Origin of the sequence: Oribacterium sp. KHPX15, from assembly GCF_900107835.1 — a bacterium.
Classification (GTDB): Bacteria; Bacillota; Clostridia; order Lachnospirales; family Lachnospiraceae; genus Oribacterium.
Genome location: NZ_FNRG01000012.1, coordinates 57,672 through 106,738, shown reverse-complemented (window position 1 = coordinate 106,738; position 49,067 = coordinate 57,672). Strand labels below are relative to the sequence as shown.

The following is a 49,067-nucleotide window of genomic DNA, read 5'->3' as shown; positions in this document are numbered from 1 at the left end:
CTCGTTCGACTTGCATGTGTTAGGCACGCCGCCAGCGTTCATCCTGAGCCAGGATCGAACTCTCATATTAAATACGAAAGAGATTTCTCTCTTTAAGTTCTTCCCGTTCAAAACTAAGCTTGGCTTCTGTTTTGTCCGTTTTCTTTACTGCGATTGTATTTTCGCTTTAGACCTTTTTGGTCTCGCTTCAGATCTCTTAGATCTTCTGCTTCTGAATCTTCTTTATAGAATCTTCAGGGTCTGTGTATTAATCGATCTTTGATTTTCAAGGTTCTGTTAGTTCGCTCTCTTGAGCGCTCAGTTAATATAGCAATTTGAGAATGAGATGTCAAACACTTTTTGAAATATTTTTTGTCTTTTTTCATTTCACTTTTTTCACATTTTATAACATAGAAAAAGAAGGCTTGCCGATGAATATCAGCATACCTTCTTTAAATATTTGTCGTGATCATTCATGTAAAAACTGCTGCCACTATCATAACCCATACAGGCAGGACTACCAAACTGAGTATGGTTGAAAATACCACAATATCTGCTGCAAAATCCACATCACCGTCATACTGGCTGGCTACTACCGCTGTCATGGAAGCCGCCGGCATTGCTGCAAGGACGATTGCTACACCTGCTGCCGTTTTTTCCATTTGTACAGCATAGCAGCATGCCATAACCGCTGCCGGTATTATCACGAGTCGTATCGCCGAATATAAACAGCTATATTTAGTCACAAGGCTTTTAAAACCGCTTTCCGCTAAGTTTATCCCTAGGAACATCATGGTAAGTGGCGATGTCATATTGCCAAGATTCTGTATCGTGGTTGTAATGCATAAAGGGAACTGAATCTGCAGAAACATTATAATGATTCCCAGCCACACCGCAATTATGCAGGGATGCTTCATGATCTTTTTAATAACTGTTTTGGTATCGGGAGCTTCAGTGAAGTATGAAAGTCCTGCCGACCACATTACTATTCTTTGTGGTATGACATACAATGCTGAATATAGTAATCCTAAAGCACCATATACTTCCCCGGCAATGGTATTACCCAGAATTCCCGAATTGGACGCAACCGTTGCATACTGGAATACCATCTTCTTTTTTGCAGGCAGCCAGTTATAACAATAAGCTGCTGCAACGGCAAGCAGAATCTGTATAACAACAGAGGCAACAAGCATCATCGCCCCCTGCTTAATAATCTCAGGCGTCATGGATATCATAAATGCTTTCACAATATTGCATGGTAAAGCTACATATACAATCAACGACGTTAACACCTTCTTTGATTCACCTTTTACAATACCGAACCTTCTTATAATGTATCCTGTCGCCATCTCCAGAAACATTACTGCCTGAAGATCGATCAAAGATTTTATGTTCATAATGTTTAGAACTCCTTAGTATTGACTACAAATGAAATCATAACATAAATTGTGACTTAGTATCAGTTTCATGCCATATCGAATCATTATAAATGTAATAACCCGAATTATCTATTTGTAACCTTACTGATATGTTCTTTAAGTCGAACCCATAATGATTATTTACATCTAAATACATGAACTAAAAATCAAAATATCCTTATATGTGGCGCTCATCTGTTTACGCTTGTTTTGAGCATAATATAGACAAAACCCAGATACAGTTATGATCGTATCATTGATGAGAATCACTTTCTGTCAGTTCGCTTTTTAACTGATTAACCGCTTCGGAAAGACTTGTGATAAGACGGGCATGAGTCGGGTTGCAGAGCTTGGTTGCTCCTGACATTGATATCTGCGCCAGAACAATCTGATCATACATGACATCAAGTTCCATAACCTTTTCGGCAACTATACGATCACACTCACTCATATTTCCTTCCTGCGCTGCTTTAAAAGCTTCAGGCACCGTATACATATCGACTTCTTCCGGCATTCCATTTTCCTTTCTTATCTTCCCCATGAGGTTTCCGTCAAGGTAATTCACCACCTCATAATCCGGTTCATTTTCTTTTATATACTGAGTCATTGGCTTAACAGCATTTTCAGTTATGCTCACTAAAGCTATTCTCTTATTAGACATTTATATTCCCTCTATCCTATCGGATTTTAGTATCTAACTCGCAGATGCAACTCTATTCAACTATTTAAACGCTGTTTTATATTCTTCCCATCAATCCCTAAATCTATAAGAACAAGCAAGTCCTGCAAAGACTGCCCACATATTTTAATTCAGGATTCTGATGTGATTTTCACCGCTCTTTCAAAGAAATCCGCCTGACCAAATCCACCGGACTTTAACACTATGCGGAGATCTTTATTGTCCAAAGGTGTCATGACAGGAACTCCGGGGACTACGCATTTTCCTATATAGAAAGCACTACAAGACTTGATTTCTGTTCATTGGTCCGTATATCTATACCCGGATACTTTTTGTGAAATTCAGGCATGATATAGGGCAATATATAAGAAGCTCTGGCGTGGGAAAGACCTAAAGTGATAACCCCTGACTTATTCTCTGTGATCTCTGAAACCTCTTTTTTCATTTTTTTATCCAGGTTCAGAATCATCCTGGCGGTTTCATAATATTTTTCACCTGCAGGAGTAAGTGATATGGGATTAGTACTCCTGTTGAAAATCTTTGCACCCAACTCCTCTTCAACCCTTGCGATATAATGGCTCAAAGACGGCTGAGAAATATAAAGTTCTTCTGCTGCCTTTGTGAGATTCCCAAGCTCTGCGATTTTCAGCACGTATTTGTATTCTTTATATTCCATATCCTTTAATCCTCAACTTACTAAAAAAGGTTCTGTATGAACCGTCCGAAATATTAATCCGAAAAGAGCGTTCATACAGAACCACATTATTTGCTTGAATATTTACACTTTTAAACTATCACTACGATAGTACATCCTCATCTATAAATGAATGTATATAGCCGTTTATATCCGACATACAGATTACAGATCCGGCTGACACTAAATAAAATGCCAATTACCATCAACCCTCAAGACCCTTTATTGTATCAATAAGGTAATCTGTAAACTCTTCTGTTGAAGCATCCTTTGTCTCTGTTGTCAGAACGATCTTCTTCTCAGTAACGGTTGTGATGTCAAGAGCCTTATCAAGGATAGCCTTTCGATCAGCGTAACCGATGTGTGCCATCATCTCGCCCATTGCACGGATAAGTGAGCATGGGTTAGCATAATGTCCGCGTCCGTGACTCATAAGATATGGCGCTGTTCCGTGGATAGCCTCGAAGAGAGCATACTTGTTTCCGATATTGGAGCTTGAAGCTGTACCAAGTCCACCCTGATGCTCTGCTGCAACGTCAGTTACGATGTCACCATAAAGGTTAGGAAGAACAACTACTTCCATGTCCTTGTTGAACTCAGGATCCAGCATCTTGGCAGCGGTTGCATCAACCAGCTTGTCATCTACGATGATGTCCGGATATTCTTCCTCACCTATTCTATGAACAGTCTTTACAAAGTTACCGTCAACAAGTTTTACGATATTGGCCTTTGTAACAACTGTTACATGCTTCTTACCATTCTTGCGGGCAAACTCAAAAGCAGCACGAGCGATTCTCTCTGCACCGGGCTTTGTAAGAACCTTGAAATCGATGGCAAGGTCTTCATTAACCTCTATACCCTTATTTCCAAGGATGTACTCACCCTCAATGTTCTCACGGAAGAAAGTCCAGTCAATGTTTCTGTCCGGCATCTTGATAGGACGAACAGCTGCAAAAAGATTAAGGCCTCTTCTGAGAAGTGAGTTTGCAGAAAGAAGGTTTGGCCATGGATCGCCCGGTCTCGGAGTTACAAACGGACCCTTTACAAGAACATCACACTTTTTGCACTCTTCCATAACATCAGCGGGGAGAGATTCATTAAGCTCTGATCTTCTCTCGATTGTCATGCCTTCGATTATGTGGATTTCAACTTTTCCTGAAGCAATCTCATCCTTAAGGAGCTCATTAACTACTCTTAATGCCTGCTCCATTATGATAGGTCCGATTCCGTCTCCAGGAAGGATACCGATCCTGATATGATCAAGCTTTGAAAAATCCTTAATCTCACTGTCCTCTTTCATGGTCTCTATACGAGCAAGCTCTGCTCTGATGAGATCTCCAAACTTAGCTTCAGCTGCCTTGATCTGTTCTTCTGTACCCATAGATTCCATCTCCTTTTTTGCTCTAAACTCAACTAATCGTGTAATACCAACCCTCAGCTTATGCTTATGGCCGGTACTTAATTTGTATAAAATTTAACAATCATTCACGTCGTTCCTTTTTTGTCTGTATTTAAATTATATGTGATGACTGATATATAGTAAAATATATATATGGTTATGTATAACATATGATTTTATCTATGTTATAGCTACTATTAAAGCCCCTCCTTATCCACATTTCATGAATATGAAGAGGTCTTTATTTCAGAAAGTGACGCATCACTTTATCTTTACATTTTTATCCACATAATCTATCAGTTCATCCACTATGGCTCTTCTGTTCTTTTCCTTTTTGTATATGAACCAGGTTTTTCTTGATACACTGCTGCCGTCAGGCTTCAGCATTGGCTGAAGTGTCAGATTATATTCATTAACAAAATTATCCGGCAGGAAGCAAAGAAGGTATTTATTTCCTGAAGAAATATTCCTAAAAGCAAATTCTATATAACCTACATCCTCAGTCGCTTCAGGAATCATTGTGCCGAACTGCTCCTGCCACCAGTCTGCAATCTTCTGCACGGTTTTACTGTTAGTCTGATAAGCAATACGCTCCATGCGAGGTAAATCTTCAATCCGAACCGGATCCTTGGAAACGATATATCCCGCAGTGTGATCTATCAATTCGTGGTAGACATTATCAATATAATCGGATCGGATAAATGCAACATCCAGTTTTCCCTCCATAAGCATATGATAAAGCAGGTTACTTTGCCTGTTTACAACGCGAATGCTTACATTGGGATGTGCCTTTATAAAACCATCAAGATCATCATATAAAGAGTACTTTGTATAGGTATATGCAGAGCCTATTATGATATTCTCTTTAGTCTGTTCCTTTATGAGTCTTAGCCCTTCAAGCACCTCATTCTCAAATGCAATATGCTTGACGGATTCTTTGTAGAGGAACTCCCCCTCTTTTGTAAAGACAACTCCCAATGGTGTACGTTCCACTATCTTGCAATCCAGTTCCTGCTCCATGATCTGAAGTCTCTTTGTGATGGCAGATTGAGACTTATACATCATTGCAGCAATTTTCGTTATACTCTGTGTCTCATGTAATGCGTTGATTATTCTCCAGTCGCTGTCTTTCATAAATAACTCCCGTTCTATTCAAAATAAAAGAAACCGATTCCAATTAATGTTAATGTATTTAATCCATATTACCTTCAGTTTATAACTGATTTCCTTACAGATTATTTATTCATTATCTTAACATGTATGCTCGCAATATAGCACAAAGTCCCCAAAGGAAAGAAGCTCTTTTATCCTCTTTCCCTTAGGGTTTTATATCACCTTTTTATATTATCTTCCTTACAGGACGTAAGGCAGAACTTAAAATCCCACATTATTAAAATCAGCCTACTGCCACTGCGTAAACTCCGATGATTGCAAGCACCGCAAGAAGTGCCATAGCTATAAATGCAACCGCAAAAAGTTCTACAAAAATCTTCTTTGAAGGGAAGCGTTCTTCTGCATTTTCCTGCTGGGCAACACCTGCCATCATGAGGGCTCCGGCAGTAGATATAGGTGAATAACCGGTAACTGTTCCACCGATAACTATAGCGGCACAGATTTCAACCGGATTTGCGCCAAGGGCTGTTCCAAGCTCACCGGCGGTAGGGATAAGTGTCGGGAAAACCACTCCCAGCCCGGAACTGAAGAAGGACATTACGCCGGCAAGTATTCCCATACCGCAGGAGGCTGTCTTTGCAGAAAGAACCTTTTCAAGGCCTTCCACCATCAGGTCTATTCCACCGGAAATTGAGATAATATTCATAAGAATACCAACACCTATTACCATGAAGATTACATTCCAGGGTACTGCCTTAAGGGCTTCCTTATCCTTTCCTGCTCCGAGGAGAACAAGAACAACGCCAATGGTAAAGCCCGCGAAGCCAACATTAAAACTGAAGAACAGGACACCGACAGCCAGTACAAAAAGTCCAATAAGCGATGCTATCTGATGCATATTAAGCTTTGGAAGTTCCTCTTTTACGGATGATACAACACTTGTGTCAGGCTTATATCCTTTGTAATAAATAAACAGAATAACCGAAAGGATAATGCAGGTAATGGCGAGTGCTATCATGAGCGGAACTGTATTGCCATCGATTCCCTGCTGCTCCATAAGATCACGTACAACTGCAGCCTCAGGTGTAAGAGGAGACATTCTTGTAGCCTGAACGCCGAGATCTCCGATACAGGAAAGCATGATAGGGTTAATGCCTACAGAGAGCGCTATGGGAATTGCTATAACAGGCATGATTGCAAGGCAGGGAATAGCTCCCGGACCAACTGCGCTGAGTACTGCGCCGATAAAAAAGGTGGCAATGCATATGACTACAGGATTGGTGCCCACCAGATGAATGATCTTTTTGGCAGTCAGTTCCAAAGTTCCGTTGGCCTTTACAATTCCGAAAAGGAATGTGATACCTGCCATTTGAAAAAACAGTGACGTACTGAAACCTTTAAGAAGGTCCTTTGAACTAACATTAAATAAAAGTCCAAGTATCATTGATAGTGCAATGCTCACGATACCAACATTCATATTTTTAAAGTATCCAAGCGCTATGGCAACAAGAAGTGCCAAAAGTGAAATAACCGCCAAATTCATAATTTTCCTCCATAGATTAGTGAAAGCCATATTCATCCAGGCTTGTACCTAACTCTTCAAATAAGTGTGATAGTTGATTTTTAACTATTGCCTTTTTTTAATATGAAAATTCTTTCGTATATCAATCCTTAAACACTATGCAAACAGGACTCTCAGTGTGAATGATATTCCCTGTGTAATACATCTGCCCCCTTGCTGCATCAAGAGTGAATTCCACGATAGTATCGGAGTCTTCATTGGCAACGTAAAACTTTGAATAATCTTTATTGAAGGTCATGAATCTGGGCGTAAGCCCAAGAGTCGGATACCATCCGAGAGTCGATATATATCCGGTATCCTGGTTTACTCTGTAAAGCACTATGGACTCATGCATTCGGTTGGATCCGATAAGGATTGAACCATCCTGATTGAGAAGTGATGCACTTGCCTGTCCGTCACCTGTATACGTCTCCGGAAGTGTAGGAAGATACTGTCTCGGAGTAAGCTTTCCTGTTTCAGGATCAAAGGCAAAATACTCCATTGTATTTCCCCATTCATTAATGAGGTATGCCCACTTGTTGTTGGGATGTATAGCTATATGACGAGGCTCTGCGCCCTTTCTTGCCTTGAACTCATCTGTCTGTGTAAGGCTTCCGTCCTCAGCATTGAACTTAAGAACCTTGACCTGACCATAGCCCTGATCTCTTCCCTGATAAACAACAAAAAGGTAAGTCTGTGTCTGATCCCATATGCACTGGTGAGCGAAGGAGTGGCTGCCTTCTTTGATACCTGGCGCAAAATGAACAAACACTATATCTCCAAGTGAGCCATCATCGTTTCTTTTGATAACATACACTCTTCCACCCTGAAGAGTCGCAACCAGAAGATACTGATTGGTCTTATCCGGCGTGATAAATACAGGATTCCTACCATCCACAGTATCGATGGTGTTGATATGCTCCAGAGTATGGTCTTCTTTGATTCTGTAGCTTGAAACCTGAGTGAAATCCCCATGAACTGAATAGAGGTATTTTTCCTCCAGGTCCATGCATTGATAGGACGGGTTGTCCAGAGTTTTCAGGGTTTGGATCTCCTTCCATTCACCCGTACGATCATTGATTTCAAATACTCTTAATCCTTTTCCACGTGCATTTCGTAATTCCGTGGATCTGCAGCCAACATACGCGTAACTCATAAAAATCTCCTTCACTAATTTCATATGATGATGTGGCATTTTACATAAACAGTACTTGGGCTCACTTGTCATCCTCATGCCACAACTTCTCTTTTTACACGACATTGCATATCTTTCACGCTCACAATGCCACTGCAATATTTACTTATTCCTCTATTATTCCCTGATCCACCAGATGCTGCTTCAGATGTCTGAGCTGTCCTCCATCAAGAATGGTTTCCATTTCGGCGTCTGAAATCTCAAGCTTACAATCAAAACTTATACCCTTTGTCTTGTCACGGACGGTGACCTTTCTTGTCTTGATCTGCTCAGGGAAGTTGTCTATTTCAAGTTCATCCAGAAGCTCAAGCTTGTCGTAATCCTCATTGTTCATAAAAAGCATGGGCACGATGCCATGGTTTATGAGATTACCTTTATGGATGCGGGCAATGCTCTTGGCAATAACACACTTAACGCCAAGGTACATAGGATTGATGGCTGCATGCTCACGGGATGAACCCTGACCATAGTTCTCACCACCGATGATGATGGACTTTCCGAGGTTTCTCGCTCTCTCGGAAAACTCAGGATCATAACGGTTGTAGCAGTACTTTGACATGAGAGGGATGTTGGATCTCATGGAAGAGAACTCAGCTCCGGCAGGGGTAATGTCATCGGTAGAGATATTGTCACGACCCTTAAGAGAGATTCTGCACTGAAGATTCTTTTCCGGCTTCTCAGGTACAGGCAGGCTTGCGATGTTCGGTCCCTTAACTACTTCTATCTTTTCAGCCTCTTCCTCAGGAAGCGGCTTTATGAGCATGGAATCGTCTACGAAATAGTGATCCGGTTCATGGACCTCTGCCAGTTTCTTCACATCGTCTCCCATAACATCCCAGGCTGATGCAAATGTTCCCTTAATGGCAGTAGCTGCTGCAGACTCAGGTGAAACTAAATAAATATTGGCATTTGGTGAACCTGCGCGACCACGGAAATTACGGTTTGAAGTACGAACTGCGATACCGTTTGTAGGAGGAACCTGTCCGATGGCACAGCATGGGCCGCAACTAAGCTCCATGATACGTACGCCGGCGTCAACCAACATATCAAGGTATCCGTCCCTCATAAGCTGTTTCAGAATCTGCTTGCTGGCAATACCTGCGGTGCACTGGACATTCTCATCTACATGATGGCCCTGCATTACAAGAGCTGCCTTTGCAAAGTCAGAATAGGATCCGTTTGTGCATGAGCCCATAAATACCTGATGAACCACCGGATGCTCCTTGAGAGAACTGATGGGAATAACATTGTCCGGCTGATGAGGAAGAGCTATAAGCGGCTCAAGAGATGAAAGATCAAGCTCCATTACCTCATCATATTCAGCATCAGGATCCGGTCCCATCTCAATAAATTCATCACCTCTGTCCTGAGCTTCCATGAATTTCTTAACCACATTATCAGCAGGGAATATGGAAGTGGTTGCTCCCATCTCTGCACCCATGTTTGCAATGGTTAATCTCTCCGGAACCTCGAGGGTTTCAACTCCCGGTCCCACATATTCGAATACCTTTCCGAGACCGCCCTTGATGGTTACGCGGCGAAGCATTTCAAGAACAACTTCCTTGGCATTTACACCCGGACGGAGACGGCCAGTAAGATTAACTTTAACTACCTTGGGCATCGTTAGTCTCATGGGAAGACCGGTCATAGCAGTAGCAACATCCATACCACCAACACCGATTGCAAGAGATCCTACAGCACCGCTTGAAGGCGTATGTGAATCTCCACCCATAAGGAGCTTTCCAGGAGCCGCAAATCTGCAGGTGTGGACCATATGACAGATTCCGTTACCTGGTCTTGATACATAAACTCCATACTTCTCAGCCGCAGTGCGAAGATAGATGTGATCATCCGGCGTTTTAAAATCTATATAAAGAAGGTTATGATCAAGATTTGAAACCGAGATCTCTGTACGTGCTCTCTTGAGTCCTATCTGCTCAAATGCAAGATAAGTCATAACCGCATTTATATCATGTGTAAGTGTCTGATCAACTTTTACAAATACATCCTCTCCCGGCGTCATGGACCCTGATGCAAAATGTGACTTTATTATTTTTCTGGTAAGTGACTCTCCCATTCTTTTCCTCCTGAAAGTTAATCATTTCTTCCGATATTCTGATTTTAACTTCTAACCCTTTGGCAGAAGAAATATAATAAGCTCATGATGCCATTCCAAAAAGTGATGCCCCTCCAAAATAAAAGAGTCCTCAGGTATGGTTCTCATGGTTAGAAACCGTTCCCGAGGACTATAGAACATATGTCATGCCGAATGTCCGGTTGATGTACTTTCCCATAAAGCAAAAAAGCGCCTCCGATTTCTCGGAGACGCTTTTTTGTAAGGGGGGGCAGCCCCCCACACTTACAAAATTCTTAATTGAGGTTTTCGACAGTCCGGCAAACTGTCAGAAATGGTCAATGATATAAATTCATCAGATAGGCATAAGGCCGATTGCTACAGCGAAGAGCATGCAGATGATTGAGAAAGCCCAAACATATCCGAAGGATGCCTTGATGTGATCCTTGATATCAACCTCGGCAACACCGACACCAAGAAGTGTAGCAGGTACCATAGGGCTGATGAAGGTAGCACAGTTACGGCAAACAACCATTGCGATTGCGATTGGAAGTGCATCAAGTCCGAAGGATGCGCCGATGGCGATCATAACAGGAAGCATTCCGTAGAAGTAAGAATCTGTATCAAATGCAAGAGCAAGAGGAACAGAAAGGATACCGATAACAAGTGGAAGATGAGTTCCGAGTGATGCAGGAAGGATCATAGTGATGATCTCAGCCATGTTTGAAACAACAGATGTGATCTGCATCTCAACACCCGGCTTAGCGATAGCTGCTGCGCCGTCAGCATTGAAACCATAAACAAGGATACCCATAAGTACAGCTGCGCCCATAAGTGTTGAACACATCATAAGAGCAGGACCTGCATGACGGTTGATGATCTTCTTCTGCATCTTAACAGGTGTGTAGTTAACAAGGATTGCTGCTGCAACACCAAGCATGAAAGGTACATAGCTTGGGAACTGATCCCAAACAAGAAGTGCGATAACTGCGATTGTAAGGCAGATGTTGAATACGAAAAGCTTAGGTCTTGCAAGCTCATTGTCCTGCTTGATCTCTGCACCTTCCTCAGACTCCTCAACTACAGCTTCCTTGGCAAGCTTACCGTTAAGTCCGGCACCTCTTGCTTTCTCCTGGAAACCTGCAAGAACAGCATGTCCGAGACAAAGAACGATACCGAAGATCTGGATAGGAATAATGGTTCTCCAAAGCTGTCCTGCCTCAACACCAAGAACTGATGCAGCTCTCATTGTAGGACCTGCCCATGGCATAAGGTTAAGAACACCCATTGAAAGAACGGCACATCTGAGAAGGGTTGTCTTTCTCATATGCATCTTCTTGTAAACAGGAAGCATTGCAGGAACTACGATAAGGAATGTTGAAGCTCCGCCACCGTCAAGGTGTCCGATAAGAGCGATAACGGCTGTCATAACAGTTACGCCGATAACATTGTCACCTACAAGCTTCATAAGCTTATCGATGATTACGTCAAACATTCCGGCATCAGTCATGATACCAAAGTAAAGCACTGAGAATACAAACAGTGCGGCGGTTGCTCCGGTACTTCCGAAACCACCCTTGATGAGCTTTCCGATCTGCTCGATATTATAGTATCCGCCAAGCACCAGGATCAGTGCAAGGATAGACGGGAATACGATGAACGCGATACTAGGAATAGTTTTGCTCTTAAAGAGCGTTACGACGATGGCAATGATCGTCAGAAATCCAAGAATACCAACTACGGTTGTACTCATTGATTTTCCCCCTTTGAATTTTAACTGAAACGAAGCATTCTTTTTCCGAAACGCTGTCGCTTATTGATTTTTACATGAGGTATGTTAATAAATTAACCTTAACTGCATATCGTGTATACATTAATATTCCTTAATCTGAACCTTACAGTTTGTTAAGGTTCTCCATGTTTCCGGAGATACGTTCCGCAAGGCTTATGATCTCCGTCGCTGAAACCGGTTTTTCCATATATCCGTTGATGATTCCGCGCTTTCTGGATTCCACTATCTCCCTGTCTATGGTGTCAGCCATGATTATCTTCAATGCTTCCTTTTCCTCGGTGAACTCCGACATGAAGATTTCGATACCGGAATAGTGCCCCACTGACTCATCTATGAGAATTATATCCGGCTTCATCTCCTTTAAGGATTCCCGCAGAGTTTCCACGGAATCGCACATTACCGCATGGATAAAGTCCTTTTCATTAAGGGTATCTTTAAGGATGGAAAGGATCCTGTGGTTGTCATCCGCCACCAGTATCTGGATTTTTCTGACAATGTTTCCGGCCGTAACATTATCAGCTTTCCCTGAGGCTGTGCCCTCCGTCACATAAGCCTCTTCCACGATGCCATCCACAATTATATCCTTCGCATCATTCGCTCCACTGGTAACATTTAACGTTTTACTCTTTGACTTCAGATCATCTTTGTTAGCTTCAGTCTCCACCACAGGGAAATGCACATAGAATGTAGTTCCTTTTCCCACTTGAGAATCGATATGTATGAAGCCTTTATGGGCATCAACTATCTGCTCTGCCAGAGCAAGGCCGAGACCTGTTCCCTCTCCGGATTTCTTTGTGGTGAAGAAGGGTTCAAATATCTTCTTTTTGACCTTGTCGCTCATTCCCGAGCCATTATCTTTTATTTCAAATACAAGATATCTTTTGAAAAGAGTTCCTTTAGGAAGCTCTTTAAACTTAATATCCGAATGGTCCTTAATGTATGCGGACAGACTGAGGCATCCATCATTTTTATCCCCTATTGCCTGTATGCCGTTAACTGCAATATTCAGAAGCACCTGGTTTATCTGGGTGCTGTTTCCGAGGATGAATTCATCCTTAACGCGGTTCTCTTTTTCCACCGAAACATTTTCGGGACATATGGAATCCGTCATCCGGAAGAATCTGCTAACCAGCTTAAAGGCTTCAATGTTTCTGAATATGGTCTCGGCATTTTTCCTGCTCATGGCAGACATCTGATGAACCACATCCTTTGCTTTTTCCGAGGCCTGAAGTATCTCTTTCGCACTGTCATATTCATCGGAATCCTCGGGCAGGGACATCATGAGAAGCTCGGCATGTCCCATGATGGGGGTAAGGAAATTATTGAACTCGTGAGCAATGCCTCCGGTCATGGTACCCATGATCTGCAGCCTCTGCTGGTGGGCGATGGCATTTTCACTCCTGTGCATCTCCTCCAGCACCTGATTAAGATTTTTCAGATAATTGATCTCCCTAGCTGCTCTTGTGTTCTCCGAAATAAGTTTCAGCATGCCCACGAAAGCAATCAAAAATACCATGAGAATGCCGGTGGCCACCAGCAGGATGCCGCTGAATCCATTAAGAATGGGGCGGTAAAAATCATCATAGTCAACCACGGCGCTGACCACCCAGAAATCATTCCCCACCTTTGCGGGACTGTAGGCGCTTATCTTTCGTACTCTTGGGACACCCTCTTCCATCCACCAGTAGGAATAGTAATCCGCAACTCCCTCTTCCCCTCGGTTCTGATCATCAAGAAGTTTCTCCAGACTTCCGTAATCAAGCCCCGGATACATCTCCATTCGTCCGGAAATGACACTTATACCCCATTGATCCTTTGATGGGTGCATCAGCATGAGATTGTTGGAATTCTTGATGACAATGTATCCGTTTGTACCTATGTGGATGTCCGAAATTACATTTTCGTAGTACTTGTCTTCATCTATTACCAGGCCAATGCTGTAGCCCTCTACAGTATCACTAAGCCTTTTCTTAAATATAAGGGTATTACGGTCTTCTCCTCTTTTTCCCTGCCAGAGAGTGATGCCATCCCCGGCATCGGTCACAAGCTGAAGCTCCGTAATCACAAGTTCTTCGGAAGAAGCTTCACTTCCTGTATAAGCATTATCAGGAGTTTTTTTCCGGGAAAAATCCGTAACTCCGCCTTTGTCGTCAAAATCTTCCTCAAATATGCTCATGGGAACAGCCGACCTCAGGATATTGCCATCCTTGTCCTCGAGGTAGACATTAACTGCAAAATCAAGATTATTTTCCACATACTTTTTTATGATGGTATCTTTATCCGCACCATCTCTTATATCCGAGAAGAACTCAAGCTCCTTTATATAGTTTTCCATATCGGAACTCATGTTGCGGCTTAAGGTTTTAGCCATAAGCAGCAGCTGGTCCTGCTGGTTTTTCATAAGAGTATTTCTGTAGTCACGGAAAATCTTAATCCCGGCTATAAGCAAAAATCCGGTGATAAGGATACCCGTCAAAGCAAGTATCATGTATTTCCAGTTTATCTTTTCATTTTTTCTGATTATGCCTGAATCCGGCTTTTCTCTTTCGTTTATCATATGTCTTTAACCCTTTGGAATTGATCCATAAGAATGTCCTTAACTCGTATCGATATCCCAGGAGATAAGAAAATCAAATTTCCCTTTAAACATAGCTTATATCATTTAAGCCTCTGATAAACATTAATAATTGTTAAGATTTGAATATTGTATTAAGATAGGAGTCGTGTAATATGAATTGACTGCACTATTTAGTTGACCGCTCCGGATTGGATTTTCATGACAGTTTATGCGGCCTTAAAAAATATGAGAAACAGGCTGTGCTTAATTAATCGCACAGATACGATATAGGTGAATAATGTCTGATAAAGTTTTGATAGTTGATGATGATGTAAATATTTGCAAGCTTCTGGAAAAGGTGATGCACAGCAATGAGCTTGAGTCCGAAACCGCAAACTCAGGTGAGGAGGCGCTGCAGAAGATCGCGAAGGAGCATTATGACATAATTCTGATGGATGTCAATCTCGGTGATATGGAAGGATTTGATGTTATAAAGAAGATCAGGGCGGACCATGTATCCACTCCGGTTATCATCATCTCCGGGCGAAATGAGGATTACGATTCGGTCTATGGGCTTTCCATCGGTGCGGATGATTATATTACCAAGCCTTTCCGCCCCATGATTCTGGGGGCCAAGGTTAAGGCTCTCATTCGACGTAACCGGCAGGCTTTATCCGATAGCACCTCTGTGAACAGTAATTCCATAACTGTTGGGGATTTTTCCTATGACACTTCTTCCATGCGTTTTTATAAAGATGGAGAAGAGTTGTTTTTGTCCTCAAAGGAGGCGGCTTTGTTCCTTTTATTCCTGAAGAATCCCCAGCAGGTTTTCAACAAGGACGCAATCTACGAGCATGTCTGGGGTAATGCCATCGCCGTTGATGACAATGCTATCATGGTTTACATCAACAGGCTCCGCAGCAAGGTGGAGAAGGATCCAAAAAAGCCCGCGCACATCGTGACTGTGAGGGGGCTGGGGTATCGGTTTGTACCGTGAGATATATAAATGGTACGAGCCGGAGGACATACATTTAAAGGCGGGTCGCCTCGTTGGAAAAATCAAAAATCGGGCCTCTAAGAACCACTAGGCCCTCGCCAATGTCAGAGTTCTCTTTATGACAACATCTGACTTGGCGAGGGAGCTAAGGAAAAAGGAAACCAAGTGGTTCTAAGAGGCCCGATTTTGATTTTTCTCAACTCGGCTCAACGCCTTTAAATGTATGCCCTCCGGCTCTCACTTTTTCTCTAACGGCAATAAATAGAAGTACACGGACTATGTTCAAATTACTTGACTGCGTTTGTTCTTATGATATCGAGGAAGCGTTGGTCGGCTCGGGAGAGGAAGGCTCCTTTTACTGTTGTGATGCAAAGGCTCCAGTAGGCGGAGTATTTGTCATCGATTGAAAGGTAGGCCGGTGGGTTGTCGTACAGGTTGACGTTTATATAATCCGAAGGGAGAAGTGTGAAGCCGATGCCTTCGGCGGCAAGCTTCTCAAGGGTCATGTAGTTTCTGGATACGAATTTTATCTCCGGATGTATGCCGGCTTTTTTTATGACGGAATCCGTGACATGACGGATTCGCTGTTCTTTATGAAGCGTCAGAAGGGGATGATCCTCCAGAAGCTTTACATCAAGAACAGGATAAGTGTAGCCTTCTCTTGGTACAGCAAGCTTGACCAGGGGATCTTTTTTTGAAATCGCAATGACGAAAGGATGTCTTGCAAGTATTTCGTAATTCAGAGAAGGGTTTGGCTCGGTTCCCTCAACCGGAGCATGCATTATGGAAAAATCCAGGTCTCCGGAAATAAGCTTTTCTTCCTGAAGTTCTGTAGAACCCTCAAAGATATCAAGGTCAATTCCGGGGCACTCCTCTTTAAATTGCGGCATCACCATTGGGAGCATTATCGCCCCAAGATGATTTGTGATACCGAAACTGATATGACCGGTTTTGAGATCATTCATATCACTGATCTCAGCTTCAAAATCATCGTAGATTTTCAGTATCGTGCAGGCCATCTGATAATATTTCTCTCCTGCATAAGTGAGCCTGAGTCCGTCGGAACCTCGGATAAATAGACGCGTTCCTATGGTATCCTCAATTCTTTGAAGAGACTGAGACAGGGAAGGCTGTGCAACAAAAAGTTTCTTTGCAGCCTTGGAAATATTATGGGTGTCGGCAACTGTTTTTACATATAATAGTTCTCTGGTTGTCATAGGAAATACCTTCTAAAAATCAAAGCATCATAGTCATTAACAATATTCTATCATGAATGTCGTAAATTTATTCAATATTTATAACTTCTGAATATTAAATTTGTGTAATCAAGTTTATAATGCTCTTAGGAAAAAACTTATGGAGGTTACTATGTTCAGTGAACTTGTTGCAAAAAACAGAAGCTACAGAGGATATAATGAAGAAAGAAAAATATCGGAAAAAGAACTTTTTGAAATCCTGGATGACGCACGACTTGTTGGTTCTGCGGCAAACAGACAGCCGGTAAAATATTATATTTCCAATGACAAAACAGAGGTTGATGAAATTCTCAAGTTGACAAAGTGGGGAGGAGCCCTTCCGGAACTTCATCTTCCGAAATTCGGAACACATCCCACAGCCTTTGTCATCATGCTGCAGGACACAGACATTCAGCCAAACACTCAGGCTGTGCTCATTGATGTTGGTATAGCTGCCCAGACCCTTCTGCTTTCAGCTACAGAAAAGGGCCTCGGCGGTCTCATGATAAGAAACTTCGGACTTCAGCCTTTGACAGAGCTCCTGAATCTACCGGAAAATCTTGTTCCTATTATGGTGATAGCCCTCGGAGAACCCGCCGAAAAAGTAAAACTTGTTGATATCCCAAAGGACGGAAACATTAACTACTACCGCGATGAAAGCGGCACACACTTTGTTCCAAAGCGCAGACTCGAAGATATAGTAATTGACAAAAACCATTAAAGCAAAGAAAAACCACCGGGAACGATTCTTACAGGTGAGAGTCGTTCCCGGTGGTTTTCTTAATTTGTTAGTTTTACTTGATTGCAATTCTATAATTTTTCCATTTGAGTCACTGTCTTAGGATCTTTTGTTTGACCGCAATTAGATATTTTCTTATACGGATCATAAATCAGTCCTTAGGCCTCATGTAGAAATTACCGGCAAGCTCCGTGGTTCTGAAGGAATTCACAAAAGCGTTCTCGTCAATCTCTTTTGCCTTTAGGATGACTCTCTTTGCGTCATCCGCTCCTATAACCGAATAAACGATATGGAGCTGCTTATGTTCATGGGCTCCCTGGGCCGTCATCAAAGTTGCGCCGTGATGACTGATTTCAAAAATCATTTCTGATATTTCTTCAGGCTTATCCGTGATTATGAATAGTGTCTGTCTCTGATATGCCCGGTAGAAGGTCTGTAAAGTCTGGGTGGAAACGTACTGGAAAACAATGGAGTACAGCGCCTTATCCCATCCGAAAAGGATGCCGGCAGCTGCCAGGATGATAACATTAAACCCAAGGACCAGATTCCAGGTTTCCATGCCCCTCTTCTGGCTTAAATAGATAGCGATAAAATCCGTTCCTCCTGAAGTGGCGTCAACACTGAGACACAGGCTCACAACGATACCATTAATGATACCACCGAAAATCGCAATAAGAAGGGTATCATAGGTTATGACATGCCCCGGCAGCATATCTGTCAGAAAGCCTGTACACAGGATCATGATCAGGGAATAAATAGTGAACTTTTTTCCTATAAATTTGAAGCCTATATACACCGGAATAAAATTCAGTGCGATATTCACAACAGAATACGGAATTTCAAAATGGAAATACAACTGGCAAACTCTCTGAATAAGCACTGTGAGTCCGGTTACTCCTCCCGGATACAGGCCCCCTGTACGTACAAAGGTTTTAATGTTTATCGCCATCAGCATTGATGCTATCAATACAACGATAAGTCTTTTTAGATCCTTCTTGACATCAAATTTCATCTTAATCCCCATTCCACCGCTTTGGGTCAGCGTCATAAATCATGTTGAAAACTATTTCTCACACTAACCTTCATTCCGCCATTTTGAATCAGCAGCACAAATAGTAATGAAAGGCATTCCTAAATTATTTTACCTGTGATTTATCTCGTAAACCAAATCCTTTAAAACCTCAGAATTTCTCTGCCAGATGCCGTCAATGTCTGTGTCCGGCAGCGGGCATGAACCGATTCCCACTTCTATGGTAACTGAAGGAATACCCTTTAAGGCAAGATACTCTTTATATGAGCCGGAGCCTACGCTGTTTTTATTTGTTGAGGCCGCTCCCAGAATATATCCTGTATCCTGCTTCACAAGCTCCGCAATCTGTTTGCTTCTTGCCTCAACTTCCTCGGGAGCTCCGCCGAAAGACCAGTAGACTACGCTTCCCTGCGCATGATAGTTAATAACCTCGTCGAAAGAAGCCTCATTCAACACCTTGATAAGTGCCTGAGTCTCAGCTTCAGACTCCGCTGCCGCTCCTTTATAGTACTCATATGAAGGGTAATATCTTGAATCATCAAGCTCTTTCCAGCCTATGGAGAAGTTTCTGTTAATGTCTACGCCGTTAGCATTGTTCTTCCATCTGCGATAGTACCAGTCTGTGTCTCCTGTATAGTTTTCTCTTTGCTGATCGTGCTGGATCATGGCCTTGAGATTGCCGAGGATCGTCTGGTTCTTCACCTTTGAAGCTCCAAACTGGCTAAGGGCAGCACCATCCGGATTGACCATCGGAATCACATGAATGCAGGTGGTCTGAAGAAGGGAGGCCACGCCCTGACCTTTAAATCCTCCGCCATTTTTTGCCATGGACAAAAGATCATGAATCTGTCGCATTACAAGCTGAGAAGTAATGTACTCTCTTCCATGTGTGGTTCCTGTCAGCAGTATCTGGTTTTCCGCAGAGGGTTCCCCCACAATCAATTCATATATATTTCTGTTGTCAGCACTGACTCCAAGTACAGAAGACTTTACCACACTACCGTACTCCGAAACAAGTCTTGATATATCCGATTCAAAATTCTCATAGGTATAAGTTGTGACAGCATCACAGTAGTAGCCATTAACAGGGGTTCCGTATATGTTTGTGTTAAAAGGGCTGAGTACAGATGCCGTTGAACCCGGGGCAGATGATGCAGGTGTAGTCGTGAATGCTGCCGTTGAAGATGAACTTCCGGAAGATTCACCTGAAGCTGATGATGCCCCCGGCACACCCGGTCCCGAAGTATCAAGCCCGATATTCAATGCTTCCGCTCCTCTTGCAGGACCTGTTTCGGCAACGGCAACAGCTCCTGTTCCTGACACTGTCAGAGACATAGCTATAAGTATAGATGTTAATACCTTACTGATATTTCCTTTCATTATGATCTCCATTCCGCCGCTTTCAGCCGGCTGTACAAATAGTGATGTGAAGTATTTTCATATCCTCTTATGTATTTACTGTAAATTTTATTCCTTTATTTCCCAAATTTTACCACAAAAAAACTCCCACATTCGAAACTGCAGGAGTTTGTAAGAAAATATCAATTCTATTGTCAAAACCGGTATGTCCGGAAAGGCACACTTTCTATCACAACCTGATAAGATTACAGGATCGGTATGTCGTCATATCAAACTATCACAGATATAGGCCGGTACAATCCTATACGATTACAATTCCGGCACATTTCAAAGACTTAAGGTCATAGACATTACCACTCTCAACCCCGACCACTACCGGTCTCAGAAGGAATTGCGGATTTCGCTGTACAACCCTTGCGGTTTCACCGTTACTGAGCTGAACGTTGGAATCCACCGGATAAAGGATCATCATCTGCATGAAGCTGTTCAATGCATCCATATCCAGTTCGTTTGTCATGGCCATGAGCATCTCTACCGCCTCTCTGGGAGACTTTCCTTTTTTATAGGGTCTCTCAGTCACAAGGGCATCAAAGATATCGGCCACTGTCAGAAGCTTGGCATATTCATGTATATGATCGGCTGTTGCCCCGTATGGATAGCCGCTTCCATCGATCTTCTCGTGGTGCTGGAGCATGGCGATCTTAACATCCATGGGAATCTCATCATTTTCAGCCACCAGCTGATAGCTGTAGGTGCTGTGCTTTTTCATGACTTCAAATTCTTCAGAGGTAAGCTTTGCGGGCTTGTTCAGAATTTCCGGAGGCACCAGAGTCTTTCCTATATCATGCAAAAGTCCTGCCATGCCTATCTGAAAAATCTCTGTTTTACTCTTTCCCTGTTCTTTGGCTAAAACCATACTTATGGATGCCACATCCACACTGTGCTTAAAGGTATACTCGTCACTGCATTTTAGGGCGTTAATATTGAGGGCCACAGCATTATTCTTTTCTATGGCACTCATAAGATCATTGGTGATACTTGTTGCAGCCGCAGCAGTTTCTTTGGGATCAGGATTCTGGTATATAAGTTCAATTCCCTTGGAAATACGTTTCCTGACTGAAGATTCAAGTACCACTGTCGGAGGATCGGATTTTCTCAGTTCTTTCACCATATACTCGGCAGCCGTTGATAATTTATTCGGACTCTTATTGGCCTGCCCTGATTTTATGGTGACATACTGAACCCCGCTCTTCTTGAGCTCATCAATTGCATATGGAGTAACAACTGTTCCGGGCTCAATGAGAATACGTCCCAGTCTGTCCTCTATGGACTTACCTATAACCATCCCGGACTTAAGTTTATCAATGGAAATTTCTAAATTGCTTGTCATGTCTTCCTCAATTGCGGAAAATGTCTGAAAAAAAAACTACCGTTACACTATTAAATATTCCAATAATACTATATTTTATCATAATTCCAACCTTTTGAATATTGTAAAACCCCGGAATAGAAAAACTTATCCGAAAAAAAATAACAGTTCAGCCGGTGGACCATGTGGACGGGGTTAATGGTTCATTTTATAATAAAATGAGCCACTAACCCCGTCCCCATGGTCCACCCATATTCCAAAACTTAAATGCATCTGATTTCCTGTGGATAAAACCTCAAAATATATTGAAATTCCTCGCATATTGCCTTATTAAATAAAACCAAATCGTCGACTAATCATATAGCAAAGATTTTGATAATCAATCAAGGAGACGTGAACATGAAAATAAATGATTTTTGCAACATGCAGGAGCTTTCATCCATAACACGAAACTGGTCCAAACTTACAGGCCTTAAAGTAGATATCACCGATACCGACGGAAATGTTATCGCAACTTCCATGGATTCTTCACAGGATGCTCCGGATCCTGGACTTTCAGAGAGCGAAACTGAAAATCCCGATTCAACCTATGCACGTACCGCATCTGTTGAGCTTAAGATCCGTGACGAAGTTGTGGGTACAGTAACCGTAACAGACCCGGATGAGACAAAAGCTGATTTTTCTGTGGTTGTACCTTTGATCGACAGCCTTTTAAACAGCTATGTTTCAAACCAGTATTACGTTTATGCCAATGATAAGGTTCTGTCACGTCTTTCCGATGGCATCAAAGAAACTAACGGTCTGGTTAAGAAAGTTATTTCCAGTACCAATACCCTTAAGGGCATCCAGAAACGCCAGAAGATAGTTGCCATCAATGCAAGTATCGAAGCAGCCCGGGTAGGACAGGCAGGTCGTGGTTTCGCCGTTGTAGCTGAGGAAGTAAAAAAGCTCTCTGATGCAAGTTCTGAAGCAAATGACAAGATCGAACGCGTTGTTACTCAGATAAAAGACGTTGTTTCTACTCTTTCTCTTGATAAAGATGATAAAGCATAAAAAAACATGAAGAAAAAACTTCTAACGTCGCTATTGCTTCTCAGCATAGCGACGACTATTGTCTCATATCCTATATATAGTTACGGAGCTGAAGAGTCAACCGAAGAAGCTGCTGTCTCCGAAGAGGGCGCAGAGGGAGAAGAGGTTACTGAAGAAGTAGAAACCGATGAAAATGGTGACCCAATAGAGACCACCACAGAGCCTGAAACAACGGCACCTGATCTAAGTTACTTTGCTATAGTAACTAACCCTGAGGGCGCAAAATTCTATCAGGAACCATCAGTTGACAGTGCTTACAGCATTAACATCCCTATCCCCCAGAATACAGTTCTTCACATCATTGAGAATGCAAGAGATCCTGACGGGGTACTATGGGGTTATACCGTCTATGCAGATCTTAAGGAGGGCTATGTAAAACTCGAGGACCTCTCTCATATACAGGCAAAAACTGCAGCAGAAATGGTCCGGGATAAATTTAACGGCAACTGGGGAGAAGGCTTCGTAAAGGTCGACGGTAAAGGTTCACCTGTAACCTTCAATGCCATTACACCGGAAGAACTTAAAGAGGCCGAAGAAAGCAATGCAAACGATTCCGGAGGCAATAAATATAATGAAGATACCGGTGAGGTTTCCGCTGTTGTAGGTGAAACAAACGAAGACGGCAGTCCCGTTATAGACGTCACCATGAACACCGACGAGGCCGGAAACATCATTATAGATGAATCCGAATCGGAAAGCACCGAAGAAGCAACAGAAGAGAAGAAATCAGGAGGCTTCAACATACTATCTTTCTTTATAGGTTTCTTCACAGTCATATTCCTTGAAGGTCTCACAGCAGGAATCCTTATCCTACTCAAAACCCTCAAGAAAAAGAAGAAAGCAAAAGCCGAAGCCGCTGCCGCTGCCGGCGAAGCCCCCGCAGCCGAAGGCGAAGGAGACGGGAAGAAGAAAAAGAAAGGCCTCAAACTCCCGAAAATCAAACTTCCAAAAATCAAACTCCCCTTCGGAAAGAAAAAGAAAAAAGCTGAAGCCGAAGAATAATAGTTCAAAGACTGTCCAACCATTTCCGGTTGGACGGTCTTTTTTACTTCCCCCTTGCCATAACCTTCCCCCATTTTAGGATGTCCCCCATGTATCATGTTCGTACCGCTTTTAATAACGTAAAGAAAATGCAGGAGATGAAAGACATGATTTTCTGTACCATTTCACAATGATACAAAAAGGACAGCCGCCACGCTTTAGGGGAACGTTCTGGCGACTGCCCTTACATTGGGGATGTTTATATAAAGTAGAGTCCTACTTCATACACTTTGTTTTTGTCCCAAATCAATACTTGTCTGCCCCATTAGGTGAAGCATAAGACTTAAATGATACTGACGCAGGATCAACATTGGTGAGATCCATTCCATCAAACTCGGAAGGGATGAATCCATCACTTTGACTTGGCGGAATATATGGAATCTCCTTCTTTGGCTTAGGAGCCGGTGCCTTAGGTTTTGGCGCATCCGGTTTCTTTGCAGGTGCTGCTGAAGGTTTAGGCTCTGCCTTTTTAACAGGCGCAGCTGCAGGTTTCGCAGTTACCGGTGCGGTCTCAGTCTTCTTAGGCTCCTCCGTCTTTACAGGGGCCGGAGTCGGAGACTTCACAGGAGCAGATGCTGCAGGTTTGGGCTCTGCCTTCTTAACAGTTGCGGTCGCAGCCGCTGCTGCAGGTTTGGGAGCAGATGCTGTCGGTTTCGGAGCAGCTGCCGGCTTAGGTTTAGCCTGTGCCGTTGTCTGTGGCTTAACTACAGGCTTACTCTCAGCCTTCTTCGGAGTTGCTTTAGCTGCTGTACTGCCCGTGTTATCATCCGTCATTACAGGAGGTATATAGTCTGTTTTCCTGTTGTTACTTCTATAGCTTGATGAACCACCCTTCAGACTGAATCTGCCAACCAGTCCGTTCATAACATTTGCCTGACCGGAAAGCTCTTCTGCCGCTGCTGCCGACTGCTCAGCCGTAGCAGAGTTGGTCTGAACTACCGAAGCTATCTGATCGATGCCCTCAGTGATCTGGGCAACGCCCTTTGCCTGCTCATCGGAAGCATTGGAAATCTCATCAACAAGATTTGTGATAAGAATTGATTTCTCAGTAACAGTTCCGATTGCAGAAACCGTTTCTTCAGAAATCTGTCCGCCTCGCTGTACAGCTTCAATTGTCTGTTCAATAAGTGTAGCTGTATTCTGTGCTGCTTCCTGTGATTTCTTTGCAAGATTTCCTACTTCATCTGCAACCACAGCGAAACCTTTTCCTGCGGCACCCGCTCTTGCGGCCTCAATTGCTGCATTAAGAGAAAGGATATTGGTCTGGAAAGCGATGTCATCGATTGTCTTGATGATCTTACTGATTTCATTTGACTTATCAATGATATCGTCCATGGCCGATGACATTTCTGTCATCTTATCGTTTGAAAGCTTCATAGCCTCTCCGGCAGCGGCACCAAGCTCGGAAGCCTCCTTTGCCTTTGATGCTGTAACCTTAACTTTGTTTGAAATCTCATTCATGGTTGCGGAAAGCTCCTGAACAGATGATGCCTGCTCAGTGGAACCCTGTGCCAATGCCTGAGCACCGTCAGAAACCTGCTCTGCTCCGCTTGATACCTGATCTGAAGACTCTCTGATATCAAGTAAAGTCTGATTAAGGTTTTCAGTTATGGACTGCATGGAGCCAAGAAGCGGTGCATATGCTCCAACATAATTATTATCAGCATCTATAAGATCTACCTGGAAATTACCGCTGCTTATCTCTCCCAGTTTCTTTGAAAGATCTGTAATGATATTCTGTATTCTGTTAATGATTCCCCGGAGGCCATTGAAAGCAACTCCGATTTCATCGTTTTTGTCATATTTAAGATCGATATCAAAATTACCCTGAGATACTTCCGCTGCTGCAGATGAAATCTTTGAAAGAGGTGCCAGATTCTTCTTGACCATGGAATAAACAAGGCCCAAAAGGATCAAAACTATGATTATAGTTGCAACAATGATAGTATTTCTGATTCCGTTAGCCGCAGCATTAAACTCTCTTGTAGGAACCGCTGTCTGCACCCACCAGGTCCTCTTTCCCATGTTGAGAGGTGCATAAAAACGATTAACCTTCCCTGAGGAAGATGAAGTCACAACTTCGAAAGTGGTTTTATTTTCAAAATTTGCCTTGATCTTGTTGTAGGCATCTTCAGACACAGTATCCTTAAAATTCTTTCCGATAACATCTGTATGTGAAGAATAGAGAATATTCTCGTTTTCATTAATTATGTTGCTGTAAAGTGAAGGGAATGAATCATTATCAACATCCACAACACTGAATATGTCTGAATAGATATCAATGATAACAGCACCCACAATAGTATCCGTACTATCCTTTATAGGATAAAAGCCGGTGATCATATTGGTGCCGTCTTCTACGTAAGCATCTGAGAATCCGTTATGTCCTTCCGAGAAAGCTCTTGTATAATAATCTTCTTCCGAATACTCATCATATTCCAGGTTTTCTACAAGATTCTGCTCTGCATCATCCTTATTAACATATGGTGCATACTGCGGAATATCCTTGGAAAATGCTCCCGGCTCAAGCAGGAAACCTACTCCATATACCTGGTCGTTGTCCCTGACTGCTTCAAACAGCTCATGAACTATGATGGTTTCAGCTTCAAAACGGCTTGGTGAAATGGGAGTTCCCGTAACACGGCTTATAAGATTAAGTCCTTTTCCGCTGGCTGTTTCAATACCGGATTTAACCTCTGAAGTCCAGCCTGTAGTGAAGGTTCCGTTAATGTCATCTTCCTTTTGGTTAATGATATCAATTGCGCTCTTCAGGCTATGATAGATTTCATTGGTTCTTACCAATATGGCGTCTACCTTATCGGCACTTGATACGGAATGCTCTATAAGGGAATCCGATGCAAATTTATCAATAGTCTTATTGGAAATAACAGTTACAAAAATCGTAAGTACCACAAGACATACAAAAATAGCCACACCTACAACCAAAGACAATCTCTGGCTGAGCTGTAAATCCTTCATCCCTGCATTTCCAGATCTTTTATTAAATTTCATATCTACTACGCCTCACTCCATGTTAAAACTGCGTACCTGTTACATAACCTTGTTATCGGCTGTTTGGCCGATCATTATAAGGATTTATAAGCGATTTATTTATTTTTCAAAGAGTTTGGAAAATTTCTTCCTTAATATAGTCAAAGAAATATGCGCAAACTTGGAAAAAATAACATTATTTCCCTTATAAATGCTCATTTCTTCGTCGAAAGACTATTAAGGATGTCTGATGATAGCCATCAGAGCATTTTGGACAAATAACCGATCGATCAATTATTCAGAAGGATCTGAATCCAATCGAACGAAGGATCGTCGATAAGGAGTCATTATGCTTAATCTATATGGAAACGGAATCAATCTGACGGAACGCACGCTGGATTTTCTGTGGGGCAGACAGAACATCACCCTGAACAATATCGCGAACGTTGATACTCCGGGATATAAATCCAAGTTTGTTACTTTCGAGAATGTTATGGGAAGAAAAATCAGAGCTGCCCAGTTTCAGTCGGCAACAGCAAAAGAAGTCGAGAGGGCCATCGACAGTTCAAGAGCTACTGTTCATACAACAACAAATGAGTCCACAAGGCTTGACGGCAACAACGTAGATATGGACCAGGAACAGGTAGAACTTGTAAGGACAACTTATGAGTATCAGCTTATGGTCCAGTCTCTGAATAACGACTTCAGCCGTTTAAAGGAATCAGTGGCCACATTCTGATGCAGTTTACCGGAGGGTCCGCATTACACAGAAAATAAAAATAACCGTAATTTTAGAAAAATATTTTTGTATTATCATTTTTTCGTAAGATTACTCTTATTTTTTAAAAATGTTTTGACGAAATAGCTACTAGTGTTGAAATTGTTTAATTAAAGGTGGTACAGAATCATATGAATGCAGAAATGGAAGGAATGCTTGATACTTATCTCTTTGAGACTAATGGTCTTCTTGACCGTCTGGACGAGATCCTAATGGAAGCCGAGAAAGTTGGCGAATTCTCCACAGACAATGTAAACGAGATTTTCCGTATCATGCACACGATCAAGGGTTCAAGTGCGATGATGGAGTTAACTCCTATCTCCGTAATCGCCCATCGTATCGAAGACCTTTTCTTCTTCATCCGAGATAAGGGCATTGAGTTCCTTAATGAAGATCAGAAAAAGGGCCTCTTTGATCTGATGTTCAAATCAGAAGATTATCTCCGTGGTGAGGTCGGTAAGGTTGAAGCTGGTGAGGAAGTCGATCCGGATATAACCGAATTCCAGTCTGCTATCGAGGCCTACCTTCAGAAACTGAAGGACGGAGAAGCCGGTGCCGAAGGTGCTGCTGCCGCTTCAGGCGGTGATACAGCGGCTCCTGCAGCTGCAGGATCATCCAATCTTCCGGACGATCCAAGTGCACAGGTATTTATCCATATATTCCTTGAAGACGGAATCGGAATGGAGAATCTCCGTGCATTTATGATAGTAAATGCATTGAAGGAAAACGGAATTGATTTCCGTTTCTATCCTGCAGATATGGATCAGAATCCTGACAGTGCAAAGGTTATAATAGAGGACGGCTTCTATCTCGCGTTTGATTCATTGGATACAGCAAATATGGCAGAGGAAGGTCTGAAGACTCAGGCCTATATCAAGAGCACTGAGACTCTTGATGCTCCTAAGCCGGAGGACAAACCGGAGCCTGCTCCCGCAGCGGCGCCCGAACCTGCACCGGCTCCCGCAGCAGAAGCTCCTGCAGCAGCAGCGGCTCCTAAGCCTGCAGCTCCTGCTCCTGCTCCTGCAGCCGATAAGAAGCCTGCAGCAAAGAGCAACGCACCTGTTAAGTCCAGTCTTATCAGCGTTAACCTCCAGAAGCTGGATGCACTTAACGACCTTGTGGGTGAGATCGTTATCACAGAATCAATGGTAACCTCATCTCCTGTTCTCAATCAGCTTCCTCAGGAAGAAATGGACAGCTTCCTGAAGTCTGCAAGACAGCTTCGTAAGTTAACAGACGATCTTCAGGACATCTCAATGTCTCTCCGAATGGTATCCATCTCCGGTGTTTTCCAGAAGATGAGCCGTATCGTAAGAGATATGAAGACCAAGCTCAATAAGGATGTACGTCTTACTGTTATCGGTGAAGATACAGAAGTTGACAAGACCATCGTTGATGCAATCCAGGATCCTATCATGCACATCGTGCGTAACTCCATGGATCATGGTATAGAAGAAACCGCTCAGGAGCGTATAGCTGCAGGAAAGGATCCTCAGGGTGAGCTTATCCTTTCAGCAACACACACTTCCAGCGAGGTCGTTATAGAAGTTAAGGATGACGGTTATGGTATGGATCCCGACAAGCTTCTTCAGAAGGGTGAAGAGCGCGGTATCCTTACAAAGCCGAAGGATCAGTACTCCAAGAAGGAAGCTCTCGGTCTCATCATGCTGCCGGGCTTCTCAACCAACAAGCAGGTTACCGAATATTCAGGCCGAGGCGTTGGTATGGACGTAGTTAAGAAGAATCTTGAGTCCGTAGGTGGTACACTGAGCATTGACTCAGACCTTGGCAAGGGAACCACCATGACCATGAAGATTCCTCTCACACTTTCAATTGTTGATGGTATGAAGGTTGCTGTAGGTGATACTACATTTACCATCCCTATCGCCAACATCAGATCTTCCTTCAAGATCGATAATGTTGAGGTCATACGTGATGAAAACGGAAATGAAATGATTGACCGTGACGGAGAGTTTTATCCTATCGTTAAGCTCAATGAATTCTATAATATCCGCGGAAAGCATGACGACGATATGACCGAAGGTATCATGGTATGGGTTGAGTATGGAGACAAGAGCTGCTGCCTGTATGCAGATGAGCTTATAGGTGAACAGCAGGTAGTTGTTAAGCCGCTTCCTCAGTTTGTTTCGATCTTTGATCTGAAGTCACGAGGCATCAGCGGATGTACGATTCTCGGTGATGGCACCATCAGTATCATTCTTGACGTACTTGGCGTATACAATGCAGCCATCGAAAATGCCTGAGAGGAGGAGTATACATGGCAGAAGAAATTAATACACAGGCAACCACTTCCGAAGATGCTATCAAAGAGGAGCCTAAGAATTTACAACGTTGCCTAACTTTTGAATCAGGCGACTTGATCATGTATATGAGCACGGATTATGTTACCGAGATCATCACAGACCAGTACATAACCACTCTCCCGCTTGTTCCTGACTATGTAAAGGGAATCATCAATCTGAGAGGTTCCGTACTTGCAGTTGTAGACATTCGTCTTCTTATGGGACTTGGCGCTACAGAATATACAAGTAAGACATGTATCATTATTTTAAATATTGAAAATGTACCTATCGGAATTGTTGTTGACAATGTGCGTCAGGTAGTTGATATCGACCTTGACACCGTTAAGCCTATTCCTATGAAGCGTCAGAAGAAGCTTCTTAACGGAATGCTCAATATGGATGACGGCACCGTCGCAATGTCATTTGACTGCGATGCACTTATCAATGCTAATGTCTTATAGTAACAATCGGCAGCTATCCGGGCAAAACCGGATAGCTTTTTGCCATATAAAGGGGAACCCATAATGGTCACATTAACAGATGAAGATTTTAACCGTTTATATAAATACATACAAACAAACTACGGCATAGATCTCAGTAAGAAAAAGCAGCTCATAGTGAGCCGTCTTTCCAACTCTCTCACCGCTGACGGTTATGAAAGCTTCCATGATTTCGTGGAACTTATATTAAGCGGCAGGGATCAGGAATCAACTGTTTCCATGCTTAACAAGCTAACCACAAACTACACTTATTTTTTGCGTGAAAAGGAGCATTTTGATTTTCTGTGGAATACCATTCTGCCTGAGATGAAGAAAAAGCATGCAATGGACAAGGCTGTGTATATATGGAGCGCCGGCTGTTCCTCCGGGGAAGAACCTTATACTATCATGATGTATCTTCTGGAGTTCTTTGGTCCGGAAGCTTCGAAATGGGATCTCCGCATCCTGGCCAGTGACATTTCCCAGAATATACTTAACTCAGCCATGAATCCGACTTATGGCGAGGACAGTTTATCAAAGCTCCCTCCCGCATGGCAGAAAAAGTATTTTGTAAAACAACCGGACGGGAACTACACAATCGCTCCTGTCATAAAGAATAATGTTGTCTTCAGGACCTTTAACCTGATGAATCCCATAAAATGGAAACACCATTTTGATCTCATTTTCTGTCGTAACGTTATGATCTATTTCGACCAGCCTACTAAAGATGCTCTGGTCAAGCGTTTTTACGATTATACTGATCCTAACGGTTACCTTTTTATAGGCCATTCAGAGGGTCTCAATAAGGCGAATTGCCCTTATAAATATTTAATGCCGGCGATTTACCAAAAGGTTTAACTAAAGAAATTTTTTTGTGATATACTTAAGTTAAATTAATGTTTTACATGAGCTGAAACTATCATCAACCCATGCACATCATTAACATATCAACATAAAGGGGTTGTATCTTATGGCTTTAAAGGAAAAGATAAAGGTATTTGTTGTAGATGATTCCGCTCTATATCGTAATTTCCTCATGAACAACATAGCTGTGGACGATCGTTTCGCCATTGTTGGTCATGCGGTTGATGCTTTTGATGCAGCAAAGAAGATACCGGAAGCCAAACCCGACGTTGTTACGCTGGATATAGAGATGCCCGGGATGTCCGGAATAGATTTTCTGAAAGAACTTCTTCCTAAGTATCCGGTACCCGTAATACTTGTTTCGACCCTTAATATCCGTGTATTCGACGCCCTTGCTGCAGGTGCGGTTGATTATGTGCATAAACCGGATTTCAATGACCAGAATGCTTCAATATCTTTTGTGGACAGACTGAGAAGCAAGCTATACATCGCATCCTTCTCGAAAGTACGTATGCCTCAGCAGGCTCAGCCGGATTCCGGAAAGCCAATGACGGTTTCACAAAGTACTCTTCTGAAGGAAACTTCAGGCAATCTCAAGGTACCGACAGGTTCCGCACAGAAGATTGTTGCCATAGGTGCTTCTACAGGTGGTACCGAGGCGATACTCAGTGTTGTACGTAACTTTCCTGCCGATATGCCGGGTGTAGTCATTACCCAGCATATGCCTGCAGGGTTTACCACAATGTACGCTGAACGTTTGAACCGTATCTGCAAGATGGAGGTTCTGGAAGCCAAGAACGGCGATCAGGTTAAACAGGGTCGTATGCTTCTGGCTCCCGGCGGCTATCAGATGAGAGTCCAGAAAATGGGCAGCGGTTATACAGTCAGTGTCACAGAAGAAGACAGAGTCAACGGACATGCTCCTTCAGTAGATGTCCTTTTCAATTCTGTAGCCCAGAATGTTCGCGAAAATGCTCTTGGTGTCATACTTACAGGCATGGGTGCCGATGGTGCTGTGGGACTTCTCAGAATGAGAAAGAACGGAGCTTTCACCATAGGACAGGATAAGGAATCCTGCGTAGTTTACGGTATGCCTATGGAAGCTTATAAAATTGGCGCTGTATGTCAGCAGGCATCACTTTTGAACATTCCTTCACTTATTTATAAACAGCTTGGTATAACCAAGTGAGAAACTTAAGCAGGGAGAAATGAGCACACAGACCGCTAACAATAGCACAAAGTCATGGGACGGTCTGAATTATGACCGTAAGGAGACATATGTGGCCGGCAGCGCGGCTGCCGGTGGTTTAGGTGCGCATAAAACCCTCTTAGAGCGTTTTAAGGACTTCCGCAGATCCTCCCGGGACTATATAGATGCCCGGAAGGCGGAAAACCAAAACCTGAAGGCAAATCTCACAGAGGAGGAGATCTTTCTTGGGCATGCACTGCGGGCGGGGATAGCATTATCCGCCCTGACTTTGTCCATGAGCGCTGCATATCTGGTTCATCCCTATACTGCGCAGGATGTTATGGATGTAGGAAAATCCTCGGTTCATTCTGTCGATAAGACCGTTCATATGCCTTTCGATGTCTACAGGGAGTATTCCGAAATGAAGTCTGCCGATGAAGCTGCAAAGAAGGCTCTTGCTGCGCAGCAAAGGGCAGAAATTGCGGCTCAGGAACAGATCGAGTCCCATCTCTCCGCTTCCGGCGCGGAAGGAAACCCCATGATTTACGCGGCGGATGCCAATGGGAACATAACAGCGATGCTCCTGCCGGAGACTCTTCATTATGTGTATAATGACTATAACTCCGTTCTTGACACGGTCCTGGGTTCAATGCTCTACTTCTGTCAGAGTGACAGCCATTGGAAAGACTACAGGATCGCGGGGGTTGACCGTATGGGCGCTTATGGCTGCGGACCTGTAACCATTTCCATGCTGGTAAACAGCTTTGCGAAAACAGATACTCCCATTACTCCGGTAGAGGTTGCTGACTGGGCAGTTGAGAATAAACTTTATGCCATCCATGGCGGAAGTTATCATAGTCTCATTCCGGAAGCTCTGGAGCATTATGGATTGAACTGTACTTCCGTTACAGACCGGACTCCCGAAAATGTAACAGAGCTTTTAAAGACAGGACATGTTCTGGTGGCTCTTATGGGGAAGGGGTCTCTTACCGATGTCGGGCACTTTGTGGTCATCACTCAGCTGACTCCCGAGGGAGATGTCATGATCGCAGACCCTGCCAAGTTTGCCAACTGTCAGAAAGCATGGCCTCTGGACCTTATTCTGAAAGAGTTGAAGGCAGCTTATGACGGCGGCGGACCGCTGTGGGCAGTATCGACGGGGGACTGATGAAAGTATTCTACATAGACGTTGAAAGTTTTTGTGCCAATGATTTCATTGATTCATTGCTGAAGTACAGACTTCACGGAAAGACAACAGAAATTTTAAAATATGCTTACTCCAATGTAGGAATATGGCATGATCCTGAAAGAGAAAACGATATGCTTCAAAGTATCAAAAAGGAATCTCCGGATTTTGCATTTTCCTTCAACTACTATCCTCTGGTTTCTAAGGTATGTCAGAAAGCAGGACTTAAGTATATTTCATGGGTTTATGATAACCCGCAGGTGGCTCTGTATCACTATACTCTGGTGAACAGCTGTAATGAGGTATTTCTCTTTGATTCAGAAATGTATGAAACCTATGCATCTCAGGGCATAAAAACCGTTCATTACATGCCCCTCGCTGCATCTACAGAGAGACTTGATAAGTTTACTATGAGTGATGCTAAAGCAGCTTCATACAGGTCAAAAAAGGTTTCATTTGTGGGTTCAATGTATACAGAGGAGCATAATTTTTATGAGCGCATGCTTCCAAAGCTGGATCCTTATGTACACGGATACCTTGAAGGACTTATGAGGTCACAGATTCATATACAGGGTTACAATTTTATCGAGAATTGCCTCAGTGATGATATCATCAGCAAAATGTATGATGCTCTCCCCCTTGAACCTCATAAAGACGGTGTTGATACAAAGAACTATCTGTATTCCGACTATGTGATAAACAGAAGGATAACAGGAATTGAAAGAGCTGAACTGCTAACGAAAATAGCCAGAAAATATCCTGTGGATCTCTATACAAAAGATGAATCTTTCTCAGCCCCCGGAATCAACAATCACGGCATAGTAACCTACTATGATTACATGCCCTACGTATTTAAGGGATCAGATATAAACCTGAACATCTCCCTCAGGAGCATAAAAAAAGGCATCCCCTTAAGATGCTTTGACATCATGGGATGCGGAGGCTTCCTTCTCAGTAATTTCCAAGAGGATTTCTTTAGATATTTTGAACCCGATGTGGATTTTGTATTCTATGAATCACAAAGTGATCTTTTAAATAAGGTCGACTTCTATCTCCAGCATGAGGATGAGCGAAAAGCCATAGCTGAAAGAGCTTATGAGAAAATAAAGAAGGATCATAACTTCAATGTCCGGGTTGAACAAATCCTGACGGAAGCCGGAATAACGTAAGATAAAATGGTGTGGCAGTCTCCGCTATGTTGAGACTGTCACACTGTTTCTTATGCATCTGTTTCCTTAGTCGATCTTTTAACACTTCGAAACTCCTCAAGAACCGCTTCCCTCTGGCAGATTCTGATAGTCTCATCCACAGCTTTCCTTGTCCGTCCGTAAATCTTCACCTGCTCATTAAAAATATGACAAAATCTTACGTACTGACTAATGATATCTCCCCGGACTCCGTCATAAAGCATTTTCACTTCACAATCAACACTGATATCTTTCCCTTTGAAAAAAAAATCCTTTAATGTAAGATTCCTTTGCTTTCATATTATCATTTTATACCTATATACACAATTTAAGTATTTTAAAACATACGCGCATCTTTGATCCCAAAAACCTTAACACACCATGAAGCATTTTCATATAGTCTAAATTCGGACTATATTTACGTTAAAGCGAAATGTCACAGGTTTACCTTATCGTGTATCAATGTTGGCTTTTTGTGAAGTCATCTCTTATAAATACTCCGACTTTAAACGATATTAACTATTATAGGAATTCTAACTATTATTAAGTCCAAGGCATTTTTGCTATGGGAGTTTATATGAGAATCATATTGTTTTACTCAGGAATAGAATCCTTTAATTATTTTACGGATGAAATAAATAAAGAACTGCATAATTTAGGTCATGAAACATTCATTCTTGATTTACGGGATGCCAATAACACACCGGGACATTCTCTCAGAAATCTCTATGAATATACAAAGACGCCGGTTGACGCAGCTATAGGTTATGATCAGATGCCTGCAATCGGACCTGCTTATGTTGAACTGTGGAATGAGCTCAACATCCCGATAATCTCAATATTTGTCGACCCACCTTTCAGATTCGGAAAGTATAACCGGGCTCTGCCAAAGGCTTACCTCCGATTCTGTTGTGATATGGAGCATGTAACCTGGTGCAAGCGTTTTTGCTCAGATACAATCCCCAATGTCTACTTCCTTCCCCATGGGGCTTCCGTTCCTGAAAATGAGCCACCCTCTTGGGAAAACAAAAAATATGACATTTTGTTTTCGGGCACATACTATAAACCAGAAGGATATATAAGAACCATCAGAGAGAAATATTCAGGTGCAGTACAGAAGATTCTGTTTGATGCAATGGATTTTATGAAAGTTAATCCCTCATTTTCTCTTCCAGCAGCAGTTGACAGAATCTTGTCCTATGCAGACTACAATGCTGACGATCTAACCAGATTGTCTGTCATGGAATCAGGCGAGGAAGCTGACTGGTTTATCAGAATGTACTATAGGGAAAAGGTTATTGATTCTGTTCTTAATTCCGGCAGGGATCTTTGGATAGTAGGTCGTGGATGGAATAATTACCCCAAGTGCAATCATCCTCATTTTCATCATATCTCGGAACGTATTCCATTTGCAGATTCCCTTGATATTATGGCAGACGCAAGAATAAATCTTAATGTTATGCCATGGTTTAAGGACGGCACTCATGAAAGAGTGTTCAACACTTTACTTCGTGAATCCGTTTCTCTGACCAATCCAAGTACTTACCTGAAAGAAAACTTTAAGGATCAGGAATCCATATACTATTATGAACTAACGGAACTAAACCATATTCCCGATATCATTGAAGAAATATTAAATAATCCCGAAAAAACAAAAGCTATTGTAAAAAATAGTAAGTCTATAGTGCTTGATAAATACACGTGGAAACAGACAGTTGCAAGTATATTAAACGCTGTTAATGCATTTAAGGAATAAACAGAATAATATTTTGAAAAAATCATTCAGTTTCTAAAAGACTCCATGATAGGCTCATTCCAAGGGGTGTTACCATATGACAAAATCTATAAACATAATGACATCATCGGACGTTAATCTGCTTAGGTATATCGCAGTTCAGTTATGTTCATCGTTATCTGCCGAACGACATTGATCGGATTATGTACATAGATGTAGGTGACACATTTATAGCTTCAGATCCTTCTACATATTATGATGCAGATTTTCAAGGCAACGCTCTTACGGTAACTCCTATAAGATTTAAAGTTACGCCGGAACGTAATCTTGCACTTTATTTAGAAAGTGATCTATCAAACATGGCTTTACTTCCGGGAATTGTAAGAGGACTTATGAATTCCGACTCCTATGTTATTAATCTTAAAATGATGAGAACTTTAGACTTTGGAATAGCTGACTACACCAGTCTTGCGATAACCTTATCAAGAGTATTGGGCAAGGAAGAAAATGTTTACTGGGGTGACCAGGGTCTCCTGTCTGCTGCATTCGCAGGTCAAATGAACGTATTTGGTTTCCCCAAATATAAAGACCTTTATTATATGCCACATAACTTTTGCATGTGGTATTTTGACACTAAATCGGTCAAACCCGCTTATGAGCCCACAATAATTCACTTTGCCGGCAGCGAGAAACCGTGGAATTTGAAATATCCCATACATACAAATCTTTTAAACAATAAGTTTGAAGTCACATTAAATAATCTGAATATCCTGAAGCTTGGACAGGCAGAGTACTATTATTTATGGCATGAGTATTCCATAAAAACAGACACGTTATTAAAAGAACTAGGTATAAACAATTAAGAAATCTACATAAACCTAATAATCACTATTTTTAAAAAAGAAAGTGTGCCAGAGACTCACTCACTGGCACACATTTTGTCTACTATAATTTATAGTTCTGTTTATATTATCAGTTCTAGTAATTCAAAAATCAAGATTATACTTAAACACCTTATAATTCTCCCCTCCAGTCATCAGGTATTTTAATATTTCCATTCTGGTATTCACTAAAAGGTGTATCAGGATCATAAAAGCTATTTTCATGTGCCGATCCTCCCTTTACATATTCCTTATAGTCTCCATATTCTGCAGACAACACATTATTCCATCCGGAAGGTACTGGCACCATCAGATTTTCAAAAGGTAGATATTTTTCTTCCTGCCACCAGGATAAATCATTATCACGTTTCCCATTTAGATTCAAATTTTCGATAAGATCACCAACAATATTACTTTTTCCCCACATTGAAAGTGAAAAATCCTCAAACATTCTGAAGCGTTCTTTCATCGGTAGATTACTTATTCTAAATAACAGCTCATCTTTCAAAATACTTTGACCATTAAATAATTCATTAAATATCTTTTTATAATTAACGCCATGTATAAAACACAACCACAGTTCGGCTCTCATTCTCGATTTTATAGCCAATTCATTTGTACCATCACTCACAGCATCTAATGGAAAAATATCAATAGAAATACCCGAAAATACTCCATTTTTTCTCATGGACGGTTCCGCAATTGTTGTTCCAAGATCTCTAATCTTTGAAAAATATGATTTAATAACTGCTTCATCGTTATATGCATCCTCATATAGCAATCTTCTTCCTCTTAATTCCCTTCCATTAAAATAATCGCGAGCGTATCCCTCCATACGCATATACTCGTCACGTTTCATTACAATATCAATATCATCATCCCATGGTATAAACCCATTGTGTCTGACAGCACCAAGAAGTGTTCCGAAACCAACAAAATATTGCAAGGAAAACTCTTTAGCAAAAGTATCAAATTCCTGCAACATATTCAAAAGAACTGACCAACACTTTTTTCTCTTTTCAGTAACCCTAAAACCACATAAGATTTCTTCTTTATAAAATCCTTCATCGAGTCTTATCATATTCATACCCATTGACTATATCTTTATCATCTCATCATAAGTTCCAACATCTGTCTGATTCTAGCATCAGTACCGTCTGAATCCACAGCATGATAATAACCATTCCTGGCAATGATTTCTGCCTGATCGGGATTACTAAGCAACCACTTAATATCCTTTACTGCCTTTTCAACTTGATCTAGATCAAATAGCATAATATCGGTTCCATCAATATAATTCTTTTCAAGATAAGTCGAAGAATCAGATACACATACAGCCCCATTCATCATGCCGGCGAAAGGTTTCTCACTGCTTCCCTTTTTAAACCATGGCATGATACTCAGGTCGATCTTGGCATCTCCGATAAGCTTATGGCACTCCATCGGGGAAACCCTGTCATGTATACGTATATTTTCAGAAAAAGGGTTTTCATCATCCTCCCATCCTTCTCCGTAAACATCCACCTTAATGTCGGCATCATCAAGTGCATGCATGATCAAAAGCTTATAGTGTCTTCTCACTATGTCTTCTATCTGCCTTGACACCTTATCAACTATAAATAGTTTATATAACTCATCCCTGCCGCTTTTTATTCCTGTCTCATCCAGATATTTTTTTACTGCATCTTCTGCTGACAGAGTCGGATCATTAAAAATATAATTTATAGCATTTCTATACACTACTATTCCTCCGTCAGGAAAACCCTCTATCTTCGACACCGTTTCATACTTGATTTGACAATTTCCACAGTAAAGAACATCTATAGCTCTGTCTGAAAATGTCTTAATATCATTGCATACCTTTACCCCGCTATCAGGAAGAAATATCACTTCACTAACCTTCGGATAATAATCATGAACAAAATCGACATGGTTTTCATCCAGACATATCACATGCATATTATTTATTGGATTCTCTAAACTATCATAATAATTTCTGGGATGATCCAGAAGAAAAGTATATACAGGAATCCCATTCATTTCCCATACATTCTTATTATCCGCGTCAGTAAAATTTATTCCGCAGCAGTTGTAACATAACACGCCACTGTTTCTGCTCTCTATAATAGCATCAAGCTCATCATCCAGACCCTCAAGGCTATCTACATTAACGACATTTACATAAATATCACTGCATTTCCTTAAGGCAATTATCCATTGTTCTGTGAAGAAATTGATTAAATCGTTGTTCTCTTTCGACCTTGTTATTACTATAATATTTTTCATTTTATTTTTATGAAATCCGCAGTCAACAAATTATTACTATGCTTTTCATTCAAATCATAATATTCATCCATAATATTATCTAAGTCTTCAAGGTTATGATTCTTAATGCTTTCATTCATCCTTGATTTGTAATGTTCAATATAAGCAAGATACTTATCTTTGTTGCTTTCCAAAGATTCACAAAGACCTACAAATTCATCAAGACTCATATTTGCCATACAGGAAGCTCCTTTAAACAAGTAATCTGTATCTCATTAATATGTCCTATTCCCCGTAATGATAGAATCCATTCCAGGATACAAACGACAACCATACATTATAATAATTAATATCGCCTGGATTTGTTTAGTTTATAAGTAATTAAGGTTTATAATTGTACTTAGACAGTGCGCCTGTATTAACATAATAAACTATGTTTTTCGTTGAACTATTCCCTTATAAATCCTCTGATTATTAACGATATTAAATATTATGGAATCAAGGCGGATAGCATATGAACACTATTTTAAAATTGTTAAATGATAATCATTGGGATGAAGCGCTAAAAGAATTTATTGAATATACAAATCATCATGAATTTGATGAGCAAACTTGTATCATTGGCGCAACCATAATGGAACACTTTGGTAAATATGATTCCATGTTTGAGTTCATCAGAGGCGGATTGAAAATCAATCCTTTCAATTATGAATTATATTTACTTTTGGGAAATTATTACAGTACGAAAAATATGATACAAGCTCACATTTCCTATGAAAATGCTTTGTATCATTGTATAAATACAGGTAATGATGATGATCGCAACTTTATAGAACAACTTATAAAGAATACTGATGTTTCAACGATACAGTTTGCAAGACAAGTATCATTTGTGATCATTTCATATAATACCCTGGATTACACAAAGGCTTGTATCGAAAGTATACGGACAACCTGCTTTTCCCAGTGTTATGAAATCATCGTTGTTGATAATGCATCCAATGATGGAAGTGTTGAGTGGTTATCTAAACAAGACGATATATTTCTCATTAAAAACAATGAGAATAAAGGATTCCCCGCCGGATGCAATCAGGGTATAAATGCAGCCAAACCGGATAATGATATCTTCTTACTTAACAATGACACAATTATGCTTCCCAATTCACTCTTTTGGTTAAGGATTGGGTTATATAATGATGAGAATGTAGGCGCAACAGGAGCAGTTACAAATTATGCTTCTAATAACCAGATTGTAGGTAGTCAATTTAATTCTATTGAAGAGTATATTCGCTTTGGGACAGGTATAAATATCCCTGATACAAATCCTTATGAGGAAAAAATCTTTTTGATCATGTTTGCCATGCTTATTAAGAGGAAATGTCTAAATTCCGTCGGATTGCTTGATGAATTGTTTACCCCGGGAAATTTCGAGGACAATGATTATGGCCTTAGAATTATGGAAAAAGGCTATAAATGTACACTCTGCCATAACAGCTACATCTATCATTTTGGTTCGAAAAGTTTTGGAAAAAACCCAAAACATTTTGAAGATATCTATAACATCAACCGCGAAAAATTTATTAATAAATGGGGAAGTTACTTATCAAAAAACAATCTTATCTAATCAGCACAACGCCAAAAACTTTATTCTTGGGAGACCATTATGAAAGTTTTGCATCTTAATATAACTACATTCTTTGCTAACAGAGACATGCTTGAAGCATTTGAAGCATACAGAGATTCCGATGGAAATCCATTGGAGCTTATTAAGTATAACTATAAATATACCCAGGATACAGCACGAAATGATCCTGATTTTGAAGAGAAGTTTCAAAAAGATCTGAAAACTCATTGTCCTGACTTTGTTTTTTCTTTGAACTTTCTTCCAGTCATTTCTAAGGTATGTAATAAAGAAGGTGTCATCTACGTTTCATGGATTTATGATAACCCTGAAATCTTTCTGTACAATTACAATATGAAGAACCCCTGTAATATAGTGCTGATGTTCGACTCGAAACAGTATATGGAGTTCATGGATGGAGGAATTAAAAACGTCAGATATCTTCCGCTAGCCGCCTCCACCAAACGATTGGATTCCATTATCCCTACTAAGGCTGCTAAAAAGAAATATTCCGCTGACATATCCTTTGTGGGTTCTCTATATACAGAACGAAAACAGTATTACGAAGAAATTGTTCCAAAACTTGATCCCTACACTCATGGCTATTTAGAGGGAATTATAAAAAGTCAGTTACAGGTTGACGGAGTGAATTTTGTAGAAGAATGTCTCACTCCGGAAATCACAAAAAAAATACAGGAAGTAAGCAATATCTACCCTTATTCTGACAGCATAGAAACACTGGAATATCTTTATGCCAATTACATAATAAACAGACAAATTACAATAATTGAGCGAAAAGAACTTCTCACCCTTATAGGAGCTCATCATCCTTTGAAATTATATACCTATAAACAGAATAACTCATTTTCTCCGAAAGGCGTAGAAAATATGGGGCCTACCGACTATTTTACGGAAATGCCTCTTGTGTTTAAATTAAGCAAGATAAATCTGAACATCACCCTCCGAAGTATTCAGCATGCGATACCTCTCAGAGTTTATGATATTCTGGGTTCCGGCGGGTTCCTTATGTCCAACTTCCAGCATGATCTTGCGTACCATTTTGTCCCGGGAGAAGATTTTGTTTATTATGAGAACAGAAAGGATCTACTCGATAAGATAGATTACTACCTTGTCAATGAAAATGAACGTGTTGATATTGCCAAAAATGCACATAAAAAGATTCAAGAACAACATACCTTTGATGTACGGGTTAAAGAAATAATAGACATCGTTAATGAATATAAATTGTAAATTTCGAGATATATATACCTTATAATGTTATACACCGGTAAAGAAAGCAATTCCATTAATATCAACCAATAAGAATATATTATGATGAATATTTCAGATTATATCGAAAGAATTGACAGAGATGATATATCGATACATTTGCCTCCTGCACTCTTAACAGAAAACACTGAAGTTGTAAAGGGTGTTCTTCTCATCTCGCACGAATTAACACTTAGCGGTGCTCCTATTCAATTGTATATGCTTGCTAAAGCTTTGATTGATCTCGGATACCAGCCTATTGTTTATTCTTTATCCGAGGGTGATCTTATAGATGATTATATAAAAATGAATGTCCCAATCATTTGCGGAATAGGACCGGCTAAATCCGCAGAATGGGTAAATGAATTGGTCAGGGGCTTTAAATATATTTTTGTAAATACTCTGCCCATGGTTTCCTTTGTGAGGTATTTGTCTGGTGCTAACAGGCAAATTTTTTGGTGGATACATGAAAGTTCCTACTTGTTCAAAGATAAATATTGTACTGATATTCCAAATACTTCCGGATTGCGAATTCTTGCTGTAAGCGAAATATGTTCTGATCATATAAAAAAATACATGGGTTTAGATTCTACTCTATTCAATATATGCATAGAGGATCAGGGAACTTCTCATGAACTCACATCCAATAAGACTGTGTTCTTATGGGCTGGCATTCTGGACCCGAACAAAGCACCGGAGATACTGTTAAATGCAATTTTCAATCTTCCCGAAAACTATATTTGTGAATCCGAATTTATCATTGTTGGTCAGACCCATCATGATCATGAAAATGAATATGCCATATTAGTTAAAGAAATTGCTTCAAAGCTCCCCAATACTCGCTTCATGGATACAATGGATCACAATGAATTTTTAAAGTTGATGAATACTGTAGATTCAATTGTCGTAACTTCTATGGAAGAGACAATGAGTGCAGTTGCTGTAGAAGGGCTCATGAAAAACAAAATAGTTGTTTGTACTGAAGGATGTGGGATAGCAAAGTATATTAAAAATATGCAAAACGGTTTTGTTGTCCCAGTACGTAATTCTCAAAAGTTATGTGAAACTCTTAAATATATTATTGACAATAATGATAATCTCAGCCAATTAAGATTATCTGGAAGAAAGGTCTATCAAACATTTTTTACATACGATGTTTTTAAGCAACATCTAGAAAAAATATTAACTGAATCCAACTAAAGAGAAATAAATGGTTTTGGAATAGGAGCTCTTTTATTTATGACATTTCCTGATGATTTTTTCGAAGACGAAGTACGTGAAGGCTTTTTTATCACAAGTATGATGAAACGTTGCTGGGCAGCACAGCTTCAAATTCTTGAGGACGTTGATACACTGTGTGCTAAATACAACATTAAATATTTTGGAGATTGCGGCACACTGTTAGGCGCAATTCGTCACGGCGGATATATTCCATGGGATGATGATCTGGATATATGTATGTTAAGGGAAGACTACGAACTGTTTCTTAAGCATGCGGGTGAACTTCCGGGGAATTATTCTATATTAAACTGGTGGGAGGACGAGGACTGGATCGATGCATTTACACGTGTGGTAAATACAACCTGTGTTCGCTTTGATGAGGATTTTTTAAGTTATTATCATGGATTTCCCTATTCTGTCGGAATAGATATATTTGTTCTTGACTATATGTACGAAGACACCGTCAAAGAAAACGAACGTCAGGCACGGGCTAAAATGTATATGAACGTTGCAAATTCAATAACAGACGATGTGAGCTCCTGTGCTTCTGTCAAATCATTGATCAAGTCAATCGAGACTGCCTGTAATGTCAAATTTGATCGTTCCCGCTCTATACGTAAACAATTATACCGGCTTGTAGATAAAGCCATGACCGAAGTAGATCGGGCTGATGCTTCAAAAGTATGCCTTACCGCCGTTTGGCTGGAACATCATTCCTGTTTTTGGGAGAAAAAATATTGTGACCGGGTTATGCGTGTTCCGTATGAGTGCACTACCCTGCAGGTTCCGGTATGCTATGATGCTATTTTGAAAGCCCATTATGGGGATTACATGAAGGTAAATCGCAGCGGAGGATTGCATGAATATCCCTATTATAAAAAGCAGGAAGTTGTACTCACCGAAGAGTATGGATGGAAATCCTGGGATTATCAGTGGGACATAGATGAATTGACACTTGCTTCACGGATACGTGAAGAAAAAAATCTGAGAAAAAAACTGATCACTGAAAAAATACATAAATTCGAAGCTTTGATATCTTCTGCACCTGATATATATGGAGACATCCGACCTGAGATCGATAAATTAAAACTCGAAATTGAAAAGCCAAATTCCAGAACCGAAGTTGTCTTCTTGACTCTGGGTCCGGAGTATTGGAAAAACTTTTCTCACTTTTGGGATATGGAAAACAGCAAGCCGGATACTGATGTATATGTTATCCCTATCTCCTATTTTGATACAGCCCTTAACGGTGATGCCACACGTTCCCATTATGTGACGGAGGGATATGAAATCCCTGTGACCACCTATGAAGAATACAATATCGGTCAGCGTCAGCCAAAACGTATTTATATTCAATGCCCCTATGATGATATGAATCCGGGCATGACAGTTCATCCGTTATTTTACAGCAGTGAACTTTTAAAATACACCGATGAACTGATTTATGTACCTATGTACGATATGGAGGATTTTGAACCCACTGATCAAAAATCAGCATTTGGACTCAATTTCATTGCCAAAATGCCCGTTTTACTTCATGCGGATACCATATACGTACCTACCGAACGTCTTAAGGAAGAATATGTAAGAGCCCTGGTAGAATTTTCAAATGGAGACACGGACGAATCTTTCTGGAACGAAAAAATCCATGTTGAAGATTACAGACATGATGCTTCGGATAAAAATGATCACAGTAAGACGAAAAAGACGATCTTATATTACACTGATGTGGCACCTATTGCATTAAACGGCACTAAATCTCTTGATAAGATACGATCCTCTTTATCACTTTTAAAAGAATCTTCCGGAAGACTGAATGTTATATGGTGCGTTTCTGAAAATATGAAATCAGTCCTTAATTCAAAGGATTGCCCTGACGGAAAAAAACTGTATGAAGACTATCTTTGCATATGCCGTGAATTCAATGATGAAGGATGGGGAACTTTTACAGAGCACATTTCTGCTGATCAACTGGAAGACATTGATGCCTATGCGGGTAATCCCAGCCCATATGCACATATTCTCAGTTATCATAAAAAACCGGTTATGATTTTAAAAGAATATGATTAATAAACTATAAGGAATCTGGTATGGATACACTGGAAAACTTAGTTCAAACATACGAAAAACTGGAAAAGAATAAAGATGTCATTTTAAAATACAGAAGCGATTATGAAACTTCCATAAATGAATGTATCAGATGTCATGACCTGAATTCCTTCGAAAAAATATTGAATGAATTCTTCGATCTTGATAAGCAATATGATCATTCACTTATAACTACCGAATTGCTGAGACTGGATTTTATAAAAGATGCCTTGTTAAAGGAATGCAGCAATGGTTTCCGTTTATTTTGGGAAGACGTTGACAACGTAAATGATCTCATCAGCAATTACAACAAAACTATTTTTATGTTAAGGCGCTTAACTTTTGACTTACCGGAGGTTTATAAACGTGAAAGTTTTGACCATTTGATAAAGGTGACTCCTTTTATATTACAGACCATTTATGAAGATATTTCATCTCCAGTATTTATGAAGGACTATGTCTTCATAAGTTTAGCTATGGAACATCTTAAGTTAAAGAGCTATAGATTTTCAATTAATTACCTTAGGCTGGTTTATCATAAAAATGATGAGATCAACAAACTTATCTCTCAGTTACAATCATTGACATCATCTTCCGGAGACGAAAATGAATGAGCATCAGTTTTGCTTTATAATTTGCACAAATAATGAAGATTATACCAAAGAATGTCTTTTATATATCAGTAACCTTATCATTCCGGATGGTTATTCTATCGATGTTCTGACCATAAAGGACGCAAAATCCATGGCATCCGGATATAATGAAGCCATGAAAGCCTCCGATGCAAAGTATAAAATTTACATGCACCAGGACGTTTTTATATTAAACAAATACTTCCTCATTAATATTCTGAATATATTTAAGTCCAACGAAAAGATAGGCATGTTAGGGCTTGTGGGTGCCGTCAAACTAAATAAAGCAGCTATAATGTGGGGTTCAGATCGTGTAGGATGTACTATGATTCGTTCCGAAGGTGATAAACCCTATATATCAGAACAATATAATCCTGCATCTCCCCCGCATATCGTTTCCGCTATAGATGGTTTTTTGATGGTAACCGGTGTTGACATTCCATGGAGAGAAGATTTGTTTGATGGCTGGGACTTTTATGACATGTCCCAAAGTATTGAATTTAAAAGACACGGTTATCTTATAGTTGTACCTGAACAGACAACTCCATGGTGTCTTCATGATGACGGATACATTTTATCCCTGCTTAATTTTAATCATTACAGAAAAGTATTTCTTGAAGAATACAAAAATGAACTATCCTGAATTCAATTCAGGATAGTTCATTGATCTCCATAGCTTAGTGAGGTTTACCAATATTTTTCAGGTTACGATTCTACAATATTTATTATACTGTATATTCTGTCTTTATACGTGAATTCTTCGTGTGTTTTTATCATACCGGATTTACGTATATTTTCTCTTACCACATCATTTTTAGTATAAAACGATGCCTTTTCCACAGCATCCTCTATAGAGTCATAAAGAACCAGATCTTTGCCATTCTCAAAGTAATATGATAGCTCATCTGTATACCCTGAAAGCAAAAAGCCTCCCGAACCCATGATATCAAGGGCCCTCTGCGGAATTGCCGACCACACTGCTCTGAAAGGCGGATTCAGATTAACCTTGGATTTTCTGAAAAAGTCAGGCATCTCAGTGTAATAATCAATTTTAGGAAGCACTGTAAGATCCGGCATCATTTTTTTCTCATCCTCTATAGCCCCTGTTACAAGGGCCGTTTTAAATCGATTGCTCATTAAAGAAAGAAGAGATACTCTGTCAATATATGTCATATAAGATGCCATGGAATATGATAACTGTCCGGGAGACAGATCAAACCCTGTCATTTCATTTATGGCTCTTAACTCCGATTCCTGATCCTCCAGAAGCTCAAGGACAAAGTAACTTCCATATATCAGTCGTTGCGAAGTCATGATCCCTTCCAGATACCCTTTATGATAATTATCCAGCTTCTCCATGATATATGGATATGTCGACTTATAAAGACTCCCCAGGAAAGAAACCTCATAATCATAATTATCTAAAATTTCCGACATAGGAGTAAATCCAGTCGCTAAAGGAAGATAATAGACATTATCAAGCCCCATGTTTTTATACTTAAGGTATTCTCCTCTGTCAAAAATGAAAATATAATTATTCGGATTGTCCATAGTTTCCATTGATGAAAGATCCATAGGCGTGTCATAAGTCCACGAAACATATTTAATATTCAGTCTATAGCAAACCCCGGAAACAATGGGACTGTAATTTACAGTAAAGATAAGATCATAGTTCTGAGACCCAAAATCTTTCCTAAGCATCTCTTCAAGCTTTTCATCATGATACATATCCTTAGGAGTAAAGTAGCTCTTTTCAATCACCTTTAATCCCATTTCCTTGAATGAATCGGCTATATGCTTTATTGTATAATGTTTATAAAGATTACATATGAGTATACTTTTCATAATAACTGTTGTTTAAATGCCTCCAGCTCTGCCGCTGAACATAAACTTATGACATGCTCAAATACTTCTTTATCATCTGTTTTATAAGAATTCACAAAAACAAATGCCTTATCCTTGATAGTACCAAGATCATATAAATCATTTATAATCTTAATCTCATCCTGGGTTTTCAATTCAACATTTCCGTTTTGCCTTAGTGCCTTAAAAGCTGACATCAAATAACCAAGATACTCTGCATTATATTTTTGTTTTCCGATACAATATCCGGACTCTTCCACTACCTTTGTATATTCTTTTTCCTGATAGTAGGAATCTAACATTTTTGAGCATATCTTTGGAAAATATGCTTCAACATGGTCTGATCTTTGAAACGATCCGTATTTATCATATATATCGATTGCTTCTTTATAATAATCCGCAGCCTTTATATACTTCTTAAACCTGTAATAATGATCTGCCACCACACAGGAAAAATCAGCATCATGAGGAAGTATTGCTCTTGCATAGTTATAAATCTTAAGTATATCCCCGGTTCTTTTTTTATCTTCACCCAGGATCATAAGAAGATGTCTGAGGGTATCGCCTCTTCTCTCTGACTCTTCGGTGACTTTATCGTCCATATATTTTATTGATTTAAAATACAGTTCCTCAGCTTTTGCGTATTTTTTGTTCTTGGCATATATATCTCCGAGATATCCATACAGATCCGAATCACCGGGATTCTCTGCTATAGCTTTTTCCAACATGGTTTTGTATAACTTATCTTTATTTTTTTCGTTATACACCGTCTCGCTGTATCCTGTATGATAAATTATCAACTCATCTGTTGCATCATATATATCTGTTGGCTGATCATTTTTCAGATGTTCATGTATCTTTCCTTCATATTTTATACCGACATGATTTTTAAAAACTCTGGGCTGAGTTATGGTTCCGATCACCTTTCCTTCATCATTAAGGTTCAATAACTTGGAAGCTATGACGTATTCTTTTTTTTCTTCAGCCTTTGATATTACTTCGCAAAGATTGGAGGCATCCTCAAAATATTCATCAGCATCAAGGAATACAATCCAGTCACCTTTGCACTTATCTATGGCAAAATTTTTTGCTGCTGCAAAATCATCTATCCATTTAAAACGATAAACAGTTGCTCCGGCTTCTTCAGCTATCCGGACTGTATCATCAGTTGATCCTGTATCAACAACAATCT

At 40.7% G+C, this 49,067-nt stretch carries 41 protein-coding genes and 1 rRNA gene (1 of these 42 only partly in view); 19 read left to right on the top strand and 23 right to left on the bottom strand.

Annotated elements, in window-relative coordinates; translation table 11 throughout:
- From BLV86_RS09215 to BLV86_RS09165, 12 genes are all read right to left on the bottom strand, one after another.
- Positions 1–70, bottom strand: a 16S ribosomal RNA gene (locus BLV86_RS09215); the annotation flags it as partial.
- A 382-nt stretch (positions 71–452) separates the two neighbouring features.
- On the bottom strand, positions 453–1,376 hold the full coding sequence (locus tag BLV86_RS09210; RefSeq protein ID WP_090816439.1) for an AEC family transporter: 924 nt from the start codon (positions 1,374–1,376) through the stop codon (positions 453–455).
- A gap of 274 nt (positions 1,377–1,650) precedes the next feature.
- Positions 1,651–2,058, bottom strand: a complete 408-nt coding sequence (locus tag BLV86_RS09205) for a hypothetical protein (protein WP_090816437.1) — start codon at positions 2,056–2,058, stop codon at positions 1,651–1,653.
- 149 nt (positions 2,059–2,207) lie between these two features.
- Entirely contained in the window at positions 2,208–2,312 is a 105-nt protein-coding gene (locus BLV86_RS18635; RefSeq protein WP_139297904.1) for a hypothetical protein, read from the bottom strand.
- 29 nt (positions 2,313–2,341) lie between these two features.
- The gene (locus BLV86_RS09200) at positions 2,342–2,752 is read right to left on the bottom strand and encodes a LysR family transcriptional regulator (protein WP_049962285.1); all 411 of its coding nucleotides are present in this window, start codon (positions 2,750–2,752) and stop codon (positions 2,342–2,344) included.
- Between the two features lie 223 nt (positions 2,753–2,975).
- Entirely contained in the window at positions 2,976–4,151 is a 1,176-nt protein-coding gene (locus tag BLV86_RS09195; protein ID WP_031549408.1) for an isocitrate/isopropylmalate family dehydrogenase, read from the bottom strand.
- 279 nt (positions 4,152–4,430) lie between these two features.
- On the bottom strand, positions 4,431–5,303 hold the full coding sequence (locus tag BLV86_RS09190; RefSeq protein ID WP_031549405.1) for a LysR family transcriptional regulator: 873 nt from the start codon (positions 5,301–5,303) through the stop codon (positions 4,431–4,433).
- Positions 5,304–5,565: 262 nt separating this feature from the next.
- Complete coding sequence (locus BLV86_RS09185; RefSeq protein WP_031549403.1) at positions 5,566–6,825, bottom strand: SLC13 family permease; 1,260 nt, start codon at positions 6,823–6,825, stop codon at positions 5,566–5,568.
- 121 nt (positions 6,826–6,946) lie between these two features.
- A complete protein-coding gene (locus BLV86_RS09180; RefSeq protein WP_031549401.1) occupies positions 6,947–7,999 on the bottom strand; it encodes a lactonase family protein in 1,053 nt (350 codons plus the stop codon).
- 145 nt (positions 8,000–8,144) lie between these two features.
- Positions 8,145–10,115, bottom strand: a complete 1,971-nt coding sequence (locus tag BLV86_RS09175) for an aconitate hydratase (protein WP_090816436.1) — start codon at positions 10,113–10,115, stop codon at positions 8,145–8,147.
- A 352-nt stretch (positions 10,116–10,467) separates the two neighbouring features.
- The gene (locus BLV86_RS09170; protein WP_090816434.1) at positions 10,468–11,865 is read right to left on the bottom strand and encodes a CitMHS family transporter; all 1,398 of its coding nucleotides are present in this window, start codon (positions 11,863–11,865) and stop codon (positions 10,468–10,470) included.
- 142 nt (positions 11,866–12,007) lie between these two features.
- Positions 12,008–14,461, bottom strand: coding sequence for an ATP-binding protein (locus tag BLV86_RS09165; RefSeq protein ID WP_090816432.1), 2,454 nt, complete (start codon positions 14,459–14,461; stop codon positions 12,008–12,010).
- A 298-nt stretch (positions 14,462–14,759) separates the two neighbouring features.
- Here BLV86_RS09165 and BLV86_RS09160 point away from each other — a divergent pair, with 298 nt between their 5' ends.
- Positions 14,760–15,458, top strand: coding sequence for a response regulator transcription factor (locus BLV86_RS09160; RefSeq protein ID WP_031549393.1), 699 nt, complete (start codon positions 14,760–14,762; stop codon positions 15,456–15,458).
- 287 nt (positions 15,459–15,745) lie between these two features.
- Here BLV86_RS09160 and BLV86_RS09155 read toward each other — a convergent pair whose 3' ends face one another.
- Complete coding sequence (locus BLV86_RS09155) at positions 15,746–16,675, bottom strand: LysR family transcriptional regulator (protein WP_090816430.1); 930 nt, start codon at positions 16,673–16,675, stop codon at positions 15,746–15,748.
- 151 nt (positions 16,676–16,826) lie between these two features.
- On the opposite strand from BLV86_RS09155, the gene BLV86_RS09150 reads away from it, so the two are divergent.
- Positions 16,827–17,414, top strand: a complete 588-nt coding sequence (locus BLV86_RS09150) for a nitroreductase family protein (protein WP_175456490.1) — start codon at positions 16,827–16,829, stop codon at positions 17,412–17,414.
- Positions 17,415–17,583: 169 nt separating this feature from the next.
- Here BLV86_RS09150 and BLV86_RS09145 read toward each other — a convergent pair whose 3' ends face one another.
- From BLV86_RS09145 to BLV86_RS09135, 3 genes are all read right to left on the bottom strand, one after another.
- Positions 17,584–18,444, bottom strand: a complete 861-nt coding sequence (locus BLV86_RS09145) for a YitT family protein (RefSeq protein WP_090816426.1) — start codon at positions 18,442–18,444, stop codon at positions 17,584–17,586.
- A gap of 129 nt (positions 18,445–18,573) precedes the next feature.
- Positions 18,574–19,842 (bottom strand): M14 family zinc carboxypeptidase, encoded by a 1,269-nt coding sequence (locus BLV86_RS09140; RefSeq protein ID WP_175456489.1) that lies wholly within the window; start codon positions 19,840–19,842, stop codon positions 18,574–18,576.
- 280 nt (positions 19,843–20,122) lie between these two features.
- Positions 20,123–21,211: an HD domain-containing phosphohydrolase gene (locus BLV86_RS09135; protein ID WP_242873275.1), complete on the bottom strand. Its 1,089-nt coding sequence runs from the start codon at positions 21,209–21,211 to the stop codon at positions 20,123–20,125.
- A gap of 378 nt (positions 21,212–21,589) precedes the next feature.
- Here BLV86_RS09135 and BLV86_RS09130 point away from each other — a divergent pair, with 378 nt between their 5' ends.
- Together BLV86_RS09130 and BLV86_RS09125 are read left to right on the top strand one after the other, a co-directional pair.
- Entirely contained in the window at positions 21,590–22,243 is a 654-nt protein-coding gene (locus tag BLV86_RS09130; protein ID WP_090816422.1) for a methyl-accepting chemotaxis protein, read from the top strand.
- 6 nt (positions 22,244–22,249) lie between these two features.
- A complete protein-coding gene (locus BLV86_RS09125) occupies positions 22,250–23,284 on the top strand; it encodes a hypothetical protein (RefSeq protein WP_139297903.1) in 1,035 nt (344 codons plus the stop codon).
- A gap of 285 nt (positions 23,285–23,569) precedes the next feature.
- On the opposite strand, the gene BLV86_RS09120 is transcribed toward BLV86_RS09125, so the two are convergent.
- Complete coding sequence (locus BLV86_RS09120; protein ID WP_090816447.1) at positions 23,570–26,302, bottom strand: methyl-accepting chemotaxis protein; 2,733 nt, start codon at positions 26,300–26,302, stop codon at positions 23,570–23,572.
- Positions 26,303–26,663: 361 nt separating this feature from the next.
- Here BLV86_RS09120 and flgB point away from each other — a divergent pair, with 361 nt between their 5' ends.
- From flgB to BLV86_RS09085, 7 genes are all read left to right on the top strand, one after another.
- A complete protein-coding gene (gene flgB, locus BLV86_RS09115; RefSeq protein WP_031549374.1) occupies positions 26,664–27,053 on the top strand; it encodes a flagellar basal body rod protein FlgB in 390 nt (129 codons plus the stop codon).
- Between the two features lie 170 nt (positions 27,054–27,223).
- Positions 27,224–29,356 carry a chemotaxis protein CheA gene (locus BLV86_RS09110; RefSeq protein WP_031549372.1) on the top strand — a complete coding sequence of 711 codons (2,133 nt, stop codon included), beginning with the start codon at positions 27,224–27,226 and terminating at the stop codon, positions 29,354–29,356.
- 14 nt (positions 29,357–29,370) lie between these two features.
- Positions 29,371–29,856, top strand: a complete 486-nt coding sequence (locus BLV86_RS09105; RefSeq protein WP_031549370.1) for a chemotaxis protein CheW — start codon at positions 29,371–29,373, stop codon at positions 29,854–29,856.
- 63 nt (positions 29,857–29,919) lie between these two features.
- On the top strand, positions 29,920–30,732 hold the full coding sequence (locus BLV86_RS09100; RefSeq protein ID WP_031549368.1) for a CheR family methyltransferase: 813 nt from the start codon (positions 29,920–29,922) through the stop codon (positions 30,730–30,732).
- Positions 30,733–30,844: 112 nt separating this feature from the next.
- On the top strand, positions 30,845–31,927 hold the full coding sequence (locus BLV86_RS09095) for a protein-glutamate methylesterase/protein-glutamine glutaminase (protein WP_090816418.1): 1,083 nt from the start codon (positions 30,845–30,847) through the stop codon (positions 31,925–31,927).
- Between the two features lie 19 nt (positions 31,928–31,946).
- Entirely contained in the window at positions 31,947–33,095 is a 1,149-nt protein-coding gene (locus BLV86_RS09090) for a C39 family peptidase (protein ID WP_090816416.1), read from the top strand.
- Positions 33,095–34,282, top strand: a complete 1,188-nt coding sequence (locus tag BLV86_RS09085) for a CgeB family protein (RefSeq protein WP_090816414.1) — start codon at positions 33,095–33,097, stop codon at positions 34,280–34,282. Before BLV86_RS09090 ends, BLV86_RS09085 begins: the two co-directional genes overlap by 1 nt.
- Positions 34,283–34,332: 50 nt before the next feature.
- Here the strand turns inward: BLV86_RS09085 and BLV86_RS09080 are convergent, their stop codons facing one another.
- Positions 34,333–34,524: a hypothetical protein gene (locus tag BLV86_RS09080; RefSeq protein ID WP_090816412.1), complete on the bottom strand. Its 192-nt coding sequence runs from the start codon at positions 34,522–34,524 to the stop codon at positions 34,333–34,335.
- Between the two features lie 353 nt (positions 34,525–34,877).
- Here BLV86_RS09080 and BLV86_RS09075 point away from each other — a divergent pair, with 353 nt between their 5' ends.
- A complete protein-coding gene (locus tag BLV86_RS09075) occupies positions 34,878–36,056 on the top strand; it encodes a glycosyltransferase family protein (protein ID WP_175456488.1) in 1,179 nt (392 codons plus the stop codon).
- Between the two features lie 116 nt (positions 36,057–36,172).
- Complete coding sequence (locus tag BLV86_RS09070) at positions 36,173–36,898, top strand: glycosyltransferase (protein WP_330386218.1); 726 nt, start codon at positions 36,173–36,175, stop codon at positions 36,896–36,898.
- Between the two features lie 151 nt (positions 36,899–37,049).
- Here BLV86_RS09070 and BLV86_RS09065 read toward each other — a convergent pair whose 3' ends face one another.
- The 3 genes from BLV86_RS09065 to BLV86_RS09055 are packed head-to-tail and all read right to left on the bottom strand — an operon-like array spanning position 37,050 to position 39,420.
- Positions 37,050–38,009 (bottom strand): LicD family protein, encoded by a 960-nt coding sequence (locus BLV86_RS09065; protein ID WP_031549351.1) that lies wholly within the window; start codon positions 38,007–38,009, stop codon positions 37,050–37,052.
- 14 nt (positions 38,010–38,023) lie between these two features.
- Entirely contained in the window at positions 38,024–39,202 is a 1,179-nt protein-coding gene (locus BLV86_RS09060) for a glycosyltransferase family protein (protein ID WP_090816406.1), read from the bottom strand.
- Positions 39,199–39,420 (bottom strand): hypothetical protein, encoded by a 222-nt coding sequence (locus BLV86_RS09055; RefSeq protein WP_090816404.1) that lies wholly within the window; start codon positions 39,418–39,420, stop codon positions 39,199–39,201. Before BLV86_RS09055 ends, BLV86_RS09060 begins: the two co-directional genes overlap by 4 nt.
- Positions 39,421–39,695: 275 nt before the next feature.
- Between BLV86_RS09055 and BLV86_RS09050 the strand changes: the two genes are divergently transcribed.
- From BLV86_RS09050 to BLV86_RS09025, 6 genes are all read left to right on the top strand, one after another.
- Positions 39,696–40,805, top strand: a complete 1,110-nt coding sequence (locus BLV86_RS09050; protein WP_090816403.1) for a glycosyltransferase family 2 protein — start codon at positions 39,696–39,698, stop codon at positions 40,803–40,805.
- Between the two features lie 39 nt (positions 40,806–40,844).
- Positions 40,845–42,053, top strand: a complete 1,209-nt coding sequence (locus tag BLV86_RS09045) for a CgeB family protein (protein WP_090816402.1) — start codon at positions 40,845–40,847, stop codon at positions 42,051–42,053.
- An 81-nt stretch (positions 42,054–42,134) separates the two neighbouring features.
- On the top strand, positions 42,135–43,271 hold the full coding sequence (locus tag BLV86_RS09040) for a glycosyltransferase family 4 protein (protein ID WP_090816400.1): 1,137 nt from the start codon (positions 42,135–42,137) through the stop codon (positions 43,269–43,271).
- Between the two features lie 39 nt (positions 43,272–43,310).
- Entirely contained in the window at positions 43,311–45,362 is a 2,052-nt protein-coding gene (locus BLV86_RS09035; protein ID WP_090816399.1) for a LicD family protein, read from the top strand.
- A gap of 20 nt (positions 45,363–45,382) precedes the next feature.
- Complete coding sequence (locus BLV86_RS09030) at positions 45,383–45,994, top strand: hypothetical protein (protein ID WP_090816397.1); 612 nt, start codon at positions 45,383–45,385, stop codon at positions 45,992–45,994.
- Positions 45,987–46,655 (top strand): glycosyltransferase family protein, encoded by a 669-nt coding sequence (locus BLV86_RS09025; RefSeq protein ID WP_031549334.1) that lies wholly within the window; start codon positions 45,987–45,989, stop codon positions 46,653–46,655. Before BLV86_RS09030 ends, BLV86_RS09025 begins: the two co-directional genes overlap by 8 nt.
- A 62-nt stretch (positions 46,656–46,717) precedes the next feature.
- Here the strand turns inward: BLV86_RS09025 and BLV86_RS09020 are convergent, their stop codons facing one another.
- Together BLV86_RS09020 and BLV86_RS09015 are read right to left on the bottom strand one after the other, a co-directional pair.
- Positions 46,718–47,857: a glycosyltransferase family protein gene (locus BLV86_RS09020; protein ID WP_090816395.1), complete on the bottom strand. Its 1,140-nt coding sequence runs from the start codon at positions 47,855–47,857 to the stop codon at positions 46,718–46,720.
- Positions 47,854–49,067 carry the 3' portion of a tetratricopeptide repeat-containing glycosyltransferase family 2 protein gene (locus BLV86_RS09015; RefSeq protein WP_090816393.1) on the bottom strand. The gene runs 88 nt beyond the window's last position, so only the last 1,214 of its 1,302 coding nucleotides appear in the window; its start codon lies beyond the right edge, outside the window; the stop codon is at positions 47,854–47,856. Before BLV86_RS09015 ends, BLV86_RS09020 begins: the two co-directional genes overlap by 4 nt.

What these genes read in the sequence shown, in the direction of transcription:
- BLV86_RS09210 (WP_090816439.1), bottom strand. Translation starts at nt 1,376, where the DNA reads ATGAACATAAAATCTTTGATCGATCTTCAGGCAGTAATGTTTCTGGAG.
- BLV86_RS09205 (WP_090816437.1), bottom strand. Translation starts at nt 2,058, where the DNA reads ATGTCTAATAAGAGAATAGCTTTAGTGAGCATAACTGAAAATGCTGTT.
- BLV86_RS18635 (WP_139297904.1), bottom strand. Translation starts at nt 2,312, where the DNA reads ATGACACCTTTGGACAATAAAGATCTCCGCATAGTGTTAAAGTCCGGT.
- BLV86_RS09200 (WP_049962285.1), bottom strand. Translation starts at nt 2,752, where the DNA reads ATGGAATATAAAGAATACAAATACGTGCTGAAAATCGCAGAGCTTGGG.
- BLV86_RS09195 (WP_031549408.1), bottom strand. Translation starts at nt 4,151, where the DNA reads ATGGGTACAGAAGAACAGATCAAGGCAGCTGAAGCTAAGTTTGGAGAT.
- BLV86_RS09190 (WP_031549405.1), bottom strand. Translation starts at nt 5,303, where the DNA reads ATGAAAGACAGCGACTGGAGAATAATCAACGCATTACATGAGACACAG.
- BLV86_RS09185 (WP_031549403.1), bottom strand. Translation starts at nt 6,825, where the DNA reads ATGAATTTGGCGGTTATTTCACTTTTGGCACTTCTTGTTGCCATAGCG.
- BLV86_RS09180 (WP_031549401.1), bottom strand. Translation starts at nt 7,999, where the DNA reads ATGAGTTACGCGTATGTTGGCTGCAGATCCACGGAATTACGAAATGCA.
- BLV86_RS09175 (WP_090816436.1), bottom strand. Translation starts at nt 10,115, where the DNA reads ATGGGAGAGTCACTTACCAGAAAAATAATAAAGTCACATTTTGCATCA.
- BLV86_RS09170 (WP_090816434.1), bottom strand. Translation starts at nt 11,865, where the DNA reads ATGAGTACAACCGTAGTTGGTATTCTTGGATTTCTGACGATCATTGCC.
- BLV86_RS09165 (WP_090816432.1), bottom strand. Translation starts at nt 14,461, where the DNA reads ATGATAAACGAAAGAGAAAAGCCGGATTCAGGCATAATCAGAAAAAAT.
- BLV86_RS09160 (WP_031549393.1), top strand. Translation starts at nt 14,760, where the DNA reads ATGTCTGATAAAGTTTTGATAGTTGATGATGATGTAAATATTTGCAAG.
- BLV86_RS09155 (WP_090816430.1), bottom strand. Translation starts at nt 16,675, where the DNA reads ATGACAACCAGAGAACTATTATATGTAAAAACAGTTGCCGACACCCAT.
- BLV86_RS09150 (WP_175456490.1), top strand. Translation starts at nt 16,827, where the DNA reads ATGTTCAGTGAACTTGTTGCAAAAAACAGAAGCTACAGAGGATATAAT.
- BLV86_RS09145 (WP_090816426.1), bottom strand. Translation starts at nt 18,444, where the DNA reads ATGAAATTTGATGTCAAGAAGGATCTAAAAAGACTTATCGTTGTATTG.
- BLV86_RS09140 (WP_175456489.1), bottom strand. Translation starts at nt 19,842, where the DNA reads ATGAAAGGAAATATCAGTAAGGTATTAACATCTATACTTATAGCTATG.
- BLV86_RS09135 (WP_242873275.1), bottom strand. Translation starts at nt 21,211, where the DNA reads ATGACAAGCAATTTAGAAATTTCCATTGATAAACTTAAGTCCGGGATG.
- BLV86_RS09130 (WP_090816422.1), top strand. Translation starts at nt 21,590, where the DNA reads ATGAAAATAAATGATTTTTGCAACATGCAGGAGCTTTCATCCATAACA.
- BLV86_RS09125 (WP_139297903.1), top strand. Translation starts at nt 22,250, where the DNA reads ATGAAGAAAAAACTTCTAACGTCGCTATTGCTTCTCAGCATAGCGACG.
- BLV86_RS09120 (WP_090816447.1), bottom strand. Translation starts at nt 26,302, where the DNA reads ATGAAGGATTTACAGCTCAGCCAGAGATTGTCTTTGGTTGTAGGTGTG.
- flgB (WP_031549374.1), top strand. Translation starts at nt 26,664, where the DNA reads ATGCTTAATCTATATGGAAACGGAATCAATCTGACGGAACGCACGCTG.
- BLV86_RS09110 (WP_031549372.1), top strand. Translation starts at nt 27,224, where the DNA reads ATGAATGCAGAAATGGAAGGAATGCTTGATACTTATCTCTTTGAGACT.
- BLV86_RS09105 (WP_031549370.1), top strand. Translation starts at nt 29,371, where the DNA reads ATGGCAGAAGAAATTAATACACAGGCAACCACTTCCGAAGATGCTATC.
- BLV86_RS09100 (WP_031549368.1), top strand. Translation starts at nt 29,920, where the DNA reads ATGGTCACATTAACAGATGAAGATTTTAACCGTTTATATAAATACATA.
- BLV86_RS09095 (WP_090816418.1), top strand. Translation starts at nt 30,845, where the DNA reads ATGGCTTTAAAGGAAAAGATAAAGGTATTTGTTGTAGATGATTCCGCT.
- BLV86_RS09090 (WP_090816416.1), top strand. Translation starts at nt 31,947, where the DNA reads ATGAGCACACAGACCGCTAACAATAGCACAAAGTCATGGGACGGTCTG.
- BLV86_RS09085 (WP_090816414.1), top strand. Translation starts at nt 33,095, where the DNA reads ATGAAAGTATTCTACATAGACGTTGAAAGTTTTTGTGCCAATGATTTC.
- BLV86_RS09080 (WP_090816412.1), bottom strand. Translation starts at nt 34,524, where the DNA reads ATGCTTTATGACGGAGTCCGGGGAGATATCATTAGTCAGTACGTAAGA.
- BLV86_RS09075 (WP_175456488.1), top strand. Translation starts at nt 34,878, where the DNA reads ATGAGAATCATATTGTTTTACTCAGGAATAGAATCCTTTAATTATTTT.
- BLV86_RS09065 (WP_031549351.1), bottom strand. Translation starts at nt 38,009, where the DNA reads ATGGGTATGAATATGATAAGACTCGATGAAGGATTTTATAAAGAAGAA.
- BLV86_RS09060 (WP_090816406.1), bottom strand. Translation starts at nt 39,202, where the DNA reads ATGAAAAATATTATAGTAATAACAAGGTCGAAAGAGAACAACGATTTA.
- BLV86_RS09055 (WP_090816404.1), bottom strand. Translation starts at nt 39,420, where the DNA reads ATGGCAAATATGAGTCTTGATGAATTTGTAGGTCTTTGTGAATCTTTG.
- BLV86_RS09050 (WP_090816403.1), top strand. Translation starts at nt 39,696, where the DNA reads ATGAACACTATTTTAAAATTGTTAAATGATAATCATTGGGATGAAGCG.
- BLV86_RS09045 (WP_090816402.1), top strand. Translation starts at nt 40,845, where the DNA reads ATGAAAGTTTTGCATCTTAATATAACTACATTCTTTGCTAACAGAGAC.
- BLV86_RS09040 (WP_090816400.1), top strand. Translation starts at nt 42,135, where the DNA reads ATGATGAATATTTCAGATTATATCGAAAGAATTGACAGAGATGATATA.
- BLV86_RS09035 (WP_090816399.1), top strand. Translation starts at nt 43,311, where the DNA reads ATGACATTTCCTGATGATTTTTTCGAAGACGAAGTACGTGAAGGCTTT.
- BLV86_RS09030 (WP_090816397.1), top strand. Translation starts at nt 45,383, where the DNA reads ATGGATACACTGGAAAACTTAGTTCAAACATACGAAAAACTGGAAAAG.
- BLV86_RS09025 (WP_031549334.1), top strand. Translation starts at nt 45,987, where the DNA reads ATGAATGAGCATCAGTTTTGCTTTATAATTTGCACAAATAATGAAGAT.
- BLV86_RS09020 (WP_090816395.1), bottom strand. Translation starts at nt 47,857, where the DNA reads ATGAAAAGTATACTCATATGTAATCTTTATAAACATTATACAATAAAG.